The following is a 57,671-nucleotide window of genomic DNA, read 5'->3' on the forward strand; positions in this document are numbered from 1 at the left end:
ACACTCAAACAGATTTTTCAGGACAACTGGGAACCCTTTCTCCTCGCCTTCAAACACTTGGTCACCATCTATGTGGCTTACAACGTTTGGAAAATCATGAACTGCCGGGAACCGGAGGGGCTTGGTTACGCCACCTATGCCTGTCCCGACCACCCCGGAGAAACATGCCACATCCCCAGGTCTTGCAAAAGCCGTTTCTGCTCGGTCTGCGCCAAAATCCAAATTGATGGATGGGTTGCAGACATGAACCGCCTGTTCCCCAATTGATCGCAGGAAATGATCCTGAAATCCGGATCACAATCGACCCTCAGTCCAAAAAAACAAGCCATCAGACAAATGAATTTCCAATTAGGATGGCTAATCTCCAACTTTGTTTTTCCGAAACATCGAGATAGTCATCGCTCCAGTTGATCAGATCCACCATTATGTTTTACTCCTGGAGAATGATTCATTCTGAACGAACAGGTGATCAGGTGATGCCAGCCTTGGCTTTGAGATCTTCCTCAGAGTCGCCAAACTCCTCGGCAACCGCAAAAAATTCTTGGGATACCTCCAGAAAAGCATCCACCATGTCTGGGTCAAAATGGCTCCCCTTGCCCTCTTCGATGATGGCCACAGCTTTTTCGTGTGGAAATGGCGGCTTGTAGACCCGGCGGCTGATCAGGGCGTCATAGACATCAGCAACCGCCATCAGACGTGCTGAAATGGGAATGTCATCTTCCTTCAAGCCTTCCGGATAGCCGCTGCCGTTCCATTTTTCCTGGTGGTAGTAGGCGATCTCTTTGGCGAAAAGTAAAAAATTATCTGCACGGCTCATGGATTTTTCAGCAGCGGCAATGGCGTCGCGGCCATAAATGGTATGTTTTTTCATCTCATCAAACTCTTCCTCGGTGAGACGTCCTGGCTTGAGCAGGATGTGATCCGGAACCCCCACCTTGCCGATGTCGTGGAGGGGAGCGGATTTGAAGAGGGTGGTGATGATGGATGGGGTGAGATAATCCTTGAACTTGGGATGGGTTTTGAGCTTTTCCGCAAGGACTTTGACATAGCGTTGAGTGCGGCGGATATGGTTGCCTGTCTCTGGATCCCGGGCCTCTGCCAAAGAGCCCATGGCCACCATGGTAACATCCTGCAACTCTTCCATCTGCTGGGTGCGTTCTACGACTTTTTCTTCAAGAATGTCGTTCTGACGCAGTAATAAATCCCGAGAGGTCTTCAGCTCCAGGTGGGTTTTGACGCGCTCCTTGAGAATCGGTGGGCTGATAGGTTTGGTGATGTAGTCTACGGCACCGACAGCAAGCCCCTTGGCTTCATCTTCCACCTCGGCCTTGGCGGTGAGAAAAATGACCGGAATGTCCCGGGTGGCCTCATTGGCCTTGATCCGTTGGCACACCTCATAGCCGTCCATCTCCGGCATCATGATATCCAGAAGGATCAGGTCGGGTTTTTTGCGTTCGATGATCTTGAGGGCCATTTTGCCATGGACAGCAGCTTGCACCAGATAGGTCTTGGAGAGCACTCCCTTGACCACATCGATATTGGCTGGGGTGTCATCGACCGCAAGAATGGTTAACTTGGCTTCCTGTTGCATGCTTGTCTCCTGGTGGATCATCCAAGCTGGATGATGTCGCAACCTATCCGGTTAACGATGGCCTTACTCTGCCGCATTTTTTTTCATCCAGCTATAAACCCGGTCACGATGATTTTATTTTCCAAGTTTATACCAGGCACATTTATATTGACAATATCAAGCCTCACGAGCGCTTGCCAAAAGCTGTCCCGCAAAGGCCGCCGCTCCATCGAAATCATACTCTCCCAAGAAGCCTTTCAGCTTTCCGAGCCCAGAGCGCAACTCCTCTTCGGTCACCTTGTTGAGGAGTTCATCCACCATTTCCTCAGCTGTGGCATCATAACCTTCAATTTTACTGGAAATCGATTCAAGGCTTTCGATCATCTCCTCTTTGGATGGTCCGGTATCGTTGCTTCCGGATGATTCAAGATTCGGGAGAGTCAGAGACATCTCCTGGACCAGTTCTTCAGCTTGATCAAAGGCGTAGTCATCAAGGGCCTTGATCAGTCGGGAAGCGGGGTTTTCCAGGGGGGAGCCTGACACCAGCAAGGCCAGCTTTTCAGAGGTATCTGCAGCGGCGGAGTCGTAGTCGTCGATCTGGTTTTGCAATTGTTCCAGCAGGCTCTTGATTTGGGTTGGATCCAGGGTGGCCGCAGCAGAGGTGGTGGCGGTTTGTTGGGCTAAGGCAATGTTGATGGTTTCCAGGGTTTCCGAGAGAATTTCAGCCACCACTGCAAACAACCCTTCCAACGCATCATCTTCCCCATCCTTGAGGCATTTTTCCAGTTTTCCGGCCTCTTCCTGGAGTCTCACCGCACCGATATTGCCAGAGACTCCCTTCAGGGTGTGTGCCCCCCGGATAGCCCCTTCCTGGTCGCCTTCATCCAGGCTTTTTTGGATGCGTTCCAACACATCCCCTTCGCTGGTGAGCACCCGGCCCAGAAGCTTGCGATAGGCCTTTAGACTTCCCCCCACCCGCATGACAGCCCGTTCCACATCAAATCCAGGCAGCTCTGGCAGGGGTTCCTCCTCCTCGGATTTTTGGGAGGCTTTTTTCAAAAGCTCTTCCGGGATTTCCCGCTCTCCCGGCTTGATCCACTTGGCCAAGGCACCATACATCTCCTTGGGATCAATGGGCTTGGCTACATGGTCGTTCATGCCAGCATCGAGACAGCGCTCCCGATCCCCGGCCATGGCGTTGGCGGTCATGGCGATGATGGGAAGTTCCTTGAAGGCCTCCTCCCCACGAATGGTACGGCTGGCTTCATAGCCATCCATCACCGGCATCTGGATATCCATCAATACCGCATCGAAGGATTCCCGCTTGACCCAATCGACCCCTTCCTGGCCGTTGTTGGCGATGGTGATGACAAATTGGGCCTGTTCCAATAGTTCGGAGGCCACCTGTTGATTGACCTCGTTGTCTTCCACCAGCAAAATGCGGGCACCGGCGATGGTTTCCACCATCTCTTTGCCCAAGCGTGATGAGCTCTCCTTATCAGAGGTTTTTTCTGTCTCAAAGCCGTACACCCCACTGACGATGGTGTCGAACAGGGTCGAGGCAGAGACAGGTTTCAAGAGAAAGCCATCCAGATTCACCTGCTCAGCCTGTTTGCGCACTTCCTCCCGACCATGGGCGGTGACCAGGATTATTTTGGGTCGTACTGAAATTTCCGACAGATTTTGGATGGTCCGGGTGGTTTCGATACCGTCCAATCCAGGCATTCTCCAATCCATGAGTACCAGGTCGAAGGGGTTGCCTCCCGCCGAAGCTTCGATCAATCGTTTCACGGCAGCCTCACCTGATGAGACCTCTTCAGCTGTCAGGGAATAGCCTTGGAGCAAATTGACCAAAATTTCCCGGGAGTCGGCGCTATCGTCTACTACCAGTACCCTGAGGTGATGAAGTTCCTCGGGTACGATCCGGGCATTGGTTCCAGCCTCACCGTGACGGCCAAAGACAGCCGTAAAGCGGAAGGAACTGCCATGTCCGGGCTCGCTTTCCACCCAGATCTTGCCGTTCATCATCTCCACAAAGCGCTTGCTGATGGTGAGTCCCAGACCGGTACCGCCAAACTTGCGGGTAGTGGAGGTGTCCGCTTGGGAGAAGGCCTGGAACAGGCGGCCTATCTGCTCCTTGGTCATGCCGATACCGGTATCCTGTACTGAAAAACGCAGGGTAACGGGGTGGTCATCTTTCAGTTCTGTGGCCAGCCTGGCCTCTTCTCCCACAGTGACCGGCAGACCGTCCTCCCCCATCAACTCGATGCGGATGACCACCTCTCCGGATTCGGTAAATTTGACCGCATTGTTGGCGAGGTTGACCAAAATCTGGCTCAGACGTAAGGGATCTCCCATCAGGCCGTTGGGAACAGCGGGGCTGGGGGAGATGAGAAATTCCAGCCCCTTTTCACGGGTTTTGACAGTGATCAGGCTGGCCAGATTGTCCAACACTTCATCCAGTTGGAAGGGGGCGGACTCCATGTCCATTTTGCCCGCTTCAATTTTGGAGAAGTCGAGAATATCGTTGATAATACCGAGCAGGGAGTTGGCTGCATTGAATGTTTTGGTAACATAATCCCGCTGCTTGGTGGTGAGTTCAGTCTGCAACGCCAGGTGGCTCATGCCGATGATGGCGTTCATGGGGGTGCGGATTTCGTGGCTCATGTTGGCCAAAAAGTCACTTTTGGCCCGAGTGGCGTCTTCAGCAGCTTCTTTGGCTTTTTTCAGCCCTTCCTCAGCCTCTTTTCGCTCGGTGATATCTTTGGTGAAAGCCATGATGATCTCATTGCTATCACATTTGGCCAGAGAGGCACTCATTTCCACGGGAAAGGTACGGCCATCCTTGGTTCGGTGTTTGGATTCCAGGGTGATGCTCTCCTGATGGCGAAATTTTTCCAACAGATCCTCCACCGCTTTCTGGGGAAAAGCGGTATCGATATCCCGAATCTGCATCTGGAGTAGCTCTGCCTGGGAATAGCCCAACCTTTGGCAGGCGGTATTGTTGACATAGGTAAAACGGCCACCATCGGTCTGCATCCAGAAGATCGCCTCTGCGGCATGGTCCACGGCGTGTTGGGTGAAGAGAAGGGCTCTCTCGGCTTCCTTGCGGGCCTCCTCGGAGCGCAGGGAGATGACCCCGTGGGAGACGTTGTCCGCCAGGCGCTCCAGTGCTTGGATGTTTTCACTCTCAAAGCCATCTGTCTCCCGGGAATAAACCAACAGGCAGCCGAAGGTTTTTTCCTGATCTTTCAGGGGGAGGGCAAGGACTGAGTGGTAGTTTCGCTCCAGAGCGGCCTCCCGCCAGGGCTCGAAGCTGAGTTCGGTTTTGGTGTCTCGAACCAGATGGGGTTGACCACTTCGGATCGTTATTCCCGCTGGCCCCTGACCTGTGGGGGATTCACTGTCCCAGGAAAATCCCCCCTTCCTGAGATAGCCCTGTTCGATCCCGGCATGGGCGACGGCCTGGATGGTTTTTTGTTCATCGTTGCGAGCCAGACCAGCCCATACCATGGCTTTTTCGTTGTTTTGGACAATGGTTCGGCAGATCTGGGTGAGCAGATCTTCTTCGGTGGTGGCTTGAAGCACGATTTCGTTGGCGTGGCTTAAGGTGCTCAGATCCCGGTTGGATTGAGCAATTTTGATCTCCGCCTGTTTGCGTTTGGTAATCTCGGTGCCGATACAACAGATGATGGGAAGTTCGACTGTGGTCATGCCCAAGGGAAAGAATGTGGTATCGAAAAACCGTTCTCCATCAGGGCCAGGAAAGGCCAGTTCCATCTCCCAGGAGAGCCCTCGCTGCAATACCCACTTTTCGGCCTGCTCCATTTGGTTTACCAAGGAGGTAGGGAAGAGATCACGATGCTTTTTGCCCAGGAGTTGTTCCAAGGGAGTGGCGACCAGCTCTTCAAAACGGCTGTTGGCGAATATGATATTCTCTTTGGGATGTTTGAGATAGACGATATTGTTCATGTTTCTCAATATCGCATCCATCTGGTCCTTGGACTCGTTGAGGCTCTTTTCCGCCTCTTGTCGCAAATGGGCAGAGTAGAGGGTTTTGACTCCATAGGAGATGTTTTGTGAAAGCCGTTCGAGAATGGCGACGTTTTCCTCATCAAAGGTATCCGTCGAATCGGAATAGATGGCCAAGACCCCTGTTTCGTTGTCATTGAAAAAAATTGGGAAAAAAGCGCTCGAACCTATCCCGCGATTTTTGGTCTCCTGGATCCAGCCGGCGTGGCTCCATTCAGTCTCGATATTTTGCAAAACGATGGCTGCCCAGTGGACCATGGTTTTGATTTCAGGATAGTTTTTCAGTTCGTCTTGTGGGCAGTCGTTGGTTAAAAAATTGACATAACCGTTATCAGCGCCATGGGAGGCCAGAATACGGAAGGAATTTTTTGTATCATCGACCGCTACGGGGGCTCCACCAGCCATACCGATCCAGGTAAATTTGGCTTCGAAGATATCGACGATAACTTGGCAAATTTTTTCGAGCAGCTGTTTGGTATCGGTGGCCTGAAAGAGAATTTCGTTGCAGCGGCTTAAGAGTTCATAATTGGTCCGGGATTTTTTTATCGCCTCTTCGGTTTGCTTGCGTTCGGTTTCGTCCCGTACCACACCCACCATCCGTGTGGGAGCCCCCGCTTTGTCTCGGGCTACGATCATGCCGCTGGAAAAAAACCATTTCATCTCACCGCTTGGTGTAAAAGCGCGATATTCCACCAGATAGTCGTGGGTCAAACCTTCCCGATAATTTTTCCCGGAAGTGAGAACCTGGTCCCGATCCTCCGGATGGATAGAGTTAATCCACTCCTCATGGGTGATATCGGCATCTTCCGGCAGACCCATCATCTCCCGGTAGAGATCGTTGACTATGGTTTTGTTAGAGACCAGATCGGCATCCCAGAAGCCCAGATTGCCACCGTCGAGCGCCATGTTGACCCGTTCCTCACGCTCCTGGAGAACCTCGGCATTGCGTCTCTCTTCGGTGACGTCGGAAAGAGTGACCACCACGCCCCCCCCTTCGGTGGGGGCTTGGCGCAGGTCGAGTATGGTGCCACCCGGGACATGGAGTTCTCGGCGGACGGTATCCCGACGTCGATAGGCTTCCAAGCGCTGCTCGATTAAAAATTCCACATCGAGGGAGCCATAGTTTTCACGGGCGGCCAGATGACGCACCATCTTTTCTACGGATGCCCCAACGTCAATCAGACCCTCGGGCAGTTGCAGCAGCTCCAGGTAACGTTGGTTGAAAAAAATAAAGTTGAGATCTTCATCCAGCATGAAGAGTCCATCGGACATGCTGGAGAGGGCCAGGTTCAGGCGTTCGTAGATATTTTCAAGCTCAGTGGTGCGCTCCAGAACCTTCCCTTCCAGTTCATCCCGGGCACGGGCCATGGTGCGGGTGGCCCGTTCTCCCAAGAGGACGGTAAACATGGTCAGCGCGACGGAGAGGAGCAGGGTGAGACCGGTGATGATCAGCAGGTTTTGGCGCAGGTCAAAATAGCCGGCCAATGCCTCCTCCATATCGATCTCAGTGGTTATTCCCAATCCCAGATGCTGTTCCCACTGCCACGCCCCCAAAACTGTAACGCCTCGATAATCCCGATAGCCGTTGGTGTCGACGACAATGTGCCCATGCCCGGCTTCGACACTGTTTTCAGCCATTTCCCAGCCTTGGCGAATGGCGTTCAGGGCCATATGGGTGAAGGGGAGCTCGTCTCTGGTTTTTTCAGGGCGGAACCCTTCGAGCAGATTGCCCCCGGGGTCGCGCACATAAATTTTTCCGTGGGCTTTTTCTCCCGGCTCCAAAAGACCAATCTCGTAGAGATCTGATTTGAATCGGCTGTCAGAGACCATGCGTCCTTCAAAATCAAAGGCATAGCTCTCACCGGACTGGCCGATGCGCCCGGCTTGTATGATTTTGGAGAGCTGCCCTTCCGGTAGCAGCCGTTGGGTCATCACCGCAATGACCGAGCCGTCCGAATCTCGGATGGGAGCGGCAAAAAACATGGTGAGAGGTAGCTTGTTGGCTGTTTTTGATTTGGGTTGACCTAGAGTTACGTCAGAGCGGATGGGGGGAATAAAGACCGCTTCTCCAAGGAATGCCCGCTCCAGGAGTTCCGGTTTTTGTCGGGCAATCAGATTTTCGCTACCGAGGTTCGAATCCCGGCGGGAGCCGATGGAAATGGTGTCCGGGTTGATGATGAAAAAACCGATCCGGCCGAATTCATTCTTCCTCTTGGCGAAAAAGGCTCTGGCTTCAGCCAACGCTTCAGACTGTTTTAACGCTTCATGGGTGGAGGGAACCATGAGCAGCCGCCGGGTGATGGCAGCAAGCTCCGGATCCCGCCCCAGTTGCATCATGAAATTTTTCCGTTCCGCCACCCAGGAATCGAGCCGGTCCATGGTGGTTTCAAGCGCCACTTGAAGATCACCACGCACATTTTCCAGGGTATTTTTGCGGTTTTGGGAAAGGGTGTACCAGACCAGGCCGGACACCACCATGGCCACCAGGCTCATGCCGGAAAAAGCGATGATGCGAAAGCGCAGGGTGCCAAAAATGCGGGCGATGGATTCATCGGAGACCAGCCGAGGTAAGATCAGGGTGCCAAAAATCAGCACCAAAAACACCACCACGCTGCTGCCCATGAGCCACTTGGAATTGAGTGTGTTTTCTGAAGATGGGCCAGCACTCTCCCCTTTCGGGTGATCTGAAGGGGATGATTTTTCCAGGGAGGGGATCCATTTGTTTTGAATGAGGGAAAGCTTTCCCGGAGGAATGGTCGCAAGTCCCTTGTTGATCAGGGCCACCAGTTGGGGCCAGTCGGAACGCACCGCAATGGAGAGTCTTCGGGGGGGAAGATTGGTTATCCCGGCAATTTTAAGCTCCAGCAATCCTTCCTGCTCAATCAGATAGCTGATGGAGCCCTGATAACCGATATAGTAATCCGCTTTATTTTCCAGAATCTGATTGAGCCCATCCAGGGGAGTCGGGACTTCCTCAAAGGCGATCTGGGGATATTTATCCCGCAGGTAGGAGACAACGGCATAACCTTGGGCCACCACCACTCGATATGGGGTGAGTTGTGCAGGGTCTTCGATATTGGGGCTGTCGTAGCGGGCTGCGGCTACGATGGGCATGGTGACAATGGGGTGGGACCATTTTAAAAATTTTCGCCGCTCGGGGGTTTGTGAAGCCAAAGAGATGACGTCTATCTCCCGTCTTTTTGCCCCTTCAGTCACTTCATTCCAGGAGAGGTTTGGCACCAGCTGAAAGTTGATGCCGAGTTTTTGCTCAAGGAGGTCGAGCACTTCGGCGGCAATGCCGTCATGGGCTCCCAAAGCGTTGATATAGTCAAAGGGTGGCCAAGCCGGATCCACACCCAGGCGAATTGTCGGGTGCTGCTCAATCCACTTTTTTTCCTCTGGGGTGAGGGGGGTGCGTTTCAGGGTTTCGATGGGGGTGGTGGTCAGCCAACGGCGTTGGATTTCCCGTTTATCCTTGGCGGTGATCGCCTGGACCCCCTTGATGAGAATCGATGCGAGAATGGGCAGATCCTGATGGGTGGCGATGTTGAGCAGCGCCAGTTCCGGGTCTCCCATTTTGACCTCGCCGGAGACCGTGAGATCACTCATCATATGGTGGGCCAGGAGATGATTGAACACGGCCAGCTCCCCCAACGCTGCATCTGCCTGGCCGAAGCTTACCGCTTTCATGGTTTCGATGGTGCCTTTTAAAGGCAGGACGGTGATGAGGGGATAGTCCCGCTTTAAAAGTTCCTCATAAAAAAAGCCCTTGGGCACGGAGACGGTCTTGCCAAAAAGTTGCTCCAGGTTTTGATAGGGGGTGTCTCGCTGGCTCAGGATAGTGTTGGGGTTTTCAGCATAGGGGGGGGTGTAGAGTAGATATTTTTCCCGCTCAGGGGTTTTGACGATATTGAGCATCACGTCAAGGGTGCGGGCCTTCATCATCTCCAAAAAGTCATTCCAGGAAGGACCGGTGATATATTCCACTTCCAGGCCAGCCTTTTGGGCCAGGAGATTCATATAGTCGATGGAGTATCCCTTGGGCTGGCCCTCCTCAGCAAAGTTGAATGGGGGCCAGTTGGTCTCATTGTGGACACGGATTTTGGGGTTTTGAGCGATCCAGGCTTTTTCTTCAGGGGTGAGATCCAGTGTCCTTAATGGTGTTGCTGATTTGCTGACCTGAGTGGTCGCAGGAGCTGCTTGAAGCCCTGGAGGAGAGAGTGCCAAGCAAAGGAACAGCGATATGCCCACAAGCCATGGGAGCAGGGCAGCAGCTCTGTTCAATTGAAAATAGGGCGTGTTCATCGGTGGGATTCCCAATCAGATCAATATTGCCAAACCCGCCCGATGGTAACATGTTTGGTAAAATGGACGCTACGTTCCTGTATCTAATCTGCATTTTGTCATCTTTTTTGCCAAACTGGAGCAATTTTCTTGGAAAAGGTTCACGCATTTTTCCATCAAGCTTTTCAAAAGAGGGGACAGGCAGCACACGATAGGAATAAATGGAGTGATTCTTGTCTATGGTCTGTTTAGTGGCTTTTCCAACCTGTTTTGTAAGGGGGTCAGACGTTGGACCAGGGGTTGGATGTACTCTTGATAGTGCTCCCAGCGGGCTACGGAGCGGCGGTGGACCGGCTCTCTGACTTGGGCGTTACTGGCGGTGTTGACCATTCTCCGGGAGCGGTGAAAGCTGAGGCAGGCGGGATCCCACTCCAAGCCACAATGGTCGATCAGGCGGCGGATGTGGGGTTCGGGTTCGGTGACCAGATCTTCGTAAATGATTTCCAATAAGTCTGGAAAGCAGTTGCGCCACTGTTCGGTCAGAGTGGCATATCCTTCCACGTAGGCGGCAATGCCATCCAGGGAAAAGGCGTAGCCGTGGCTGGGGAGAAAGTTTTGAAAATAGATCGAAAGCGCCGTATCCAGCAGATTGCGGCGGCAGTGGATCAGGGTGGCTTTGGGAAAGAGGGTGCGGATTAAACCCAGGTGAAAAAAATCTCCGGGCATTTTGTTGATCACCCGGGCAGCCCCCTGGCTGAGAGCGTCTATTTCCTGGAGATAATCCTGGCCCAGGCGGCGTAGATGGGGGAGGGTGAGGGCCTCCAGGGTGTCGGGATAGGGGGCTTTATGGTTGAGCCGGGTGGGGAGGGTTTGACTGAGGGCATGCATGTGTTCCAATTCTCCCGCACCAAAGGCTTGGGGATGGCTTGCCAAAATCTGCTCCACCAGGGAGGTGCCGGAACGGGGCAGCCCCACCACAAAAATCGGTCGCCGGGAGGCCAACCCCCCATCTCGCCATTTTTCAAACCATTCCGGAGAAAAGCGGGCGATGAGGCGTTGGACGAGCTGGATGTGGGCCTCGGAATCAAAAGGGGCCTGGGGGCGCTTCAAAATGTTGCCCTGGTCATAGTGATGGAATGCCCGATCCCACGCCTGGCAGTCGTCGTGCACCTTGCCAAGGGCAAAATGGAGGTCGATGCGGCCTGTGGCTGAGAGGTGCGGGTTATTGAGCGCAGCCTCCATCTTTTGGATCTCTTCTTGATCTTGGGGGCCGTAACGATGGGTTTTGGCCAAATGAGGCCACACCTCACCAAAATCGGGGTGTTGCTCAAGGGCCTTTAAAAAATGTTCTCTGGCCGCTTTCAACTCCCCCCGATCCAGAGCGATTCCCCCCAGACCAAACCAGGCAGGGGCAAAGTGGGGTGCCAGCTGGGTGGCTTGGCGATAACTTGTTTCAGCGGCCTCGTGGCGATTGGTTCCTTTGAGCAGACTCCCCAGCCCACAATGCAAAATCGCCTGATGGGGGTGTTGCGCCAGCCCGTGGCGGTAGAGTCGCTCTCCCGTCTGATAATCCCCCATTCGCACCGCGATAATCGCCAGATTGTTGAGGGCTGTCAGATGGTTGGGATCTTGAGCCACGATTTTTTGAAAAAAAGCCGCCGCTTGTTTGATTTGACCCAGACCCATGAGGATGAGCCCCATCTCTTCCAGGGCTGAAATCAGGGTGGGCTCCAAGATGAGGGCCTGGGAGAGGCTTTCGATGGCGGGTTTGTGGTGACCGGCCAGGCGCAGCAGATGTCCCCGCTCAAACCACAATGAGGCCGTCTGGGGGAGCTGTTTCAGGCCCTTCTCCAGGGTTGTGAGAGCCCCTTGGGCCTGGCCTGCTTGGCGCTCCAGTTGGGCCAATAGCCGCCAAGCAGACCACTCTTTGGGAAAACGTTTTACCAGGGTGCGGGCCTGGGACAGTGCCGACTCCGGATCCATCCCGGTTAGCGCTTTTTCGAACGCTGCCAGCGCCTTGGTGAAAGTGGAGGAGGAGTGGGGTGTCGTCATGATAAAGCGCGACTTTTATCGGCTTGAGGGAAGGGAGGCCGGAATTGGAGAGTGAAAAAGTAAAAGGGATGCGTTCCTGGTCAAAAAAAATCAGCTGCCAATCAGGCTGGATTCCATACTAACAACACGCAGGACTTTATTCAGGGATCATTCATTCGTTGGAATACGGCGTTGATCATGCTTGGATTTTTGCGAAAATATCGCCATTCAAGCTCATTCCCAGGAGCCGATGATGCCGTATTTGTCGAGAGTTTTCCGATAGCCGCCATCCGCTACCAGCTCAGCCAGTTCAGCGTTGAAGCGTTCTTGGAGTTGGATGGCGTTGGGCCATTTTTTGGAGATGACCAGCATAAAATCCCGGATGGGGCCGATGGGGCGGTCGATATGGTCCAGGGTGTCGAGTTGGGGGGCGCGCTTGCGGATAATGTGGTTGCAGACGTTGATCTCACAGATCACCAGATCGACTCGACCGGCAGCCAATTTTTTCAGGTGCTGAATTTCCGGGGTTTTGGAGGTGATCAGATCCACCTTGAAGAGTTCGTCTTTCATCGCCTTTAAAAAGACCGGCGCATAGTTATAGGCGGAAACCCCCACCACATAGGGCTTTAAATCTTCAAGCGCTTGCCAGCTGATTTCTGAATCCTGGCGTTTATAAAAAACATCCGAAATACGAGCGATGGGCTTGGTGTAGAGAAAATGCCGGGCGCGTTCCTCGCTGTGGGTAAAAAGCATGGCCGCTGCCAAGTCGCCGTATTTGGTCAGCTTTTGCAGGCGTTTGGAGGGATAGAAAAAAAACTGGGGCTGATATCCCATCCGGGTAAAGACGGCATCGGAAATTTCCACGGCAGCCCCCACCAGTTGATCCCCTTCCAGATAATAGAAGGGGGGAAATTCCGAGGCACCGATGGGGATCTTGGTGTTGGCAGCCCATGACGATACCGGGAGGATGAAAAAGAGCATGCCACTCAACAGAGTGGCCGCAATCGCCCTTTTTGCACCTTTCAGGAACCTCGGAATTTGGATCATCTTGGTTTCTCCCGTGATGGTCATGGCTCCAGCCATGCCAAGTTTTTGCATCGATTCGCCGAGCCTACAACGATCCCGGAACGATGGCAATCGGCTGTAGCAGCCAAGCCTCTGCCGATAACCGGCTCCTGAGTAGGTGGGCGGGGATCTTTAAGAGAGTGGGGCGGTTGGAATGTTAAATAATCGTTTGGATACCCCCTAAACGGCACCATTTTTGAATACCTCTTTTAAAATGCCCTTCCCACACCCTCTCTATCTCCGGGAATAGTGGCATGATCCAGGCAACCCGTTACGACTGGATCAAATCCCCCGACTGTTTTGTGCAAAGAGGGGGAGGGTGAGATACCAGGATCTATTCATCATAGCCTAAGATGGTTTCTGGGTAAGCGAAATTCCCTGCAAATTCGGAGTATGGTTTCCTTCTTATGAAGGTTCCAGCACGATTTTACCGGGGGGACAAAACAGCGGATGGGGCCATTGACGGGAAAGATGAAAAATTTATTTCAAAAGCCCAAAGGCAAAAAGAGTCCCAGGAAGGGAAAAAAGAGCAAAAAGAAGCCATTGATGGGGGGGCTTAATAAGCTGTTTCAGCCTTTCAAACGTTCATCTGTGGCCAAAAAAAGAAGCAAGGCTGAAAAATCGCCTGTCGTGGAACAGCCCTCCCTGGATGTGGTGCAGCCCTTATCCGAGGTGCCACCCCCTCCAATCCATGAGCCCCTCTCCACAGCTGCGTCATCCCAAGAGCCGGAACCGTTATCAGCAGCTCCTTCAGCGGTGCCGGATGTTTTTTCCATGGCGGAAGAGTCTGCGTCCCCCTTGGAGCAGTTTTCCATGGCGGAAGAGTCTGCGTCCCCCTTGGAGCAGTTTTCCATGGCGGAAGAGTCTGCGTCCCCCTTGGAACAGTTTTCCATGGCGGAAGAGTCCGATTCTCCTCCAGAACCATTTTCCATGGGGGAAGAAACTTCCTCCCCCCTGGAATCGTTTTCCATGGAGGAAGAATCTTCCTCCCCATCAGAGACCCGCTCACCCTTTGAACAGCCGCCAGTGGATGTGTCTTCTCCGACCCTGGAACAGCCCCTCCCGGTGGAGCAGGCCACCACCCTGGCTAATCCACCACTGTCCCGGGAAAAACAGCCCGTTGCCGCCAAGAAAAAAGCTCAGGAAAAGCCCACCTCAAAGTTAAAAAATCCCTGGATGGGAAAGATCAAAATGCTATTCAAGGGGCGTGGCAAAACCACCGGAAGCGGCCTGCAACATCTCCAAGCTCGGGTCACAAATCTGTTCAAGGGCAAAGGGCGATTTTCCGACGATCAGGTTGGCCTCTTTTGGGGGCGGGATTGGATCAGCATGGTGGGGGTGACGGGGCTGGCCAGTGGAGATATCCAGCTGAAACTGGCCCTTCACGAAACCTTTGCCCAACCTGAGGATCGGAGCAAAAGGCTTTTTGAATTGGGAGTGACCCACCAGATTCAAAAAACCCCCCTGCATCTGGCCTTGGGAACCGAGCAGTACGATCTGTTTCCCCAGGAAGCGGTTGATGTTCCCCAGGAAGAGATGGCCATGGCCATGCGTTGGCTGGTGCGTAATCGCCTGGACTATCCGGTGGAAGAAGCGGTGGTGGACTGCTTTGAAATTCCCGAAGCGGGGGGGCAGTCAGCTGCAGCGGCTACCAAAAAGGTCTATGTGGTGGCTGCCCAGCGGGAAGTGGTCAAAAAATGTGTCGATGCCCTGCAACCCCCCCGGCTGAATCTGCAATCCATCGAAATTTTGGAGTTGGCCCTGAACAACGTCGCAGCCAGGCTGCCGGAAAGCGAGGAGGGGGTGGCGCTGCTCTATCTGCCCCCGGGGGAGGAGACGGGTATTTTGCTGGTTTCCCGTCAGGGCATGCTCCATCTGGTGCGACAAGTGGGAGGGGTCTCTGACGATGCCATGGATCTGGGTATCGACCCGGGGGATGCCCTGGGGGGGGAGAGCCAACGCTCCCTGGACTATTATCAAAACCATTTTGCCAAGCCGCCGGTGGCGGCACTCTATCTGATTACTTCACCAGAAAATGAAACCCGCCTGGCTCCAGCCCTCTCCCATCATCTTAAAGTTCGGGTGAAAAATTTTGAGCTGTCGACACTGCTGAAAGTGGATTTGGAACTGGCTCCGGAATTGCATGCTTATCTCTTTCCAGCATTGGGAGCCGCTTTGCGCTCCACGGGTTAAAGGTCGGAATAATGGGTCAGCAGCAGCGCATCAATCTTTATGAAGAGACCCTGCGACCGGTCCAGGACTGGGTGGATGCTGTTGTCTGCATTCGGGTGGTGATAGTGGCGGTGTTGGTGTTGGGGTTGGCGACTATTCAGATAAAGGTGCAAGCCGACACCTTTGCCAAGGAAGTGGCCGCTGTCGCTGAGGAAGAGGCGGAGATGGCGGACCGCCTGAAGCGTCTTGCACGAAAATATCCGCTGCCCAAGAAGGATCCGGAGCTGGCTAAACAGATCGATCAGCTTAAGGAAGATATCGCCACCTGGAGTAAGGTTCAGGAGCTGCTTTTTGGTCGTCGTATGGGTAATCGGAAAGGGTTTTCCAGCCACTTTTCCCAGCTGGCAGCCCAAAGATATCCCCATCTTAGGCTCACCCAGGTTGATTTTCTCGATGGGGGTCGCAACTTGGTGATCGGTGGGCGGGCAGAACACAATCAGGCCATTTTGGATTTTGTCAAACAGCTGAGCAAAAAACCGGACTTTCAAAAGAAGGTTTTTCCCTACTTTCAGCTGGACAGGGTGGCAGGAGCGACCCCCGCCCAGCCGATGCTGACGAATTTTGTACTCTCCACCAATCTTCAGGGATTGCAGGTCGCCGTGGAGCGCAACAAAGAGGTGCCCGAGAGGGTGGTTGGGGCGGGTGATTCATTTGTCCAGGCCATCGAACAGGCCAACCAGGAAAATTCTGTCATCAACGCCAAGCAGACGGCGATTTTAAAGGGTATCAGCAAAAAATAGGGCCTGCAGGGCTATTTAAAGAGGTCTCTTGAACGATCCGACAGGGATGCCATTTTCAGGATAGACAGGTCATTGGGCAGGGTTTGATGGGCGTGGGGACTCAATTGGCAGAATACAGAAAGCGGTTCGACAATCTGCCCCGCTCCAGGCGACTTTTTCTCCTGATGGCGGTACTGCTGTTTTTGCTTTTGGGTTGGAAACGTTCTTTTTTTACCGATCACCAGCTGGCAATCCAAGGGATGAAGGCGCAGCAGATCGCCCTGAAAACCAAGCTTGAGGAGGAAAAACTCCAGGAGGCCCGGATTCTTAACCGGCCCAACGTGGATCTCGATAAGGAAAATCGCAAAGAGCTGAAAAAACTTCAGAAAAAAGTTTTTAGGCTGCGGGCCAAGTTGGGTGAGGATGCCGGCACCCTGATTTCGCCGGAACAGATGCTGGAGGCGTTAAAAACCCTGGTGGCCAGTGATGGGAATGTGACCCCGGTCAGCCTTGTGGCCAAGAAGGTCAAACCCATCAACCGGGAGAGCCTCAATGTGGTCCAGGGCACCGCCACCACCAAGGATTTTAAAGCGGTTCTCTATCGCCACGATATCGAGTTGGTGGTGGAAGCCGGATATCTGAACGTGCTGAAGCTTTTTCAAAAAATCGAAGGGTTGGAATGGGTCTTTTATTGGGAGGAGGTGCGATTCGATGCGGTTGATTATTTGGCCACTCGGGCCTCCATCCGCCTTTTTACCTTCAGTCTTGGCAAGGGTTTGATCGGTGGCAACTCCGGAGGGTGATCCTTTGAGGCGGCTTGTTTTTTCCGGGGTGTTGAGCCTGGGCGTGCTGGGTGCTGTCGGCACGATTCAAGCAGAGAAGCTGTTCGACCCAAGCCTGCCTCTGGCCGGGGAGATCGCGCCCGTTGAATCCCCCGACGAAGATGAAAATGACGGACTCTACCCGGCTTGGCTGCCCGAAGAGCTGGGAACAGAGGAAACCGCCGATCAGCCACCCCAGCCGGGGGATGTGTGGCGTTTGGATTTTGTGCGTGTTTCCGGTACGGATCGACTGGCCATCATCAACGGCCAAAGAGTCCGGCTGGGAGAGAGCGTGGATGGGCTCCTGGTGGAAGAGATCGACACCCAGGGCGTCAAGGGGCGGGTGGGTGAGGAGAGCATTGAACTATTCTGGAAGGTGCTGAAAAACAGTCAGCGGATGCAGATTAAAAAATAACCCTGATGGGGGCTGCCCTGGTAAATAAACCAACAGGGTCTATCCATCAGATGGAAAACCCCGAATCCGATTTCAGGGGAGATACCGCATCCGGTTTCAGGAAAAATCCTGAAGTGGATTGGTTCTGCGGAAACAAGAGGTTTTATCGACCATGGCAAGCAGGCAGGAAACCAAAAGCTCACCGTCAGGCAGACCATCGTGGATGGCCACAGCCTGCGTGGGGCTCATGCTGACCGCCTGTGTCACCGGCCAGGAAAAATTATCCAATGAGGATATCTTTGCCGATGTCGTGCCGGAGTCCATCGCCCCGGCAGCCCCCCTGGGAGCCCAGCTGCCCAAAAGCGTCGCCAAGGCCCTGGAGTATGCTCCCAGCGTCGATGATCAGGCCATCGGCAGCCCCAAGGAGCCCCGTTATGATGTGATGGTGGAGAGTCTCTCCCCCCAGGCTTTTTTCATGGGGGTGGTGGAGGGGACCGGTTATAACGTGGTGGTGCATCCCCGGGTGCGGGGGGCTGTTACTCTGCGTCTCTCCCGGGTCACTGTGCCTGAGATCATCGAAACCGCCTGCCGGGTCTATAACTTTGACTGCCAGCACTCCGGGGTGGGCTATATCGTCTCTCCGGCCATTCTGCAAACCCGTCAATATCATGTGGACTATCTGCGGATTCAGCGGCGGGGCATGACCCGCACCAAAATCAGCTCCGGACAGACCGCCACAGCCAGCTCCAGCGCGGAGGATCAACAGGGCAACACCACCGACTCCAATGTCGAAACCATATCCGGCAGTGAGGTGGTTACCGATCAGCAGTCCGATTTTTGGAACGAATTTTCCTTTAACCTTTGTGGCATCCTGGGGCTCATCGGCCATGGCTCCGAGGGAGAAAATGCTGCGGGTCAAAATCAATCCACCGCCACATCCGGCTGGAACACCCTGCCGGTGGATACCACCCTGCTGGGGTGCAACCAGGCGGCCAGCCAAAGCAACTCCCGTATGAGTCGCTGGGTGGTGATCTCCCCCCAGACCGGCAACATTGTGGTTCGGGCCTACCCCGACGAGTTGCGCCAGATCGAAACCTTTATCGACAATCAAAAAGGGGTTTTGGAGCGCCAGGTGATTCTGGAAGCCAAAATCCTGGAAGTGGAGCTGACCGACGGTTTCCAGAGTGGGGTCAATTGGACCGCCTTTTTCGATAGCCGCCATGGGCAGTCCAGCGTTGGCATGACCGGTGGAGGCTCCTCCCTGGGGGATAATGCGGTGAGTTCCCTCTTTTCGGATAATACCAGTCAGCAGTTCAGTGCGTCGGGCCTGGCAGACGTAACCGCCAACAGCGCTTTTGGTGGGACTTTTTCCATGGCGCTGGCCTTGGACGACTTTACCACCTTCATTGAGCTGTTGGAGACCCAAGGGGATGTCAAAGTGCTCTCCAGCCCCCGGGTATCCACCCTCAACAACCAAAAAGCGGTGATCCGGGTGGGGCAGGATGAGTTGTTCGTCACGGATCTCAATTTTTCCACGGAAAGCGATGAGGTCAACCTGACCACGACCTATACCGTGACCCCGGAGTTTACCACCTTTTTTTCCGGCATCGCCCTGGATGTGACCCCCCAGATCAGTGAGCAGGGGCAGGTGATTTTGCACATTCATCCATCGGTGAGTGAGGTGACCATCGATGAAAAACAGCTGACGGTGGGATCCAATCTGCAAACCTATCCCTTGGCGCTCAACCGGGTGCGGGAGTCGGACACGATTGTGCGCGCAGCCAGTGGGGAAGTGGTGGTGATTGGCGGCTTGATGAAAAATGCCACGGTGGATCGGGATGCCGGGGTGCCGGTGTTGAGTGATATCCCGCTTCTGGGCAAGCTTTTCACCCACGAGCAGCAGAGCATCAAAAAAACCGAACTGGTGATTCTGGTGCGTCCGGTGGTGGTGAAAAATGCCACCGACTGGAAACAGGAGGTGGATCAATCCATCAACCGGATGCGGCGCATGCAGATTCCACCCACCTCTTCCTGGAATCAAATCCGGCCGGTCAGCGATCATTCAGGTGCCGTTGAATCCCCCTTGCCAGCCGACTCGGCCATTGGGAAGAGCACCCCCGGCAATCGATTCAAAGGGCGCGCTGTGGAGGAGGGTGGAAAACCCATTTTCCACATGGCACCGGTTGAATCCAGCACCATTTCCGGGAATGGCCGGACACCCCGGGATGACCCGCTGACTGCCTATCCAGCCGATGATGACAGCGAGCTTGCAGCGGCCATGGATGAGGTGATGGCAGGTGCCAGCTTGGCTGTGGTTGAACAGAAAGTTCCAGGGATGGCTGAAAAGAGATGATCCGTGGCCAAGCTCTTTTGGATCAGGCTTTGAAACGGCCTAAAACCTGTAGGCTGTGACGGGGAGCGCCATGTATCTCGACCATTTTGGACTGAAGGAAAGTCCCTTCGGGCTCACCCCGAATACCCAGTTTCTCTTTCAGAGCAAAGGGTATCGGGAGGCGTTGAATGTGATCCTGTTCGCGCTCTCTTCAGGGGAGGGATTTGTCAAGATTGTCGGGGAGGTGGGGTGTGGCAAGACCTTCCTCTGCCGCAAGGTGCTCCACCAGCTGACCCATCCCGAATATGTCACCGCTTATCTCCCCAATCCGCTGCTCTCCTCCCAGGAACTCTACCGCGCTTTTGCCGGAGAGTTGGGGCTTTCTACCGATACCCGCAAGGGATTTCAATATCTGCTGAGGGAGATTACCCACCATCTGATTCAGCTGGTGGGCCAGGGCCGCAAGGTGGTGCTGCTGGTGGATGAAGCCCAATCCTTGCCGGATAAAACCCTGGAAGCGTTGCGGCTGATGACCAATCTGGAGACCGAACAGCGCAAGATTGTGCAGGTGGTGCTTTTTGGTCAGCCGGAGCTGGATGAGCGTTTGCGGCATAAAAAATTTCGTCAGCTGCGCCAGCGCATCACCTTTTCCTACACCTTACCCTCCCTGGATCGTGAAGAGACCCATCAATATCTTGCCGCCCGGCTGAAGATCGCAGGCGTGCCTGGTCACGCCCTGATCTCCTCCCGGGGGGTGCGTCTGTTGCATCAATATAGCGGTGGGATTCCCCGCCTGATCAATATTTTGGCCCATAAATCCCTGCTGGCTGCTTTCGGCAAGGGGAATCGAAGCGTGTTGGCCAGCCATGTCAAGCGGGCAGCCCAGGATACCGAAGGGGTGGTTTCCCGGTTGAATATGAATACCCTGTGGCTGACGCTCTTGGGCGCGGCGGGATTGGCCGGGGGGGCGGCCTGGTTCTATTTCCAGGGGGTGTTGCCGTGAGCTTGCCCTGTATCACTCTCCCGGGTGTGGTGTCATGAGCCTGGTCAATCAAATGTTGCGGGATCTGGATCAGCGGGGGGGGATTCCATCCCAGGGGGAAGAGGTCTGTTTTCCTTCAGGCATCGCCTTTGAAGAGCAGACCATGGGGAGAGCTTTTGGGGTTGATGGGGCGCTTCGGCCCTGGCTTTTGGGGGCGCTTTTTGCCGGGGGCTTGGGCGTTGCAGCGCTCCTGATGCAAGGGGTGTCTTGGGAGCCATCGCATTCCTTGGGGTCTGATTCGAACGATCAAGTGGCATCAGCATTTTTGGCCACCCAGCCATCTGCCAGTCAATCCCACACTCATGCTTCAAAGGACTCTTCCCAGCCCGTCATCATCGGCTCAGAGCCTGCTGTTATCCCTTCCCAGGCCCACCAGATGATCCAGGAGAGGGTGCATTCAGAGGTTCCAGATTTTCAGTCAGGGAAAGGGGGCATTCCCTCCACCCGGGCTTCTCTTTCCCCACCCACCAGAGAGCTCCAGGAGCAGGAGCTATCCACCCCGGAGCTTTCCCGGGCGATTGGTGAATTGTTGACCCTGGCCACCAGCTTGCCAAGGGTTGGGGGGGAAGGGTTGGCGGTAGAGGAAGCTTCCCGGCTGGGTGAACATTCCATCCCGAGGGAGCATCCTGAATCCCCGGAGTTTTTTAAAGCCACCTCCCTGAAACCAAGAGCCCCCTTTCTGACTCCCCCTGTTCTTGATGCCCCCTATCAGGGTTCTGCCAGGGCTGTTGCTGAGAATAACCAGCGGTTGCAAACCACCAGAGCCCAGGATCGAGGAATCAAAACAGCGGTCGTTCCCCTTGAAATATCCGAGGCGCTGATCTCCTCGGCTCTCTCCCTGTTTTCCGATGAACGGGGCGTCGTAGAGGAGGGGGGAGGGGTGGCCCTGAAATATGCTCCCAAACCCCAGTGGATAGGGGATGGTCGCCAGGTGAAGCAGGTTTCCCAGCCTACCGATTGGGAAAGATCCCGGCTTTTGGAAAAGGAGGCCACCCGCACCCGGGAGTCGGACCGGGCGATTGTTTTGTTGAAGCAGGCCTTTGAGGCGGACCCCGACAACCTTTCCGCAGCTTTGCGTCTGGGGGAAAAATGGCTGCTGGATCAACAGGTCAATCAGGCCAGATCCCTCTCCCAAACCCTGGAACACCACCACCCCCGGGCTGTGGAAACCCTTTTGCTACAGGTGCGTCTGGCTTTTATCGATCAGGATTCTGCAAAAGCCCAAACACTGTTTGTCCAGTTTCGTCAGTGGCAGATCGGCAGCTACAGCCGCTATTTTGCCCACTTGGCCTCCCGCTTCCAAAAAGGGGGGATGTTCGAAACCGCCGGAGAGATCTATCAGGCCCTGGCAGAGCAGGAACCCCGGCAGGGTAACTGGTGGCTGGGGTTGGCGATTAGTCAGGAGCGCTTGGGTTTTCCCAAGGAGGCCCAGGACGCCTATCTCAAGGCGAGGGCGGATCGGCGCATGAAGGGGGCGGTGGCTGAATTTATCGAGGAGCGGTTGGCTTTTCTCGCCAAAAGTCCGGTAAAGCGCCAGCCGGTAGAGAATTCCCCTTTGGCTGGCTGATTGGTTGGCTTTTGACCTTGGTCTCTCTGTCACGGATCTTTTCCCACGGATATCTCCGCCTCTGTTCCGGTCGTTTTTTCTCTCTTCTTCTGTTCCTGGGATCACCGCCCTTGATCTCCATGCTTGCCACTTCCACACCTGACCCTGTTATGATCCATACGGCTGATTTTATTGTTTCCACCTGACCTTTCAGGGATTCATTCCATGGCTGTGACCCAAAAACTCGCCAAAACCCACGCCAAGTCCGATAAAAGCAGCTCTCCCCCTCGATTTAAGCTGGGGGACATGTTGGTGGAAAAGGGCAAAATCACCCAGGAGCAGCTTCTGGAGGCCCTGAAACACCAGAAAGCCCAGGATGTTCGCCTGGGAGAGGCCCTGGTGGCCCTGGCGTTTCTTACCCAAAAACAGCTGGACGACTTTTTGGATACCCAGCGCAAGCAGGCTTTGGTAGGGAACCTGCTGGTTCGGGCGGGAAAAATTACCGAAGAGCAGCTTGGGGAAATTTTGGCTGAGCAGAAGCGGACCAAATGCCGCTTTGGCGAAGCTCTGCTGCGTTTGGAGGTGATGGAGGAGAAGGCCTTTTCCCAGTTTTTGGCGAGCCATCTGGGGGTGCCTTTTCTGGATTTGATGGAGATGGAGCTCCAGGAGGCGGCGGTCAAGCTGTTGCGGGAGGAGGATGCCCGTCGCCTGCGGGCCATTGTGGTGGTGGACAACCTCAAAAGCGTCATCGTCGGGATGGTGGATCCCAGTGATCTGATGGCCTATGACGAGCTGGCCCAGATCATTCGCAAACCGATTCGCCTGGGGATGGTGATTGAGCGACAGTTTCACCAGGCCCTGGATCGGGTATTCAAAAAGACCGACCAGATTCAGGGGCTGGTGGAGGAGTTGGGGGATGAGGTGGATCGCAAACGCCTCGACTTCAACCAGTTCGTCCAGTCTGAAATGCTCACCGAGGCCCCGGTGATGCGGGTGTTGCAGACCATGTTTGAAGATGCCGTGCGCCACAGCTCTTCGGACATTCACATTGAGCCGGGTCTGGAGGTGTTGCGCATTCGCAAGCGGGTGGATGGGGTGCTCCACGAACAGGTGTTGAAACAAAAACATATCGCCCCCTCCCTGATTTCCAAGCTCAAGCTGATGGCTGGTCTGGAAATTTCTGAACGCCGCCTGCCCCAGGATGGGCGCTTCAGCATGCGGGTGGATGCCTTGGATGTGGATGTGCGTATCTCGACCCTGCCCATTCAGACCGGTGAATCGGTGGTGATGCGGATTTTCAATCAGCAGGGGGCCAACATTCGCATCAACCAGGTGGGATTTCCCCCGGCCCTGCAAAACCGCCTGCGCAACTGGATCGCACGCCCCAATGGTCTCGTGCTGGTGAGCGGTCCCACCGGCAGCGGCAAGACCACCACTCTTTATGCCGCCTTGAATGAACTCAACGTCTCCTCAAAAAAAATCATCACCGTGGAAGATCCGGTGGAATATCGCCTGGATCGGATCAATCAGGTGCAGGTCAATTCCAAGATCGGGCTCACTTTTGCTTCGATTTTGCGCAACGTTTTGCGCCAGGATCCCGACGTGGTGCTGGTGGGTGAGATGCGGGATCAGGAGACAGCCGATCTGGCGATTCGGGCGGCTCTGACCGGTCATTTGGTGCTCTCCACCATTCACACCCGGGATGCCGCTTCCACGGCGGTGCGCTTGATGGATATGGAGGTGAAGGGGTATGCCGTGGCTTCGGCGCTGGTGGGGGTGTTGGCCCAACGGCTGGTGCGGCGGATCTGCCCCCACTGTGTAGCCCCCTATCAACCCAATGTTCAGGAGCAAGCGTGGCTTTCGACCATGATCCGGGATGAAAATCTCCCTCTGAAAGTGGGTAAGGGGTGCAAGCGTTGTCAAAAAACCGGCTATCTGGGCCGGGTGGCCGTGGGGGAAATGCTGGAGATGGATGAGCCACTCTCCCAGGCCTTGCAGATGAACGATACCGGGGCCTTTTTGCAGCGGACCGCCCGGCAAAAGGGGTTTGTCTCTTTGCATCAGGCGGGATTGCTCTACGCTCGGGGGGGGATCACCACTTTGAGTGAAGTGATGCGCCATTTTGGCGATCCCACCTTCAGCGACACCCCCCTGGCGAGCCAAACCACCGGAGGAAGTGGTCAAACCGTCCGTCCCACCCAAACCCTGCGCACCACCCAGGCTCCCCGGACTCAGAGCGTGGCTGGGGGGGGTGTTCCGGGCAGAACCCAATCCCCCACGGCCCGCAAAGCGCCATCGGCCCCCCAAACGCCGGTCACACAACAGGCCGCCCCAGTCGATGATGAGGATAAAACCGTAGTAGCCGGTCAGGCCCAGATCCCAACCCAAGCGCCTATCCAGGCCAAATCACGGATGATTCCAGGCCTGGATGATGAGGATAAAACCGTAGTGGCTGGTCAGGCTCAGATCCCAACCCAAGCGCCTATCCAGGCCAAGTCACGGATGATTCCAGACCTGGATGATGAAGATGACGATGAAGAGGATGCCCCCACCATGATTGCGCCAAAATCCTGATGAGGATGGAATGAGGTGCTGCCAATAGGGGGGGCTGCTCGTCATCATCACATCGGGACAAACTGAAAAGGCCTGTTTTTTTTCCGTGAAGCTCGGGCGGTGTCTGGCCGATGAATAAGGAGAAGTAGCGGCATTTCGCCTGTTTTTGGAAAAATGATGGGTGGTATGGGTGATGTGGATGGCCGGAAAGGGCCGGTGAATGGGGCGAGGTGAAGAGCTGGTATGAGAGCATTTCGTTTCAAGGGCCGGGCCAAGGACGGCAAGATCATCACTGGTGAGATGCCGGGGAATGCCTCTGGCGAGGTAGTGGAAAAGCTTTCCAATCAGGGCATCATTCCTCTGGAGGTGGTGGCATCGGAATCGGACAATCCCCTGGGATTTTTGCAGGGGTTGATGGATCGCAAGCCCGGCCTCGACGACATCATTCTTTTTGCCCGGCAGATGGAGACCCTGACCCGCTCGGGCATTCCCCTGGTGCGGGCGGTGGGCGGGGTGCGGGATGGGGTGCACAATCGTCTTTTTCAGAGGGTATTGACCCAGGTGATTGAGCAGATTGAAGGGGGGCGGGCTTTTTCCGCCGCCCTGGGTGAACATCCCAAGGTATTCAATAATTTATTTGTCAACATGGTCAACATGGGTGAGGAGAGCGGCGGCCTGGAAGAGGTGTTTGGCCAGCTCTACCGCTATATGGAAGTGGATCGGGAGACCGCCCGACGCATCAAGGCAGCCATGCGCTATCCGATGATTGTGATGGGGGCGATGGTGATCGCACTTTTTATCGTTTCCTATTTTGTCATTCCGACCTTTTTTGAATTTTATGAAAATTTTGACATGGAGCTGCCCTGGCAGACCCAGGTTTTGATCGATGTGTCCGAATTTACCGTGCAATATTGGTATTTTATCGCCGGGGGGCTGGTGGTGGGGATCGTTGGCTTTTTCCACTATATCGGCACCCCTGAGGGGGAACGCTGGTGGAGTGAAAAAAAATTACGCCTGCCCATTGTTGGCTCCATCATGCTACGGGGAACCCTGGCCCGTTTTGCCCGCTCCTATGCCATGGGCTCCAAAGCCGGGGTGCCGGTGCTCCAGAGTCTGAACTCGGTCTCTCAGGCGGTGGATAACGCTTATGTGGCGGAAAAGACCCTGGAGATCAAGGCCGGAATCAGCGAGGGGGAGACCCTGATGCAGAGCGCCTATGGCACCCGACTTTTCCCCCCTCTGGTGTTGCAGATGATGGCCGTGGGAGAGGAGACCGGGCAGATGGACCAGATGATGATGGATGTGGCGCTTTTTTATGAACAGGAGCTGGAATATGACGTCAAAGCCCTGACCACCCTCATCGAGCCCATTCTCACGGCGATGATGGCGGGGATGGTGTTGATTTTGGCAGTGGGTATCTTTTTGCCCATGTGGAATCTGGTGCAGATGGCCAACTGATTGGATTTTTTTTGGAGCGTTTCAATCCATTTCAGTGGATTGTTTTGTTGCGAAAAGTGTCTATGAAAGCAAAAGAGAAGCGTAGATTTTTTTTAAACGATGGCGTATTATATGAATGGCTCCTTGTGCAGTGGGTTGAGCCAAATATTCAGACTTAGGAGAGGTTCCATGAAAAACAGACCCGCAAATCGCCGCATCAACCGTAAAGAGGGCGGCTTCACCCTGCTCGAACTGATCATCGTGGTGATCGTCATCGGTATTCTGGGCTCCATGGCCCTACCCAAATTCGGCACCATCACCGACACCGCCCAAATCAACGTAGACAACTACGAAGATGCTGCTGAGGCCTCCCAGGATGCGTGCCTGGAAGCCACCAGCAACAACACCACCATCTGCGGTGCCAGCACCGATAAGATCAGCAGCGGGAATTAAGCTGTTCGGCAACCCTTTTCCAATGGGGAAAGGGGCTGGAGCAGAAGTGAATTTTTGGCTGGGGTAGTGCTTGGTTGGCATCTGAGGAGGAGGATAGCCTTTTTTCGGGTAGTCGGTCGGCAATAGATTCCCTCAAAGGGGTTTTCCCCAGCTGGACTGGAGTTGATCTGATAGATGAAAAGGGCCAAATCAGCCGGTTATCGAGATCAACAGGGATTCAGTTTTCTGGAACTGGTCATTGTGGTCGTCATCGTCGGCATTCTGGCGGCCATGAGCCTGCCCAAGTTTGGCTCCCTGGGACCAAGTGCCGCCAACGCCAATGCCGAATCGGTCGCCGGAGCCATCGGCGCTGCTGCGGCCAGCTATAACGCCCGCTGTGAAGTGGGCCTGGAAACCGCCTGCTCCGGCCTCACCTGTTCGGCTGCCATGGGGCTGTTGAGCGGTATTGATGCCGCTGATTATACCCTGGGCGGCAGTCCCGGGAATGGCTGCACGGTGCTTCACACCAAGGGGGATACCACCTATACCTCCGCTCCGATTCAGTAACCAGCTCCGGCTTTCCACAGTTGCCAGGCCCAGCAGGCTTTTCTTTCCAGGTTTGCTTGAGAGAGTCAGGTTAAGATGGCGGGCTTGGGGGTGACTCCTTCACCACCAGGGGGTGTGGCAGATGGCGAAACCAGGATCGCTCCTGAGACGTTCCAACCACCTTGATACCGAAGGCTTTACCCTCCTGGAGCTGGTTTTGGTGATGGTGGTTCTGGGGCTTTTGGCTTTTTCCGCCATTCCTCTTTTTCCGGATGGGGTGGACCGGGTGGCTGAAGCCCGGCGGCTGGCGGGGGAGATCCGCCTGGCCCAATCCCACGCCATGAACCGGGGGGAGCGCTACACCATTCTCTCCACCGGCGACAGCTCCTACGAAATCCGCGACAGCAGCAACAACCCCGTAGCGGGTAGCACCACCACCCTGAAGCGGGGCAGCCTCTCCACCTTCACCATCGAGTTCGACTCTTTCGGCTCTCCCACAGCCGGAGCCACCACCATCACCGTGACCGACAATGGCACCACCCAGGTGGGCGTAGCTGCCGACACCGGCTATGTGAGCGTGCCATGAATCATCCCCTCTCTCATCGCGGCTATACCTTTCTGGAAGTGATCGTGGTGATTGTGGTGATCGGTATGGTGGCAGCGGGTCTCTCATCGGCCATGGTCACCTCTTTGCAAAACCCCACCCTGAACCGGGAGGTGGCCCAAGCGACCTTTGTGGCCCAGCAGACCCTGGATACCATCCTCACCGACCGCCGCAGCGGTGATCCAGCCAAAGGGTATGACAACACCACCACTGCCTTTGCCACCACCATCCTGGCAGGAAAAGTCTTTACCCCTACGGTGACGGTGTCGGCTCAGGGTGCTGGTAGTAATGGTTGTCCAGCGGGGGCGGATTGCAAATTGGTGGAAGTTTCGGTGGTCGCCCCCGGGGGAGCCACGATTGAGGCCGCTACGTTGTTGATCGATTATGAGTGACAGGGGAATGACCATGATCCCATCACCAGAAAGGAGCTGGCCTGTTGCCGGTCGATTGAGGGGGAGAGAGTGGCTTGCCCCCCGGCACCAAGCCCGGCGCTTGGGATTTACCCTCCTGGAGATGGTGATGACCATCACGCTGCTGGCGGTGGTGACCGGCATGGTGTTGCCCATTCTATCGGTAGGATTTGAAACCTTTTTTCTCCACTCCAACATTCGAGAGAGCGACAGTCGTGCGCTTTTGGCTCTGGAGCGAATGACCCGGGAGTTGCGGGGGGCGGATCCTGACACCCTCGTCACCGGGGCCAGCTCCATCTCCTTTACCGATCAAAATGGTGCGGCGGTTTCCTTTGTACTGAATAACGATACCCTGATGCGGGGGGGGAGTATTCTGGCGGAAGGGGTGACGGCGCTGGCGTTTACGGTAAATAGTGGAACCTATGACACCACGGTACAGATCGATCTGACTGTGGAGGTGGGGGGGCAGGGGGAACCTTTCCGCACGACAGTAGGGATTCGGAACTGATGAAACCCACTACTGACAGTAAATTTATCGATAAAGGCTCGAAGTCGCCTCCAGAAACCCAACGGGGGTCGGCTTTGCTGATGGCTTTGGCTCTGGTGCTGGTGGGGGGGGTGCTCTCTGCCAACATGACCCGGATGTCGGTGGTGAGCCACGAAAGCAGCCGCAGCAACTATTCCGCCTCCAAAGCCCTCTATCTGGCGGAGGCAGGCTTGGAAGCGGCCCGTTTTGAATTGTTTGATTCCAGCTGCGCCGAAGCCAGCTGGACCATCAACTCCGGGGCTATTTCCGCCAGTGGTACCGCCATCGGTGAGTATATCGCCACTGTTACTTTCAATGGCGGCACCAACTGGACCCTCTCCAGCACCGGTTATGTCCCTTCCCAGGCCGAAGCCCGGGGTGTGCGAAGTGTGGCGTGGGATGTGGAGTGTGACAGTGGGGGGGCGGATGGGATGACGATTACAGCAGGTCCTGGGGGCTTGGAGGTCTCCAACAACGTCGATCTGTATGATGAGGGCGTTTATGTGGGGGAAATTCCCAATATTGATGGGGAATATCGAATTATTGATGATACGGCCACTCCCAGCAACGACCCCCCTGATTTGCCGGATTTACCCCCATTTATCGATATCCCAGCAGGCGGTAATGACGAAAGCCACAGCAACGATTGCTCCGTTTCCTTGGATGATTCCACTCATTACAATTCAATCAATGTAAGCAACAACTGTACCCTCGATTTTTCCACCAAGGATGGGGAATATCTGATTCGGGATTTTGATGTGGGCAACAATGTCACCGTTATATTTGCACCAGGCGACTACTATTTTGAAGATTTTGATACCGGGAACAATGTCACTTTTCAGATCAGCACCAATGATGACGGCTCACCAGGGCATGTCAACTTTTATATCGGAAATGAGGCGGAGATCGAAAATAATGCGACCCCCCAAGGGGGATCTGCCGAGGATATGACCATCTATGTTCACGATGGTGCCTCCCTTGAAATTGAGAATAATGCCCAGGTTTCTGCCGTCATTCGAGCCGGTGTCAATACGGAAGTTGAAATCAGTAACAATGGCGGGATAGAGGGGGCGATATTCAGTGAGGGCAGTGTGGAGCTCAGTAATAACGCATCTCTCGATTATAACCCGGATGCGGCTGACGCTCTTTTTTCTTCTGAACTGGCCACCTCTGTAAATTCCTGGAAAGAGCCCGGCAGCTGAATCCAACCTATCTCCAGTGAGAGTGGTTTTTTGTGATAATCGCAACAATTCTCACTCACATGTCAATACTGTTCCTGAACCAGTTTGTTTATTTCAAAGAGAGGGGGGTTCACTTTGTTCCCTCTTGAAAAAGATTGCTCGGGATGAAATCAGCTGGCGACATGTGGCGTGAATGGGTATATTTTGTTGTTGAATGATTCTTCAATAATCATCTGCCGCCAAAGACCAATGGGGGGTTTGATTTTCCGTGGCCAAGAAAAAAACATTTCCAGACGCTATTCCCGAAGAGTCCATGCTGCTCCAGTACAAGATTGAAAAAGTACTGGGTCAGGGGGGATTCGGTATCACCTATCTCGCTACCGATACCCGGCTGAAAATGCCGGTGGCGCTGAAGGAATATTTTCCCGCCGGGGTCGCGGTGCGGGATCTGGCCAGCGGTCAGCTCAGGCCCAAATCCCCCAACGAGGAGGCTCAGTTCAAAACCGGGCTCGAAGCCTTCCTGGAGGAGGGGCGTACCCTGGCCCGTTTTCGCCATCCCAACATCGTCCAGGTGCTCAATTTTTTTGAGGAGATGGGTACCGCCTTCATGGTGATGAGCTATGAGGATGGCAAATGCCTGGGGGATCTGTTCAAGGCCCGCCAGCAGCTCACCGAAGAAAAGCTTCTGGAGATTGTCCTGCCGCTCCTGGACGGTCTTCATGTTCTCCACGAGGAGGGCTTTATCCATCGGGATATCAAGCCCGACAACATCTACCTGCGCAAAAAGGACGACTCTCCCGTGCTGCTGGATTTTGGCGCTACCCGCCAAACCATGGGTGAGCAGACCAAAACCGTCACCGCCATGTTGACGCCGGGCTACGCCCCCTTTGAGCAATACCACTCTTCCAGCAAGCGGCAGGGGCCCTGGACCGATATTTATGCCTTGGGTGCGGTGCTCTACCGGGCGGTCTCCGGTCGCCTGCCCGATCACTCCACGGATCGGGGCAGCGCCATCCTCCAGAGCGAACCCGACCCCACCCCTTCGGCCTTGTCGGTGGCTGGCGGCTACTATTCAGACCATTTTTTAAACGCCGTCGATAAGGCGATGCAGGTTCTGGAAAAAGACCGCCCCCAAAACACCATGGAGTTGAAGGAGCGCCTTACCGGTCGATTTGACGGGGTGGACGAACCCCTGACCCGACCGATGATGGGGCAACCACCGGGATTTGCAGCAGGCGGGCCTGACTTCCAGGAGCCTGCCAGCACCCTGATGGATATTGCCGATCATGACGACTATATGCCGGTTTTGGATGAGGCGACCACCTTTCCCACCGGACCTGCCCTGGAGCTGGAACCAGAGGATGAGGAGGAAGAGGAGACCCCGCCAGCCGGAAGTGATCCTGCTTCGGATGGCCCAGGCAGTGAAGCGCAACCCGAAGCCCCACTCTCCCCCGAACCTGCCCCGGCCCCTGATCGGGTCGCTCCGGAAAATCTGGAGGAGGAGGAAGAGGAGTATGAGAAGGAATCTTCCGGTGGATTGATGATCCCGGTTCTGGCCATTTTACTCGGAGCGGGGGGATGGTTTGGCTATCAACATTTTATGGGCGAGGAGAGCGCACCCGCAGGTCAGACAGCCCCGGGACAGTTTGCCACGCCAGAACAGGCCCGACACATGCCCCCGGGTGCTTCCGGGATGATGCCTGCCAGCCAACGGGGACCAGCCCGCGATCTTCCCATCGAAGAGTGGATCGAGCCGGTAACGGGAATGGTTTTTATCAAGGTGGGGGGCGGCTGCTTTCAGATGGGCAGCGATGACGGTAAAAAAGATGAGCAGCCGATTCACGAGGCGTGTGTTGGTGATCTCTGGGTGGGCAAGCATGAGGTGACCAACGCCCAGTACAACCAGTGCGTCACCGCTGGCGGTTGCGCTCCCACGGAATGGCAGGCCGGTGGCAACCTGGAGCACTACAACCAACTGGGCAAAGCCCTCTCCGTGGCCGATCATCCAGTGGTGGGGGTCTCCTGGAACAATGCCAACGAAATGGCTGCCTGGCTATCGAGTCAGGGAAATGGCCACTATCGGCTCGCCACGGAAGCAGAGTGGGAATACAGCTGCCGCTCTGGTGGTGGGGACGAAAAATTTTGCGGGGGGTTTTTAGTCGGCAAAGTAGCTTGGCATTCCAATAATTCCGAAGAGGAAACCCACCCGGTAGGTCTCCTGGAGGCCAACGCCCTGGGCCTTCACGATATGAGCGGCAACGTTTGGGAATGGGTGTCGGATTGGCACAACAACGACTATTACCAGGTGAGCCCCATCAACAATCCCCAAGGCCCTCCAGAGGGTACCCATCGGGTGCGCCGGGGTGGGGGCTGGTATGATCCCCCCAGAGATGTCCGCTCAGCCGGGCGTTATCGAAGTGATGCCAGCATTCGCTTCAACGATTTGGGTATGCGCCTGGTGAAAAATCCATAGAAAAATCGTGTAACGCTTCATCCTGGATGATAAAAAAAGCCGGGCCTTGGGAGGATATTTCCCCAAGGCCCGGCTTTTGATTTGGAAACAGGTCAAGCTATGAATTTTCAGCGCATCTCAATGGCAATAGGCCCTGAAAATCCCTCTTTCGGCACACCGGTTACCTGCTCGTCGTTGGGATAGACCGGCACCAACTGTTTGGTTTCCTTGGGCATGCTTTTGCACTCCCCCCGCCCCTTCAGCATGTAGTGCATCACCTCTACCTTTTCGCTGGCTTGATCCTGTTTGAGATAATAGAGATTGTCGTCAAAATGAATCAGAGATCCCATGGCGATAGGCCAGCGAGGGTTGGCGATGAAGGCTTGGCCTGTGCAATCTTTCTTTTCAAAATAAAAACGTTCCTTGGAGATCACGCTTTTCACCTCCATCCCCCGAGAATAGACGGATCCTTCCAGACGAACGTAAAAGCCGGTATGGGTTATTAAGTCAAGCCTGATTTCATCGGCACCTGGCAAGGTAGTGTAGATCATGATACCGACGGGAGTGTCACCATTTTTTACGATGGCTTGGGGAGAGGTGGCCGTCGCCAGGGAAGGGGTGGTGCTGATTCCTGTCAATAGGAGGGTCAGGCACGTGAATGGTTTGAGCCATTTTTTCGCGGCTTTGGATTTGGAAAACATGTGCACTAGTGATCCCATGAAGATCCAAAAACAGTGAATATGACACCCTTTTTCCCTCAATGATGGTGAAGAGAGGGGGGCGGATTTAATTCAGGTTTTGAATACTACCACAAAATAGGGTGAAATGCCATTGCCAGCCAGAAAGCTTCCCCGGTTGGTCGAGGAGAAGCTTATGGCTACCCCATGATATGGGGGTAGGAACGCACTTTTTGTGCCATGTTTGACAGATGGAAAACGGGTGGCGTGGATCAGCTGATGGGATCAGGCCGGGGAGGGTGCTCTTTTGGGTCGGGTCAATGCAGTACCCGTTTTTCCGGTTTTATAAAAAAGAAGGCGGGTACCTCGGCCCAAAAACCTTCACCCTGTTCGGTGGTGAAATAATATTTGCCGCTCATCTCCCCGGTTTGGGTCTCAATCATCGCCCAACTCGTGTAGGAAAAGGATTGTCCTGGGTTGAGCCAGGGTTGCTCCCCCACCACCCCTTCTCCCATCACCTCCTGAATCCGACCGTTGTGGCTGCTGATGAGCCAGTGTCGACGCAAAAGTTGTACGGCGAGGGGGCCTTCGTTGCGGATGGTGATGGTATAAGCAAAGGCGTAACGATCATCGTCGGGTTTGGAGCGTTCGGCGATGTAGCGGGTCATGACTTCGACGGTGATTTCACTGGGTAGATCGCTCATGGTCTATAGGCCTGCTTTTGATGGTTTTTTAGGTATAATCGGTTATTTTTCTGACAAAACCTGGAAACAAGGCTGGCCAAAGGGCAGAGCTGAAAAAGAGAACCCACTGGCGGTTTATCAAAACTGTTTTTGGCCATGCTGCCGGTACCCCTTGGATCTTTGGGGAATCAATCAGTTCCCATTGGGTGTTGCCGGGATTGAATTAAGCGGGCGATCCCATTTTCAGATGGGCTGAAATGGGTGGGGGAAAATGCCGTAAGTTTGTCCTGGGGCTGGATGGCACGCTGTGGGCCAATATCAAAGATAAACAGAAAATTTTTTGTGTTCCTGGCTGTTTCCGGTTTTGCCGGTAAAAGCATGATTGATCTGTAAAATAAGTAACATACAGCTGTTTTTCAGGAGACACTTTGATCCTTTGTATCAAGTTTGGTTTGTTTCGTTATAAGCATTCATTATTTGTGAAATAGTTGTAATTCCGGTTAATTTTGTGTAAAATTTTTAAGTTTTGCTCCTCTGGATGGTGGGCCTTTGGTCCGTTTTTTTGACTGAACAGCATCGTTTGTGGATGGGTAGGGCAGCCGACCTGGGGTGGGTTGGCTGATTGTGAATCCAAAACAAGGATCATCTGAATCGGTACAATTAGCCTGATTCAGACTGTTTGAGACGAAAGGGCTGGATCTGCTGATGCTGACGCCAGTTCATTGAGGTTTCAACATGTTGCGATTGCCTTCTTTCTTACCCTCTGGGGGGGTGTGAGATGATTTTTTCCGACGCTGGTTTGCGCCACTCTCTGCGGCTGCTTGCCGTACCTCTGTTTTTGGTCACAGCTCCTGCTTATGCCCAGGAGATGGCGGACGAGCAAGCCTTCGATGAGCTGGAAGCCTTGATGGAATACAGTATCGAGGATCTGGTCAATATCCAGGTGACCACCGCCTCTCGCAAGGAGCAGCGTCTAGGGGATACGGCTGCGGCTGTTTATGTGATCACCCAGGAGGAGATCCGCCGTTCGGGCGCCACCTCCATTCCCGAAGCGCTGCGCATGGCTCCCGGCCTTCATGTGGCCCGTTTCAACAGCAATAACTGGGCGATCACGGCTCGGGGCTTCAACGACCAATATTCTGCCAAGTTATTGGTGCTGATGGATGGCCGTTCCATCTATACACCACTGTTTTCCGGCGTTTTTTGGGATATGCAGGATACCATGCTGGAGGATGTGGAGCGGATTGAGGTGGTGCGGGGCCCCGGGGGGGCGATGTGGGGAGCCAATGCCGTCAACGGGGTGATCAACATCATCACCAAAAAGACCAAAGATTCCCAGGGCTGGCTGGTGAGCCTGGGGGGAGGTGACTTCGAACCCTATCACACCGCTTTCCGCTATGGTGGCCAGCTGGGAGAGGATGCCACCTTCCGGATTTGGGGAAAGGGGTTTGAGCGCAATGCCTTCAATGCCGTTGCCGGTGGAGATGCCGGGGATTCCTGGGATGGCAAGCGGGGTGGTTTCCGAACAGAATGGCAGGTCAATGAGCGCAATCATCTGACGCTTCAGGGGGATCTTTTCCAGGGAGATGTCGATTTGGAAAGTGGGGAGTATGAAGGGGGCCATGTATTACTGCGCTGGACCCATGCCCGGAACGATCAAGAGGCCTCTTTGCAGCTTTACTATGATCGAGCGGAGCGGATTGAGTATGAAAAACGGGATATTTTTGATCTCGATTTTCAGCACCAGTTTTCCCCGTTTGACCGCCATCAGATCATCTGGGGGTTGGGGTATCGCCTCTCTGACGATGAGACCGGGGAGGCGGTTTTATCCGGTGGCACATCGGGTTTTGGTGTTTCCACGACCCTTGTCACCTGGGATCCTGCTGAAAAAAGCGATGAGATTTTCAGTGTTTTTCTCCAGGATGAGGTCACCCTGATTGATGAAACCCTGAAACTGATCGTGGGCTCAAAGTTTGAGGATAACGACTATTCCGGTTTTGAAATTCAGCCCAACGCTCGCCTGCTGTGGAATGTCAACGAATCCAACACCCTGTGGGCTGCCGTCTCCCGGGCTATCCGCTCGCCTTCCCGGACCACCTCTGATTTCAGTCTGATCGTTTCAGAAACCGGATTTACCAATACCCTGGTCGGCACCGACAATCTGGATGCAGAGTCCATGATGGCCTATGAATTGGGCTATCGGGGCCGGTTCGGCGACCGGTTCATGCTGGATATTGCGGCCTTCTACAATGCCTATGACGATCTGATCTCCTACGAAAACGAGACCACCTTTATTCCACCCTTCAGCATTTTGGTCTCCAGTTGGACCGGCAGCATGTTGGAAGCAGAGACCTATGGCGTGGAAACAGCCATCCATTGGCAGGTGCTCGACAACTGGAAGCTCAAGGGTAGCCACACTTTTCTGAACATGGATCTGGAACTGAAGAGCGGTTCCACCGACACAGCGGGTCTGGACCGGGGAAAACGGATTCCAAGCCACCAGTTTCAGATCCGTTCTTATCTGGATCTTCCCTACAATCTGGAATTTGATACCGCTCTCTACTATGTCAGCCATCTGAAGGGAGATGCGGATATTCCCGCCTATGCCCGCCTGGATGCCCGGCTGGGCTGGCATCCCACGAAAAATTGGGAAGTCAGCCTGAGTGCTGAAAACATCATGGATAACGAGCACCCGGAATTTATCGGTGTCAGTTTTCCGGAGAGTGAAATTCCCCGCTCCTTTTTTGCCAAGCTGACCTTCAAATATTGAGCGCTTAAGTGAAAAAACCTCTCCACAGACCACTGAATTTCCTGCTGGGGCTGCTGCTTGCGGTCAGCCTGGTGCTGGGGTTTTCAGTGCGTGGGGTTTGGGCCGCTCCTTCCGAGGCCCAGGTAAAGGTGGTGTTTCTCTATAATTTCACTAAATTTGTCGAATGGCCGAGTGCTGCTTTTCCAAACAGCGAATCTCCGTTTCAGGTGTGTGTGATGGGGCAGGACTCCTTTGGTTCCTTGTTAATGGCCATCAAAAAAAAATCGGTCCGAGGACGACCGCTCAACATTCGTCGCCCTGACTCTCTGGCAGAGACCGACAGCTGTCACCTGCTTTTTGTGTCGGAATCAGAAAAAAGCCACTCAGAAAAAATTATCCAGGCCATGCTCGGTAAGCCAATACTCACCGTTGGTGAAAGTGATGGATTTGCCGATAAGGGGGGGATGATCCATTTTTTTATCGAGAAAGGCGCTGTCCGTTTTGTCATCAACCGGGAAGCGATCAAAAAGGCCGGCTTGACGGTCTCATCCCGATTGTTGCGTGTTGGGCGCCTCCTCAAATAGCCGAGCGAAGATTTTATGGTCTTTAGCGATCTTTCCATCCGCCGCAAACTGACCGCCATTATGACCCTGGTGAGCGGCATCACCCTCATTTTGTCCCTGGCTTCCTTTTCCTTGTCTGATTGGCTCAATGAACGCAAGGCGTTGGTGGAGCATATTACCCTCCAGGCCCGGATTGTGGGTTCCAACTGCCGGGCAGCCCTGGCCTTCAACGATGCTACCACCGCCGAGGAGACCCTTTCGGCTTTGGCCGCCTCCGATACCATCCTCAATGCCACCCTGTTTGATGCGGATGGCAAGCCGGTTACCCAATACATGCGTACCTCTCATTCAGAGAAACATCAAGCTCTGCAGGGGCTGCCGTTGTATGAGGGGAGCGTGTTTGATCACGACTTGCTTTTGTTGCGGGATCCGATCTTTCTGGATGGGGAAAAAATTGGTTCCATCGTCATTCATGCGAGCTTGGAATCTCTCTATGAGGAGTTGTGGCGTTCTCTCATCGTGGGACTGGCGGTATTGACCCTGGCCTTGATGATCGCCTATGCCCTGGCTGATCGCTTACAGAAGGTTATTGCCGGACCCATTGCCCAGCTCAAGGAGGCCACACTCGCCATTGCCCATGGCCAGTTTAATACCACCATTACTTTGAATACCAAGGATGAGCTGGGGCAGTTGGCGGACTCTTTCAACTCCATGGCCGGGAGCTTGGGCTATATTGACAACATTCTTCTCTCCATGGCCGACATTCTTATCGTCGCCACGCCCCAAGGGGTGATCGAAAAGGTCAACCGCCCGGGGCTTCTGGGGTTTTCAGAGGCAGAAATTACAGGGCTTTCTCTGGAAGAAATTTTTGTCGGGGAGGTGGTGATTGGTGAGGAGGGCACTCACCCTTTTGGTTCGGATCAATTCGATATGTTGGTTTTGGAAGGGGCCATCAGCAATATCGAAGCCGCTATGATTCGCAAGGATGGTAAGCGTATCACGGTTCTTATCTCCGGGTCGGTGATGCAGGGGGCGGATGGCAGTATGGCCGGTCTGATTTTGGTGGCCAAGGAGATCACCGAATTCAAAAAGGCCCAGCAACAACTGCGGGCCAAGGATGCTGAACTCCTGGCCGCCGAGATGACCTCCCGCTCCAAAAGCGAATTTTTGGCCAACATGAGCCACGAAATTCGCACGCCCATGAATGCCGTCATGGGGATGACCGATCTGGCTTTGGCCACCGAACTTTCCCCCCAGGCCCGGGACTATCTCGATAAGATTGCCGGGGCCTCCCGCTCCCTGTTGCGCATCATCAACGATATTCTCGACTTTTCCAAGATTGAGGCGGGCAAGCTGGAGCTGGAATCAGCTGACTTTTTGTTGCGGGATGTGTTCGATCATCTGGTGGATCTGTTTCGGGCCATGGCGGCTGAAAAGGGCATAGACCTGATTTTCGACATCTCAGCAGAGTGCCGCTACGCCTTGAACGGCGACTCCCTGCGCCTGGAGCAGGTGTTGATGAACCTCATCAACAATGCCATCAAGTTTACCCCGGAGGGAGAGGTAGAGATTCGAACCCGAACCATCGAAGCCTCTCCGGAGCGGGTATTGCTGGAATTTGCCGTTCGGGATACCGGCATCGGCATGACCGAAGCCCAGATTGATCGTCTTTTTCAACCCTTTGTCCAGGCGGATGGCACCACCACCCGTAAATTTGGCGGAACTGGGCTAGGTCTGAGTATCTGCAAGCGTCTTGTGGAGATGATGGGGGGGGGGATTTGGGTGGAAAGCACCCAGGATGAGGGGAGTATCTTCCGTTTTTCCATGGCTTTTGCCCGTAAGGTGGAACTGGAAGGCCAAGATCTCACAGTCCCCCTCCTCTTGCAGAATCTTCAGGTGTTGGTCGTGGATGACAATCCATCCATTCGCAAGGCCCTGGCAGAAATGGTGCTCTGCTTTGGCTTTGGAGTGGAAGAGGCGGATTCGGGGCTGGCGGCAGTGGAAGCAGTTCGCACGGGATTGGAACAAAACAGCCCACCCAGTCTCCTTTTGGTGGACTCTTTGATGGTGGGTATCAGTGGGGTGGAGACGGCTCAGCAGGTGATGGCCACCCTGGCAGAAGCGAAGGGGAAGCACGATAAAACCCGGATTATCCTGTTGCGGGATTTTGGCCCCACTCAAGAGTCGGAAGCCCAGTTGCACCAGATGGGAGTAGACTCGGTACTGACCAAGCCCATCAACTGCTCCATTTTGTTTGATACCGTCATGGAACTCTTCGGCCAGGAGGTGACCAAAACTTATCGCCTGGGCTCGGATCACATCGATATCGACCTGGTCATGCAGACGATCGGTGGGGCTCGGGTACTGCTGGTGGAAGATAACCACATCAACCAACAGGTGGCCCAGGAAATTTTGGAGGGGGTGGGGTTGGTGGTGGAAACCGCTGAAAATGGCCGGGAAGCCGTGCGCATGGTGGAAAAACAGGCCTATGAAGTGGTGTTGATGGATATTCAGATGCCTGAGATGGATGGCTATGAAGCCACCCGTCAGATCCGCAACAACCCCCTCTTTACCGAGTTACCCATCATCGCCATGACCGCCCACGCCATGGCTGGGGATCGGGAAAAGAGTCTCAATGCCGGCATGAACGGCCACATCACCAAACCGATTTCCAAGAAAGATCTTTACACCACCTTGACCCAATGGATCTCTCCACGACAGGGGGGTGGGCAGGTGATCCAACGCCCCCTGGCAATGGATCATCCCCAGGAGTCGGTTTCCATGCCGGAGAGCCTGCCTGGCATCGATATCTCCGCAGTTTTGGAGCGTTTGGGGGGCAACCACAAGCTGTTTCGTTCGCTTCTGGCTGAATTTGAACGGGATTATGGTCATGCAGCCTTGGACATCCGTACCATCCTCAGAGGACAACGGATGGATGATATACAAGCGGCTGCCAATATGGCCCATACGGTCAAGGGGTTGGCGGGCAATCTTTCCGCCCACGATCTTTTCGAGTCGGCCCGGGCTTTGGAATCAGCCATTAAAAATCGTGAAACCGCCGCCTGGCCGGAGCTGCTGGATGTTTTTGAACAGACCATTGCCCAAGTGCTCGAAGGGGTGGCGTTGATCAAACAGCTGGAAAGTGCGGGGGAGGATGGCGCCACTGAAACCATTTCCTCAGAGCCACTGGATTTGGCCGTGGTTGCCACAATGGCAAAAAAACTGGCTAAGTGCCTGCAAAATTTTGACCCCAGCGCCCAGGCTCATCTGGATACCATGAAGCCGATGATTGCAAGCCGGAAAAACCAGGAGGAAGGGGTGCTGTTGCAAGAGTTGGAAGAAAAAATGGATCGTTTTGATTTTAATGAAGCCCTTGAAAGCCTTCAAAAGCTCGTTGAAGCCTTGGGGGTGACCATCGAATAGGCCAAGCCCATTTATTTCCCACCAAGTTTGTCTCCGTTTTTGTCTGCTTGCCTCTGAAACTCAGTTCGTTTTTTTCTATCTGCCTCTGAAATTCAATTCGTTTTATTCTACTGCCTTCTGAAGCTCAGTTCGTTATTTTCTGGCTGATTGACCTCCAATCGTTCGACGTATCATTTGGGTCATTTCGATGGGCGACCCTTTTGCGTTATGCTGACTGTTGATACGTGCTTCACTGGACGTATGGCCTCTACCCCTTCCCGAAAAGCATCTTAATGGATAGATCAAAAATTTTGATCATCGATGATATTCCCCTGAATATCAAAGCGCTTATGTCGGCTCTGGGGGGGGATTATCACTTTATCGTTGCCACCGATGGCGCCACCGCCCTCAAACTGGCCACCATGATGGTGCCGGATCTGATTCTTCTGGATATCATCATGCCTGGAATGGATGGCTATGAGGTGTGTCAGAAGCTGAAAAAAACCGACAAAACGCAGCATATTCCCATCATTTTTATCACTTCCAAAAATACCCCGGTGGATGAAACCCGGGGGTTGGCCCTGGGGGCGGCAGATTTTATCGGCAAGCCCTTTCATGCCGGGATTGTCCAGCAGCGAGTGGCCCATCAACTGGAATTGAAGCAGCATCGGGATAATCTGGAAGAGATGGTCGTGAAGAGGACGGCCCAGCTGGCCACTGCCAAAAGTGCTGCAGAAGAGGCCCGGGAGGTGGCTGTTGAAAATGAGCGGAAAACCCGCCGGCTTTTGGAGGCCCAGGAGGTCGTGCGGGCACTCCTGGATGCCTCCATTCGGACCAAGGATCTGGATAAATTTATGGAGCGGGCGCTAAGCCTGCTTTTTACCGTCTCCTGGCTCTCCATTCAAAAGAGAGGGGCTATTTTTTTGGCGGATGAGCCCGATCATCCGTATCGAATGGTTTCCGCAACCGGCGAGCAGGGAAAGATTTTGAAACGTTGTAAAAAATTGCCGGAAGAGGGTTCCAATAACGCTGAAGAAAAGGTGGATTCCAAAACCGAAGAGGGTGCTGATGGTGAAGAGGAGTCGAACACCCGTTATCCCCAAATGATGGACGAGGGGGATTATGTGGTGCCTATTTTGGCGGATGACGAAGCTTTGGGGGCGATCTGCCTCTATTTGGTTGAGGGGTATGAGCGGTCAGAGGAGGAGGATCAATTTCTCCAAACCTACTCCCGAACCATCTCCGGTATCATTCGACGGGTGCAGGCAGAGCAGTCCCTCAGGGAAAAGGAGTTGCAGCTGATTCATGCGGATCGTCTGACTGCCTTGGGGGAAATGTCCACAGGGATTGCCCACGAAATCAACCAGCCTTTGACGATTATCCGTATGCGGGCGGAAAGTTTGAACAATGCCGCTTCCCGAGGTCGAATGGAGCCGGAAAAGGTGGCCCATACCGCTCAAAAAATGATGGAGCAGGTGGATCGTACTACCACCATCATCAACCATATGCGCTCTTTTTCCCGTAGTGAACGGCGGCTTTCTCCCCGTGCGACCGATCTGGCGGTGCCGACGGGGGAGGCCTTTTTTTTCTTCCGGGAGCAGTTTCGCAAACACGATATTGAGCTGGTAGAGGATATTCCCGCCGATTTACCCCTGGTCAATATTCATGATAACCATTTTGAACAGATTGTCATCAATCTACTCTCCAATGCCCGCTATGCTGTTTTGAAGCGCCGGGAGATGGAACCAAACCATACCATGCGGGTTCGGGTGGCGCTCTATCCCGAATTCTCAAGCCAAACAGTGATCCTGGATGTGGAAGATAACGGTTTGGGTATGACCCAGGAGGAACAAAATCGCTGTCTGGAGCCCTTTTTCAGCACCAAGGAAGTCGGCCAGGGAACCGGACTTGGCTTATATATCGTCATTGGTATCATCAATGAGTATAATGGCAAAATTCAGGTGGAGAGTGAATTCGGGGCTTGGACGCGATTTCAGGTCGCCTTGCCGATTCTGTCGGAAAATAATCAGGTCGATAGCCAAAAGAAACAGTAAGCCATGGTCGGTGCAAGGTGTCGAACCTGTAATCCCGTCCAATCGTTGGCCCGTCATGATCGTTTAGGTGGCCATAGGAGCTTTTAAACCATGACCGTAACCTGGACCAGGAAAGAGCAGCGTCTGCTGATTACCATCAACGGCAGCCTCGATTTTAAGCAGAAAGCTGATTTGCTTGATGTTTACTATCAACAAAATGGGGATTTGGCCGGACTGGAAGTATATGTGGATATCAGTCTTGCCCAGGTAACGAGTAGTGGCCTGGGGGTTCTGGGTTTACTACAAAAAAAATTTAGTGCAGCTGGATTGCTGGTTACCCTGTTGATCGGTCGTCTGCCTACCCTGCAAAACGACGATATCGCTTCCCGGCCCATCGGTACGGTCCTTTTGGATCAAAAATCCTTTCTCAACTTTTTCCATGGTATGGGGTTTGTTGTCAAACTATCGATGCCCAACACCCTCCTGGCCGAGTTGGAGGGGAGTGATTTTGACCAAAACGAGGCAGGAAGGGGGGGGCTGTCAGAAGGTAAACCAGAAGGAGGTCGAGCCATCGCTGTTCTGGTGGTAGATGATGAGCCAGGCATTCTGGAAATTATTGAAGAAGATCTCAAAGAGCGCTCCCTGGTGGTATTTACCGCCGAATCGGGCATGGCCGCTCTCAAAATATTGCACGAGGAAACGGTGGATGTGCTGGTGACCGATATGCGAATGCCGGGTATGGATGGCCTGGAACTGATCCAGCGTACCAATGCCATGGGAAAAGGGGTCAAGTCCATCATCGTCACGGGTCATGGAGATATGCACAATGCCATTGAGGCACTCCATCTGGGTGTTTCAGGCTATCTGCTCAAGCCACCGGTGTTGGCTGAACTGAATGATCGAATCTTGTCAGCGGCAAAGAGTCCTCCCGCTGCCAATGGTATTTAAAAATCTGGTTTTATGGGGGGGCATTGAAATGCAGGTCGTTTGGCTTCATGGTTGAAACGGGGATGGGTTGGCCCCATGGAAGGTTTTTTTATGAATCATTCTGCTGAAAAATCAAAAATATTGATCGTCGATGATGTGCCGGGCAACATTCGAACCCTCGTGGCTATATTGGGTGCCGAATATAAGCTTTTGGTAGCCACCGACGGCCCCACCGCTCTCAGTATTGCCCGGGAAAAAGAGCTTGATTTGATTCTCCTTGATGTGGTGATGCCGGAAATGGACGGTTATGAGGTGTGTCAAACGCTTAAAAGTGATGCGGCCACCCGGGGCATTCCGGTCATATTCGTCACCGCCCGCAGCGATGTGACCGACGAACTGAAGGCGCTGGAGCTTGGCGCGGTTGATTTTCTCACCAAGCCGGTAAGCCCACCGGTGGTGATGGCTCGGGTAAAAACCCATCTGGGCCTGAAACGCGCCAACGAAGCTCTGGAGCGGCAAAACAAGGAGTTGCGTGAGGCAGCCAAGCTTCGGGAAGAGGTGGAGCGCATCATGCGCCACGACCTGAAAACCCCCCTCAACTCTATTATTGGCTTTTCAAGTTTTTTGAGCACCGACACCGATATGAATTCGGAACAGGAGCACATGCTCAAAATTATCGTCGATAACGGCTACAGCCTGTTGAATATGATCAATCTTTCCATGGATATCTACAAAATGGAAAGAGGCAGCTATTCCCTGGATCCCAAGCCTGTGGACATCATGGACTTGATCCGGCGCATTCGTGAAACCAGCCTGAAACAGTTCACCCGGCGAAATCTCCAGTTGGAAGTGTTGTTGGATGGGCACCCCTCTGATCCTTCAGCCCGATTTCTCATCGTTGGCGAAGAGTTGCTCTGTTATTCCATGTTGGGCAATCTATTCAATAATGCCCTGGAAGCAGCTCCCAAGGGGAGTATCGTGACCATCGCTATGGATCGTGGGCAGGCAGGGGAGATATCGATTCACAATATGGGGAGTGTGCCTGAGGAAATTCGAGCCGATTTTTTTGAAAAATATACCACGGCTGGCAAAGCGGGGGGCACAGGGCTTGGCACCTATTCAGCCAAGCTGATGGCTGAAACCCAAAGAGGCAGCATTCATCTGGATACCTCCGAAGAGCGGGGGACGACAGTGACCGTACGCCTGCCGTTGGCCTGATATTGAGTCAGGCGATCCAGAGTAAAATGGGTGGGATTTTGACCATGGCAACCTGTGGGAGATGGAAGGAAATAATTTGCCCGGGATGAAGCCCCCCTTGAATCAGCAATGGCATATTGAATAAAGTCCCGTTTTGAACAGGACTCCCCTTTTTGTGGGCTGCCGCCCCAGACTCCCCCTGACGGATTGAAAGAGAGTTTTAAATGGCATCATATGTGTGCACGGTTGTTGATGGCGTTCGGTATTTTCCCGAGCTTTTTTGGGATGCTCCCTGGTTGTCCATGCTGGGTATCGTGATCGGGTTTGCTGTCAATCGGGCTTTAGGCAACAAAAAAGCCAATTTGGATGCCTTGCTCAAAGTGGGTTTTTTGGTCTCCCTTGGTCTTGTAATCGTCGTTTCACCCTTTAGAAATATTGCGGATATAGGTCGATGCGGGGCTTTTGGGGAAAAATCGATCTTTGAATCAGCAGCCCCCCTGGAACCGGTGGTTGTGGCAGAAGCAGCTGAAGTCAAAGGAGAGCCGGGAACCCCTCCGGAGAAAAAAAGCGGCACCCAAGAGCTGTTGGAGGATAATGCGCTTTATCACTATTTTTTTGGTGAGGAGGCTTCTCTCGTCTCGGTGTTGCTGGGGCTGCTTTTATCATCCGTTCTCTTGATGTTGATCACCCAGTGGTTTTCGGTCTTTCCCATCCTTGCGGCAGAAGCTTTTCATGAACGGGTTTTTCCCTTGGGTCTGACTTTGTCTGTTTTCCTGTTTTATATGATCTTTTGGTCCATTGGCCTGACGATTGTCTGATTCTTGTCCATCTGGCTCTGGGGCCTGGGGATAAGGGAAACGGATCATGGCGGAGATACCGACCGATGGGGATTGGTGTGATCCACAAGCAGATGAAGTGATGCGGCTGGATCAGGATTATGCCCGAAAAAAAATGGCTGGGAAGAGTCGTGGGGAGGTGCAGTGCTTGTTTTATGAAAATGTGTTGATGTGCGCCGAAGATCTCCGCTGGATGCCCCGGGTACCGTTTCAATATTATGTTTTGGGGTTTCGGGATTATCTCCTGTCAGAGGGGATCAACCGGGATGAGATGGCCGAAGGGGCTGATTCCTTTTTAAATCTGGTTCTCGATAAGTTGACCCACAATCCCGATTTTATCCTGCCGGTTATGGCCGAATTGATGACAGCGGTGGCTTATCTCTGTCACAATCAAGCCCACTTTGAGGCCGATAGTGGGATCTATGGTGATTTTTTGGTGCGACTCAACGAGATATCCACCCGCTATGAGACCTTATCACAGCCCTGATGCGGCCCCCCGGCTTTGTGGATAAAAGTCCAGGGCGTGGGCAGCCAAGGGGAGGCTGAAAGGAGCCGGATTATTTTATGAACCAACCATCCATTCCAGCCATCGATACGGATATTTTTCTTCTCTACAAGGGCATACCCCACCAAGGCTTTGTCGTCATCGACCGCTTTCATCCCAAGGGGGAGATGCTCTCCATGGAGCTGAAAGGGGTGCCGGTCTTCGTGATGAAGGATTTTTCCGGGTTTACCGATGATCAGGGGGTGGATCTGCTGCTTTTTTTGCCTGAGGAAAGCTACACCACCCTACCGGCCTCTTTTTTCTCCGACCATGGATTTGCAACAATCCGAACCGCTCAAAGGCAGCTGGAAAATCGTGTATTGGTGATGGCGGTGTTAAAGGAGATCCAGGGTAGCTGACCGGGTTATCTGCCACGGCCATGGGATTGGCTCGATCTGGTAGGAAATTCAGGTGATGGGGGGATTTCCAACTCACTTGCTCCCATGGTAGGTGTCGGGGATGACATGAAATAAAGGGGGTTTGGCATGCAGGCATACCTGAAACCGCTTCTCTATCTGTTTGTAGCAAGCTTTTTAATGGCCACCGGCTCTTCAGTTGAAGCCGGATTGCTTGATAAAATTGCCTTTTTTAAAAGCTTTTCGGAAACAAGCCTTTTCCAGGAAAATAACGACGGGATCCATCTGGTCACTAAAGTGTGTCCCCAGGCCTACTATTTCGAATCCAACAAGGAAAATACGACCTTAAGAGATCTTCTTGAAACATCCATTCGGGATGTTTTGGCAGAAAAACAGATCGACCTGACAAAAACGCGCTATCAGCTGGCTGCCATTCGTCTTCTTTCAGAATCACCGACACCGGATTATCAGCAGGATGGGCGTTGTGAAGATTTGGCCATCCAACTGAAAAAACAGACCGACTCCCTTGGGCCTGCCATCTCCTCGGAAGATGTTTTGCAGAGAGAGAGTCTCCTGAAAATCGGTGTACGCCCCATTCGCAACGTCAGTGAACTCGATTCAAATTCGCAAACCTGGTCCGGGGCGGCCATCACTTTCGGAACCCTGATTGCTGAGAGTCTTGGTAAAAAGCCCCTGTTCGTTCCCCTCTCCACCACCTCCGGGCGGTTTGATTCGATCCGCTTTGGCGCAACCGATCTTGTGATCAGTCAGATCACCCAAACCGAGCAGCGTAAAGAGCTGGCCTATCTGTCGGATACCTATTTCAATACCGGCCTGGTGGTGGGAACCTTCGACAGGAATTTTCCCGGTGCCATCAAGGATTCTTCAGTGTTGAACATCCCTGGAATACGTATGGTGGTGTCCAAAAAAAGTACCGGGGAGGCCAAGGCTCGCAATCTTTTTCCCAAAGCGGAACTGGTGATTGTGGATGAGACTGGGGAAATTCCGACAGTATTGGCTAAAAAGGCGGGGAAGGGTTTTTTTATCACCGATGAGGTGATTGCTGGCCAGTGGCGTGAAGCACGGATCGTCTCCGTGGCAGGTTCCTCTCTCCTCACCCGCGATGATGAATATGTGGTGGCCTCCTGGAGTGGTGCCCTCAACAAGCAGGTAAATGAGGTGATCCGTACCCAAAAGATCAAAGCCCTTTTTGCCAGGCTATTGCGGCGTTCCCCCTGGCAATGAGAGGATGTTTGGATGGGGGGAGGGGGCTTGTGGCAGTGATGGCCGCAATGAGTCGGGCAGTCGGGTTATTAAGGCCATCCCTTACAGCAGCATTTTGGCTGGATTTTATAATTGGTAACTATTCAGCTGTAAGACCGGATATTCAGTTATCTATCCGATCCGTTCGATATGCACCTTGGTAACCGCCCGGGCATCGGCTTCCAAAACCGTAAAACGGTGATCTTCTTCATCGTAGGTACTCTCCACCGAGGGGATGAGATGGAGACGATCCACCATGAAGCCCGCCACAGTGTGCACACCACCAACGGGTATGTGGATGTGCAGGGCGTCATTGATCTCTGAAATAGGCGTGCGACCATCCACCACGTAGGAACCGTCCTCCTCCTGGACAATCTCAAACCGGCGCCGTGGTTTGTACTCTTCAAAATCATATCCCACATCGATTTCGCCCACCACCTCTTCGAAGATATCCTCCATGGTGAGAATGCCCACCGCTGAGCCGAATTCATCGACAACGACGGCCATGTGGTCATCCCGGGCCTGAATCTGGGGAAGTACCCGATCAATGGTCTGCTTGGGGGAGATGTAGAGGGGGGGGTTGGTGTATTCGGTGAGTTCAGGTTTGGAAGAGAGATCTTCTTCCAGAAGATCCCAGGTATCCAAGGTGAGAACAGCCACTACGTTGGTGAGGTTGCCTTGGAAGACGGGGAGTCGGTTGAAACCGTTTTTAAAAACGAGCTCAATCGCTTCCTCCATGATGGTGTCTTCTTCGATTCCCACCACTTCTGCCAGGGGAATCATCGCCTCACCCACGGTGGTGTCGGCAAAACGGGTGATGCGTCTGATGCGGTTTTTGTTGAATTTTCGGGCCGAGGCGGAATCTTCGGACATGTCGAGCAACATGCGAATTTCTTCCCGGGTGATGAAGGAGCTCTGTTGGCTGGCAGAGCCCCCGGCCAGATAGGTGAAAAAGCGGGCGATACGGCTGAATATGAAGATGACCGGATAGAATATCAGCGAGAAAAAACGTAGCCCGTAGATGATATAGGGGGCGATGGTGTTGGCTTTTTGCTGATAGATGCTCTTGGGGACGATTTCACCCAGGATCAGCAAAAACGGGGTGAAGACAAGCACTGAAACCATATCGCCGGTGGAGCCCATGAGATTGATAAACATCACCGCCGCGAGGGTGGAGATGACCACGGTGGCGATATTGGTCCCTACCAGAGTCGTCCCCAGGATGACGTCCGGGGTCTTGAAGAGTTTGAGAACCAGCTTGGCCCCGGCATCCCCCATTTTGGCCTGGTGGCGCATTTTAAGCTTGTCGCAGTTCACCATGGCGATTTCAGAGCCGGAAAAGAAGCCTTTCAGCACCAAAAATATAACGATGATCAGCAACTCCAGTAGTAGCCCCAGAGTATCCATGGCCTTACTCCTCTACCTTGGCGGCGGAATCAGCGGGTTGATCTGGTTTGGCATTGGACTTGGCGGATGAATCCGGTTTGGTAGTGGATTCGCCAGCCTCATCGGCCCGGGTGCCAGGATCAATCGGCTGATCTGTCTCGACTGCGGAATCAAGCGCGTGATTTATTCCGTCCGATTTGTGTTGGTTTGTCACTTCCTGGTGGACTATCGGGGAGGGTTCGGACCAATCCATGTCGATGCCGATTTTGGCCACTTCCAGGGTTTTGATCCGTAGAAGATCCATCCCCAGAACAGTAAACCGGATGCCTTCGAAGGCCACGGTGTCGCCTACCCTGGGCAGGCGTTTCAGGTGGCGGAGCACCACCCCACCGATGGTGGTCATGATGGGATCTTCGATGGAAAAATTGGTGAGATTGTTAAAATCGGTCAGGCGCATATCACCAGGGATTTTGTAGCTGTTATCGTCCTCCTCCTGATAATATTCATCGCCGGAGACGCGACCGGATATTTCCCCAAAGATGAAGGTCAGCACGTCACGCATGGAGACGATACCGGAGACCCCGCCATATTCACCCAGGACGATGGCGGTGTTGGTATGGTTCACCTGGAAATAGTCAAACAGCTCGTCCACCTTCAGGGTGGGGGGAACAAAATGGGCGGGTTTGATGATCTCTTCGATTCTCTTGTCGTTGAGATTACTGCCTTTTTGTTTGATGTGGAGCAGATCTTCGGCCCGCAAAAAACCCAATATGTTATCCCGATAATTTCGAATCACGGGAACCCGGGAATGTTTGTTTTTGCGGAACTTGGCAACCAGTTGGTCCAGGGGCATGTCCGCATCCAAAAATCGAATGCGGGTTCGCGGAGTCATGATGTTGACAATCTCCGTCTCCCCGGCTTCCAGCATGTTGTCGATCAGTACCCGTTCTACCGCTTCGATCACCCCCGAGGCTTCGCTCTCCTCCACCAGAGTTCGAAATTCGTCAGGTTGCAAAATGTTATCACTCTTGGCCGCTTCCCCGACAATCCAAGTGGTGATTCGGTCAGCCACCATGCGGACAACGGCACGCAGGGGGGTGATCAGCACAATCCATCGGGGGAGAAAGCGGGCCGACAGATTGGCGGAAAATTTGATTGGAAATCTGACGGCAAAGGTCTTGGGGGTGACTTCTCCGACCAGGAGGAGAAGCGGCACCATGATGAGGATATTGATCCAGGTGGTGTCTGCCGCATCGAAAAAAGTCAGCAGAATGGCCGCCATGTTGGCAGAAGAGGCGATGTTGACCAGTTCGTTGCCGCACAAAATCGAGATGATCAGTCGTCTGGGTTCATCCAGCAGTTCGTGGATTTTTTCTGAGTGCGGGTGGCGGGTGGTTCGCAGTTTTTGCAGATCCAGGCGACTGATGGAAAAAAGAGCCGTTTCGGAGCCGGAAAAAAAGGCGGAGAGAACCAGGAGAAGTACCTGGAGGAGAATTCGGATGGTAATTTCGGGGTCGAGATTCAGTTCTTGGATAAAAGCCAGGTCAGGCATTTTTTAGGCGCCTTTTATGTAGATCCATCGTGGTTTCGCAAGACGCTGGGCCATCAGCTGGCTGAACTGTTTTCCCTGTGTGGCCGACTGTCCGAATTGATATCGTCTTGGGTCGTTTTTTTTACCTGCTTACATCTGTTGCGGCAGAAGCCTCAATCCTTTTTGAATCTTGAGATATTGCTCATCAACCTTATATCACGGCCATGGACGCCACGGATTGCGTGTTAAGTGATGGGGGCTGACTTTACCAACTCATGAGATCCTATGGATGATTTGCTGTGAAGTGGTTGTAAAAAGTGTCCCCACCCCACATGAAAAGCCCACAATGTCTAGTCCTGTGGGGCTGGTAAGTAAAGGGAGAATGCAGCCATTTTTCAGATCAAATAAGAGCATGACTCTCTATCTGTCCGATATTATAGGTAAAAGTTGACCGATCGCATAAATTTTTTTTCTTCTGTCCCGGTTTAAATCTGGATACTCATTTTTGAAGAGTGCCCAGCCAGAAGCCCGGAATGTGGGCCATTTCCAATGGGGGCGGGCTCTCCAAACAGTCGTCAATTCCGGTCGCTTCTGAGTGTCGTTCTCTATTCATTCAACAGATAAAACCATCAAGAGCCATTTCCGGGATCCTGCCCCGTTCTCACCATCTTGGAGAGGCCACTTTTGGATCGAATGGATCACCCGAAAACTGGTTTCAAAATAGAGGGATTTCTGGATGGTTTGGGAAAATGGCTCTGGGTCAGGGGGGGCTTGGGAACTTTTTTTCGGCTTGACCACTCCTATATTAGCAAACAATCAATTAATTAATTTGATTCTCGATATAATTTTGTGATGGCATGGCCAAGCCAGCCCGCTTTCGAAATCCAGGCCTGGAGCCATCTTGAAACAGCAACGCCAGACCATGGAGAAAATTTGAGATTGAAAAGGCAAAAACAAAGAGGCAAACAGAGGAAAGAACAAAATATTTGTGGAGAAGAAAATAATTATTTACCCAAGAAAAAACTTATGACAAAGTCTCCCCCATATTCCGTACTGGAGTTGGGTCAAGTGGCAAGGGAGTTCCCGTATGCCACCAGGGAAGTGGAACTGCCGGAAAAATCCGGTAGCTATGAAAAAACGAGTGAGGAGTTCAAGGCATGACCAAACTACACGAAAAATATCCGGAAGCTTTCCAACGTCTCCATGATGTGGGCAACGAAAAGCTCAATCGGGATCACGAAAATTTGCTGGAGATCATCCTCGGCATCAAAGATCACTTGTCTGATCATCCCCACAAGACTCTCAGTGAGCGGGATCAGGCTTTCATCGGCAAGTCCATCGACCGCCTGGCTACCCGAACCGAGGTGCACTTTGAATCAGAAGAGGCCTACATGGCCTCCCAAAATTTTTCCGGACTGGCGGCGCACAAGGAAGAGCATGCGCTTTTTATGACCCGACTGCTGGTTATTCGGGAACAGATTCGCAAAAATCGCGAGATTGATGCTGACGGTGTGGAACAGCTTCTGGAAACCTGGCTTTTTTCCCATATCGATCAGTCAGATCGGATTTACGCAAGCCACTTTTCCGATAAGGCTGCAGCTTGATGGGTGTTGTTGGATCCTCGACCTGACAGCGAGATGTGCCGGTTGGGTGTAACCGGTATATCGTTGGGTGTAGCTGTTAGGTATGACGGGTGGGTTTGAGGGGAGGGTCGAAACCGGCTTTCGTTGTCTTTGGGGATGATGGGCACCGATTTCGGTCCACCTCTCAAACCAAAATTTGAGTGCCCCCGGTATTGGATCGCCGGTAAGAGCCCAGGTCGATTTGCGTGATGATCCATCCAAGCAAGGGATCTGCCCTCTTTAAGCTGAGGTCAGGCCCTTCACCATTTTCCCCTGCTTCCTTCCTTTATGGGAAAGTGTGACTCATTCCATGGGATGACTCGCTTATCCCACAGCTTAATTCCCTATTCCAAAAGCAGGCAATAGGGCGGTGTCGGGCATTCCAGAGCCAGGAGCATTGAGGCATTGTATTCCTGGTTCCTGGAAATCAGCCTCCTTTCCCCCAAAAAATCCCTTTCAAAGGCATAAAAATCTCTGGCACCCTACACAGTGTGGGCAGAGGTTTTGTGGCTTTGGTCTCTGTGCAGGGTGCCAGGGCAAAAGCGGGCTTGGGTTATCGTCAGAAAAGAGTTAGCGGGCTGCCGCTGCTTTTTCCTGATCCCGAATCAGTTCCTCGGGGACGTTGAAGGCGGTTGGAACCGCTACCAAGGTGTCGGCTTCACACCAGGAGCACACTCCCGGCCAGGTGACCACTGTGACCGAGTTGCGTTTTCCATGTTTGAGAGCGCATTCACCGCAAATGTGTACGGTCATTTGACTTCCCTTTCATGCTGATCCTGCCGATTCAGGTTGATCCTGCTGATTGAGTTTGATCCTGCCAATATGGAATGGTTCCGATGCCTGTGTGGATAAAAGCCAGGGCATCAGCCCCTCATTATCGTTGGGTCAAATTCTTTTGGAGCAGGATTTTCTTTGGTTTGGAAGAGATTCCTGCAGCCGTTGCTCTGTTATGGCAGGCTTGCAAAGCAGCGGATGCTGCATTCTCCCCTTTATCGGAACAGATTGGTTATGGGATTGGCATTTTGCCATTGGTTTTCGGATGACAGCCTGTTCCATAATAATACTGGATACCATCATAAACGACTCTGGGTTTGAGTTCAATCAATGAATGAACGCCCGCGTTTCCGTTACCTTGGTATAGGGACTGATTTAAAAAGAAATTATAGCCAACAGGTGAAGCCAAAAGGGGATGGTGGGAGCGGCGATGGCCAGCCCAAATCAAAGGATGGGGAGGCTGGCCAGTCAAGGGTTTGGCCAAGTGGGTTTGATCCGGTAGAATGGTGTAGGTTTGATCCGCTGGAATGGTCAATCAGAAGCTTATAAGTTGGAAATCAATTGACACAGTAGGTTGGAACATTAGGATGGCGGTTGGAGGAGGGGGCCTGTGTGGAAGGAACCCCGGGATAGTTGCCATTAGGATGGGATGGGAGGGAGATGCGGTTATGATGGAGATGACGACGATCAATCTGCTCCGTGAGCAGCACAAGGATATTTTGGGTGCCATCACCTGTTTGGCCGATCTGCTGGAAAAGGTGGGGCCGGAAGGGGAAGGGGAGGAGATCCGGGATCAACTTTTAAAGATCCATGAGCGGGCTCTGGCCCATTTTGCTGTTGAGGATAAACTTCTCTATCCCCAGATGGCAGAGCACAAGGAGACCTATCTCAGCGAAACGGCCAAGGGGTTTTATGATGTGGCCTTGAGTCTGGGCAAGGAGTTGGAGCGGGTTTGCCAGGCGTGGAAAAAGGGCGATTCCTCCCGAGGTGATCTGAAAGAGGTGCTGGAAGCCTTTCAACTACGCATTCATGTGGAGGATGAATTTATCCTCAAAAAGGCTGAAGAGAGTCTCAAGGGGGGATGAAGTCGGTTGGTGGGCGCGAAAAGGCTGACCTGGGATGATGCCAGTTTCCCTGGCTTGGGTGATTTCGACCGGGGGCTTGTATTATTTTTTCCTGGGACGCCTTTTAGCACCTGAGACCTTACCCTGATTATCGGCCAACACCATCTCTTCCAGACGGGAAAAGTGCCCCAAGCTTTCCAGGTGGGCTAAAATCGGCAGCTCAAGTCCCTCTTCTTTCAGCGTGGTTCTATCCGCCTCCGCCAAATCCTGCCAACGTGTTGGATCCACGACAAAATATTTTTGGCTGATTTTTTTCTTGCCAGGGCGCTTAACCACCCGTTTGGCCTTCACCAACAGCCCCAACCCCTCCAAACGCCTGCCAAAGCGAACCGTTTGCCCCTCCAGATCCGTCCGTTCGGGTCTGAGAAACCCCTGGATCATTTGTTCAGTGAGATGATTCGGTTTTTGGCTCTCCAAAATCGCCATGCCTTCTGAATGATCTCCATCTTGTTGTAATGCCGGACACTGTTCATCCATCTCTATCACAAAGGGAAAATTGTCGAAGGGGGGCTTTTCGTCCGGGGTGGGGGTGGAAGGATGAAAGGGAAACGAAGCGCAGGAGATGGGGCGCTCTTCATAGATTTGGCAGCGGCCTGATTGGGGATCCAGATGGAGGCAGAGGGTCTTTTTTTTCAGGGTATAAAAAAGCCCCGGCCAATAATTATCGCCGATTTTGTGAAAGACCACCGGAAAGTGTCGGCAGGCCAGGGGAATTTCGGGTAAGGGCACGAAAGCCACGGTAAAGGCGGTGCCGTCGCAGCAGAGGGTGCAGCCATTGCAGTCGGTGAATGTAAGCTCCCGGTGTTGAGCGGGATCGAGTCGTGTGAGGCCGCTGCTCATGATCGAATCTATTCAATCCCTTGGGGGTGGCTTGTGCGTGGCTTGGCGATACGCTGGAAGTGTGAATCTGATAATAGAGTTTAACGCGTTACATATCACCTATCTCGACATACAATGAAGACGCATTACGTGTTCCGTAATATATGTGTAAGCGAACTACCTGTTTTGTAATGAACGACCATCGCCCCAATCCCATGGGAGGGATGGTAAGCTCCCTAATGATCGAGGGCTACAATGGCTTGGGCTATCTCCTGACTCAGGGCTGTGAGATTATCATTCATGGCGGCAACCACGGCTACATAATCCCCATATCCCACCGCAGCACTTTCCTTGGAGAAGTGGCCCGAAGCTTTGATGCGACCGTCATCATCCCCCAAAATCCGCCAACTCGCCGTCAGATTGACCTGCCTCTCTACGCCCCGTTCGAAACGCAAAATACGTACCACCAACGTGAGGCCCGACAGGTCGACTACAGGGGTCAAGCCGTTGCCCAGACGATGCCCGGGCAGCAGTTGGCTGAGGTTTTCCTCCAGCACCCGGGAAAGGTTGTCGCTCAGGCTTCCCCCCCACTGGTGATATTCCGACAGGGTGATTTCGTTGTAGCCATCCCGGGTGACGATTTCAGGTCGGTTGAGATAGGGGGGGATCACCACCGGGTTGACGGTGAGGGGGGTGAGGCTCGTGGTGGCGCTTTCCAGACTGGCCAGGGTTTGCGTCTCTTTGCCGAGCAAAAAATAACGGGTCGGCATGACCGGGCCACCGCCACCCACAGTTGGGATGCAGGCTCCCAGGAGCAGTCCCAGGGGTAGGAGAGTTCCCAACAGCTTGCGAGAGGTTTTCATCAGCGTTTTCCCTTGCCGGATTTGCCAAAGATCAGCGCTTCCGGATTGCGTTTCAGATAATCGGTTAATCCCCGCACCGAGCGGGAGGTGGCAGAGAGTTCCTTCAGGGTTTCCACCAGCTGGAAGTGAAGTTTGGAGCCCGGCGTGACGGTGCCGGCCAGGCCATCCACCGATTCCTGAACTTCCTGAAGTGTTTTGCGGGTTTCAAGCAGGGTAGAGGCCAGATCCGCAGCCAGGGGTTGGACCTCTCCTTCCAGGTTTTTCAGCAGCCTGTTCAGGCTGGCGGTGGAGTCGCTCAGGTTGGAGACAGTTTTACCCATTTCCGGAGCGTTGACCAGCAGGTTGGCTCCGTGGACGGTTTCTGCCAGTTCCTGGACCAAATTTTCCAGGGGGAGCTGGTGGAGTTTTTCCAGGAGGCCGGTCACCGAGCGGGTGATCTCCTCGAAGGGGCTGGGGATGGTGGGCAGCTCTGGAAATCCCGAATCCCCCCCCCTCAGCCGCAAGGGGGTCTCTGGCAGGAGATCCAGCTCCACAAAGAGGGAGCCGGTGAGATAGTTGTTGGTGTGGAGTTGGGCTCGCAGTCCTTTTTGTATCAGCTGTTGAAAAAGCTCCCGCTCCTCGGAGGGGGAGGCGGGTTTGTTGCGGGCGATGCGTTCCGGCTCCAGTTGCAGGAGCACCGGAATGTGGAAGGTGCCGTCGCTGTCGTCAAAGGCCATTTTAAAGTCGGTCACCGAGCCGACTTTGATTCCCCGAAACTCTACCGGTGCGTCGATCTTCAAGCCCCTTACCGAATGGTCGAAATAGGCTACAAAATGCACCTTGCGGGTGTAGGCCAGTTCGGTGGTGGCGGCGTGGTTTTCATAGAGGATAAAAAGATTACCCTGTTGGGCGGTTTGGGAGGATTCCAGGTTGGTGGGGGTTTCGAAGGAGATGCCCCCGACCAGCATGACGGGGAGGGATTCGGTTTTGACGTTGATACCGTTGGCATCCATGGAAACATCAATGCCGTTGGCGTTCCAGAAGCGGGTGTTTTCCTTGACCAGATCGTGGTAGGGAGCCTGGATGAAAATGCGCACCCGGACGTTTTGTTTGTCGTCGGTCAGCTCATAGTTCAGCACTTCCCCCACGGTGATGCCCCGATAGTAGATGGCGGAGCCCGGTTGCAGGGCGGCCAGGCGATCCGCCAGCAGGAGATATTCCCGCCCTTGTTCGTGGGCGCGCACCACGGGGGGCTCTTCCAGGCCGATGAAGGTTTCGGCAGGCTCTCCCGAGCCAGGATCCATTTCGATGTAGGCGCCGGAAACCAGAGTGCCAAGTCCCGTCAGGCCACTGGCTGAAAGCCGGGGTCGCACCACCCAGAAGCGGGTGTTTGTCTTCAGATGGTCCGCCATGTGGCGGGTGATGCGGGCGGTGACCAAAATGTGGCTGAGATCATCCGAAAACCGCACCCCTTTCACCTGCCCCACCTCCACATCCCGATATTTGATCCGGGTCTGCCCTATTTTGATGCCGTCGGAGGTTTCGAAGGAAATTTCGATGGTGGGGCCTTTTTCCATCCAGGTGGTAAAGCCGATCCAGATGGCCATGATGGCGGCGATCAGGGGAATCAGCCAGATGGGGGAAAATCCGGAGGGGGTTTCCACCACCACCTCTGGGGGCGGGTCGATAGGGGGTTCGGTCAGGGGCTTGGTTTCAGCCATGGGGTTTCTCCAGCACATCCCAAATCAGACGGGAATCAAATGTTTCGGCGGCAAACAGGGTCATCACCACCACGGCGGCAAAAAAAGAGGCCCCCACACCGGGGGTGATGGTGGCGATGGGGCCAAAGTTGACCAGGGCCACCATCACCGCAATCACATAGATATCCACCATGGACCAGCGTCCCACCCCTTCCAAAATCCGATAGAGAATTGTCCGGTCTTTGGGTTTGGTGTGAGATTTTATCTGGACGGAGATCAGGAGATAGACCAGAGAGGCGATTTTGAGCAGGGGGACGACGATGCTGGCGAAAAAAACCAGTAGCGCCAGGGGCCACATCCCCTCTTCCAGGAGTTTTTGCACCCCGGAGAGAATCGTATCGGGCTCCCCGTAGTGGCCAAAGCCCACCACCGTC

Annotated in this window: 45 protein-coding genes (1 of these 45 only partly in view); 32 read left to right on the top strand and 13 right to left on the bottom strand. The window is 53.7% G+C overall.

Going from position 1 to position 57,671, the window contains the following annotated elements:
• On the top strand, positions 1 to 267 hold a 267-nt coding region (locus tag HQL52_04805), incomplete at its 5' end, for a transposase zinc-binding domain-containing protein (protein ID MBF0368760.1).
• A 202-nt stretch (positions 268 to 469) separates the two neighbouring features.
• Here the strand turns inward: HQL52_04805 and HQL52_04810 are convergent.
• The 4 genes from HQL52_04810 to HQL52_04825 all read right to left on the bottom strand — a co-directional run bounded on the left by HQL52_04810 (position 470) and on the right by HQL52_04825 (position 12,964).
• Positions 470 to 1,591: a two-component system response regulator gene (locus HQL52_04810; GenBank protein ID MBF0368761.1), complete on the bottom strand. Its 1,122-nt coding sequence runs from the start codon at positions 1,589 to 1,591 to the stop codon at positions 470 to 472.
• A gap of 156 nt (positions 1,592 to 1,747) precedes the next feature.
• Positions 1,748 to 9,907, bottom strand: a complete 8,160-nt coding sequence (locus HQL52_04815) for a transporter substrate-binding domain-containing protein (GenBank protein ID MBF0368762.1) — start codon at positions 9,905 to 9,907, stop codon at positions 1,748 to 1,750.
• A 216-nt stretch (positions 9,908 to 10,123) separates the two neighbouring features.
• A complete protein-coding gene (locus HQL52_04820; GenBank protein ID MBF0368763.1) occupies positions 10,124 to 11,938 on the bottom strand; it encodes a sulfotransferase in 1,815 nt (604 codons plus the stop codon).
• Between the two features lie 213 nt (positions 11,939 to 12,151).
• Entirely contained in the window at positions 12,152 to 12,964 is an 813-nt protein-coding gene (locus HQL52_04825; protein ID MBF0368764.1) for a transporter substrate-binding domain-containing protein, read from the bottom strand.
• 648 nt (positions 12,965 to 13,612) lie between these two features.
• Here HQL52_04825 and HQL52_04830 point away from each other — a divergent pair.
• The 16 genes from HQL52_04830 to HQL52_04905 all read left to right on the top strand — a co-directional run bounded on the left by HQL52_04830 (position 13,613) and on the right by HQL52_04905 (position 32,230).
• Positions 13,613 to 15,175 carry a hypothetical protein gene (locus HQL52_04830; protein MBF0368765.1) on the top strand — a complete coding sequence of 521 codons (1,563 nt, stop codon included), beginning with the start codon at positions 13,613 to 13,615 and terminating at the stop codon, positions 15,173 to 15,175.
• Between the two features lie 11 nt (positions 15,176 to 15,186).
• Positions 15,187 to 15,954, top strand: a complete 768-nt coding sequence (locus HQL52_04835; protein MBF0368766.1) for a hypothetical protein — start codon at positions 15,187 to 15,189, stop codon at positions 15,952 to 15,954.
• Between the two features lie 104 nt (positions 15,955 to 16,058).
• Positions 16,059 to 16,736: a hypothetical protein gene (locus HQL52_04840; GenBank protein ID MBF0368767.1), complete on the top strand. Its 678-nt coding sequence runs from the start codon at positions 16,059 to 16,061 to the stop codon at positions 16,734 to 16,736.
• A 4-nt stretch (positions 16,737 to 16,740) separates the two neighbouring features.
• Positions 16,741 to 17,169: a hypothetical protein gene (locus tag HQL52_04845; protein MBF0368768.1), complete on the top strand. Its 429-nt coding sequence runs from the start codon at positions 16,741 to 16,743 to the stop codon at positions 17,167 to 17,169.
• Positions 17,170 to 17,371: 202 nt separating this feature from the next.
• Positions 17,372 to 19,501 (top strand): pilus (MSHA type) biogenesis protein MshL, encoded by a 2,130-nt coding sequence (gene mshL / locus HQL52_04850; protein MBF0368769.1) that lies wholly within the window; start codon positions 17,372 to 17,374, stop codon positions 19,499 to 19,501.
• 70 nt (positions 19,502 to 19,571) lie between these two features.
• Positions 19,572 to 20,483: an AAA family ATPase gene (locus HQL52_04855; GenBank protein ID MBF0368770.1), complete on the top strand. Its 912-nt coding sequence runs from the start codon at positions 19,572 to 19,574 to the stop codon at positions 20,481 to 20,483.
• 34 nt (positions 20,484 to 20,517) lie between these two features.
• Positions 20,518 to 22,089 (top strand): hypothetical protein, encoded by a 1,572-nt coding sequence (locus HQL52_04860; GenBank protein MBF0368771.1) that lies wholly within the window; start codon positions 20,518 to 20,520, stop codon positions 22,087 to 22,089.
• Positions 22,090 to 22,374: 285 nt separating this feature from the next.
• Complete coding sequence (tadA, locus tag HQL52_04865; GenBank protein ID MBF0368772.1) at positions 22,375 to 24,642, top strand: Flp pilus assembly complex ATPase component TadA; 2,268 nt, start codon at positions 22,375 to 22,377, stop codon at positions 24,640 to 24,642.
• Between the two features lie 222 nt (positions 24,643 to 24,864).
• Positions 24,865 to 26,079, top strand: coding sequence for a type II secretion system F family protein (locus HQL52_04870; GenBank protein ID MBF0368773.1), 1,215 nt, complete (start codon positions 24,865 to 24,867; stop codon positions 26,077 to 26,079).
• Positions 26,080 to 26,247: 168 nt separating this feature from the next.
• On the top strand, positions 26,248 to 26,511 hold the full coding sequence (locus HQL52_04875) for a prepilin-type N-terminal cleavage/methylation domain-containing protein (protein ID MBF0368774.1): 264 nt from the start codon (positions 26,248 to 26,250) through the stop codon (positions 26,509 to 26,511).
• A gap of 174 nt (positions 26,512 to 26,685) precedes the next feature.
• The gene (locus HQL52_04880; protein MBF0368775.1) at positions 26,686 to 27,057 is read left to right on the top strand and encodes a prepilin-type N-terminal cleavage/methylation domain-containing protein; all 372 of its coding nucleotides are present in this window, start codon (positions 26,686 to 26,688) and stop codon (positions 27,055 to 27,057) included.
• 121 nt (positions 27,058 to 27,178) lie between these two features.
• Entirely contained in the window at positions 27,179 to 27,622 is a 444-nt protein-coding gene (locus HQL52_04885; GenBank protein MBF0368776.1) for a GspH/FimT family pseudopilin, read from the top strand.
• The gene (locus tag HQL52_04890) at positions 27,619 to 28,032 is read left to right on the top strand and encodes a prepilin-type N-terminal cleavage/methylation domain-containing protein (protein MBF0368777.1); all 414 of its coding nucleotides are present in this window, start codon (positions 27,619 to 27,621) and stop codon (positions 28,030 to 28,032) included. Before HQL52_04885 ends, HQL52_04890 begins: the two co-directional genes overlap by 4 nt.
• A 13-nt stretch (positions 28,033 to 28,045) precedes the next feature.
• A complete protein-coding gene (locus tag HQL52_04895; protein ID MBF0368778.1) occupies positions 28,046 to 28,558 on the top strand; it encodes a type II secretion system protein in 513 nt (170 codons plus the stop codon).
• Positions 28,558 to 29,778, top strand: coding sequence for a hypothetical protein (locus tag HQL52_04900; GenBank protein ID MBF0368779.1), 1,221 nt, complete (start codon positions 28,558 to 28,560; stop codon positions 29,776 to 29,778). Before HQL52_04895 ends, HQL52_04900 begins: the two co-directional genes overlap by 1 nt.
• A gap of 247 nt (positions 29,779 to 30,025) precedes the next feature.
• A complete protein-coding gene (locus HQL52_04905; protein MBF0368780.1) occupies positions 30,026 to 32,230 on the top strand; it encodes an SUMF1/EgtB/PvdO family nonheme iron enzyme in 2,205 nt (734 codons plus the stop codon).
• A gap of 107 nt (positions 32,231 to 32,337) precedes the next feature.
• On the opposite strand, the gene HQL52_04910 is transcribed toward HQL52_04905, so the two are convergent.
• Both HQL52_04910 and apaG read right to left on the bottom strand, forming a co-directional pair.
• The gene (locus tag HQL52_04910; GenBank protein MBF0368781.1) at positions 32,338 to 32,910 is read right to left on the bottom strand and encodes a hypothetical protein; all 573 of its coding nucleotides are present in this window, start codon (positions 32,908 to 32,910) and stop codon (positions 32,338 to 32,340) included.
• 293 nt (positions 32,911 to 33,203) lie between these two features.
• The gene (apaG, locus tag HQL52_04915; protein ID MBF0368782.1) at positions 33,204 to 33,590 is read right to left on the bottom strand and encodes a Co2+/Mg2+ efflux protein ApaG; all 387 of its coding nucleotides are present in this window, start codon (positions 33,588 to 33,590) and stop codon (positions 33,204 to 33,206) included.
• Here apaG and HQL52_04920 point away from each other — a divergent pair.
• The 11 genes from HQL52_04920 (at position 33,589) to HQL52_04970 (ending at position 47,421) form a co-directional block, all read left to right on the top strand.
• A complete protein-coding gene (locus HQL52_04920) occupies positions 33,589 to 33,825 on the top strand; it encodes a hypothetical protein (protein ID MBF0368783.1) in 237 nt (78 codons plus the stop codon). The two genes, apaG and HQL52_04920, sit on opposite strands and share 2 nt — an antisense overlap.
• Before the next feature lie 522 nt (positions 33,826 to 34,347).
• Positions 34,348 to 36,339 carry a TonB-dependent receptor gene (locus tag HQL52_04925; GenBank protein MBF0368784.1) on the top strand — a complete coding sequence of 664 codons (1,992 nt, stop codon included), beginning with the start codon at positions 34,348 to 34,350 and terminating at the stop codon, positions 36,337 to 36,339.
• An 8-nt stretch (positions 36,340 to 36,347) separates the two neighbouring features.
• Positions 36,348 to 36,902 carry a YfiR family protein gene (locus HQL52_04930; GenBank protein MBF0368785.1) on the top strand — a complete coding sequence of 185 codons (555 nt, stop codon included), beginning with the start codon at positions 36,348 to 36,350 and terminating at the stop codon, positions 36,900 to 36,902.
• A gap of 15 nt (positions 36,903 to 36,917) precedes the next feature.
• Positions 36,918 to 40,304 carry a response regulator gene (locus tag HQL52_04935; protein ID MBF0368786.1) on the top strand — a complete coding sequence of 1,129 codons (3,387 nt, stop codon included), beginning with the start codon at positions 36,918 to 36,920 and terminating at the stop codon, positions 40,302 to 40,304.
• 272 nt (positions 40,305 to 40,576) lie between these two features.
• Positions 40,577 to 42,337 (top strand): response regulator, encoded by a 1,761-nt coding sequence (locus HQL52_04940; GenBank protein MBF0368787.1) that lies wholly within the window; start codon positions 40,577 to 40,579, stop codon positions 42,335 to 42,337.
• Positions 42,338 to 42,427: 90 nt separating this feature from the next.
• Positions 42,428 to 43,264 carry a response regulator gene (locus tag HQL52_04945; GenBank protein MBF0368788.1) on the top strand — a complete coding sequence of 279 codons (837 nt, stop codon included), beginning with the start codon at positions 42,428 to 42,430 and terminating at the stop codon, positions 43,262 to 43,264.
• Positions 43,265 to 43,354: 90 nt separating this feature from the next.
• Positions 43,355 to 44,461, top strand: a complete 1,107-nt coding sequence (locus HQL52_04950) for a hybrid sensor histidine kinase/response regulator (protein ID MBF0368789.1) — start codon at positions 43,355 to 43,357, stop codon at positions 44,459 to 44,461.
• Between the two features lie 203 nt (positions 44,462 to 44,664).
• Positions 44,665 to 45,258, top strand: coding sequence for a hypothetical protein (locus HQL52_04955; GenBank protein ID MBF0368790.1), 594 nt, complete (start codon positions 44,665 to 44,667; stop codon positions 45,256 to 45,258).
• 46 nt (positions 45,259 to 45,304) lie between these two features.
• Entirely contained in the window at positions 45,305 to 45,763 is a 459-nt protein-coding gene (locus HQL52_04960) for a hypothetical protein (protein MBF0368791.1), read from the top strand.
• A gap of 77 nt (positions 45,764 to 45,840) precedes the next feature.
• A complete protein-coding gene (locus tag HQL52_04965; protein ID MBF0368792.1) occupies positions 45,841 to 46,179 on the top strand; it encodes a hypothetical protein in 339 nt (112 codons plus the stop codon).
• 126 nt (positions 46,180 to 46,305) lie between these two features.
• On the top strand, positions 46,306 to 47,421 hold the full coding sequence (locus HQL52_04970) for a transporter substrate-binding domain-containing protein (protein ID MBF0368793.1): 1,116 nt from the start codon (positions 46,306 to 46,308) through the stop codon (positions 47,419 to 47,421).
• 150 nt (positions 47,422 to 47,571) lie between these two features.
• Here the strand turns inward: HQL52_04970 and HQL52_04975 are convergent, their stop codons facing one another.
• Together HQL52_04975 and HQL52_04980 are read right to left on the bottom strand one after the other, a co-directional pair.
• A complete protein-coding gene (locus HQL52_04975) occupies positions 47,572 to 48,846 on the bottom strand; it encodes an HlyC/CorC family transporter (protein ID MBF0368794.1) in 1,275 nt (424 codons plus the stop codon).
• 4 nt (positions 48,847 to 48,850) lie between these two features.
• Positions 48,851 to 50,377, bottom strand: a complete 1,527-nt coding sequence (locus tag HQL52_04980; protein ID MBF0368795.1) for an HlyC/CorC family transporter — start codon at positions 50,375 to 50,377, stop codon at positions 48,851 to 48,853.
• 828 nt (positions 50,378 to 51,205) lie between these two features.
• On the opposite strand from HQL52_04980, the gene HQL52_04985 reads away from it, so the two are divergent.
• The gene (locus tag HQL52_04985) at positions 51,206 to 51,517 is read left to right on the top strand and encodes a hypothetical protein (GenBank protein MBF0368796.1); all 312 of its coding nucleotides are present in this window, start codon (positions 51,206 to 51,208) and stop codon (positions 51,515 to 51,517) included.
• Positions 51,514 to 51,960, top strand: coding sequence for a hypothetical protein (locus HQL52_04990; GenBank protein ID MBF0368797.1), 447 nt, complete (start codon positions 51,514 to 51,516; stop codon positions 51,958 to 51,960). The genes HQL52_04985 and HQL52_04990 overlap by 4 nt, the downstream gene beginning before the upstream one ends.
• Before the next feature lie 588 nt (positions 51,961 to 52,548).
• Here the strand turns inward: HQL52_04990 and HQL52_04995 are convergent.
• Positions 52,549 to 52,731, bottom strand: coding sequence for a hypothetical protein (locus HQL52_04995; protein ID MBF0368798.1), 183 nt, complete (start codon positions 52,729 to 52,731; stop codon positions 52,549 to 52,551).
• A gap of 83 nt (positions 52,732 to 52,814) precedes the next feature.
• Between HQL52_04995 and HQL52_05000 the strand changes: the two genes are divergently transcribed.
• Both HQL52_05000 and HQL52_05005 read left to right on the top strand, forming a co-directional pair.
• Entirely contained in the window at positions 52,815 to 53,021 is a 207-nt protein-coding gene (locus HQL52_05000; protein ID MBF0368799.1) for a hypothetical protein, read from the top strand.
• 399 nt (positions 53,022 to 53,420) lie between these two features.
• Entirely contained in the window at positions 53,421 to 53,837 is a 417-nt protein-coding gene (locus HQL52_05005; GenBank protein MBF0368800.1) for a hemerythrin domain-containing protein, read from the top strand.
• 81 nt (positions 53,838 to 53,918) lie between these two features.
• Here the strand turns inward: HQL52_05005 and HQL52_05010 are convergent, their stop codons facing one another.
• The 4 genes from HQL52_05010 to HQL52_05025 form a co-directional block, all read right to left on the bottom strand.
• Positions 53,919 to 54,716: a SapC family protein gene (locus HQL52_05010; protein MBF0368801.1), complete on the bottom strand. Its 798-nt coding sequence runs from the start codon at positions 54,714 to 54,716 to the stop codon at positions 53,919 to 53,921.
• 215 nt (positions 54,717 to 54,931) lie between these two features.
• Entirely contained in the window at positions 54,932 to 55,558 is a 627-nt protein-coding gene (locus HQL52_05015) for a membrane integrity-associated transporter subunit PqiC (GenBank protein MBF0368802.1), read from the bottom strand.
• A complete protein-coding gene (locus HQL52_05020; protein MBF0368803.1) occupies positions 55,558 to 57,258 on the bottom strand; it encodes an MCE family protein in 1,701 nt (566 codons plus the stop codon). Before HQL52_05020 ends, HQL52_05015 begins: the two co-directional genes overlap by 1 nt.
• A protein-coding gene (locus HQL52_05025) for a paraquat-inducible protein A (protein MBF0368804.1) crosses the window boundary here: on the bottom strand, positions 57,251 to 57,671 show its end. Its footprint extends 836 nt past the window's final position; only the last 421 of its 1,257 coding nucleotides appear in the window; its start codon lies off the right edge, out of view; it ends in the stop codon at positions 57,251 to 57,253. Before HQL52_05025 ends, HQL52_05020 begins: the two co-directional genes overlap by 8 nt.

The organism is Magnetococcales bacterium (genome assembly GCA_015232395.1).
Lineage (GTDB): Bacteria > Pseudomonadota > Magnetococcia > Magnetococcales > JADFZT01 > JADFZT01.

Coding starts and splice junctions, on each gene's coding strand:
- HQL52_04990 (MBF0368797.1), top strand. CDS start 51,514: ATGACCAAACTACACGAAAAATATCCGGAAGCTTTCCAACGTCTCCAT.
- HQL52_04950 (MBF0368789.1), top strand. CDS start 43,355: ATGAATCATTCTGCTGAAAAATCAAAAATATTGATCGTCGATGATGTG.
- mshL (MBF0368769.1), top strand. CDS start 17,372: ATGGCCACAGCCTGCGTGGGGCTCATGCTGACCGCCTGTGTCACCGGC.
- HQL52_04895 (MBF0368778.1), top strand. CDS start 28,046: ATGATCCCATCACCAGAAAGGAGCTGGCCTGTTGCCGGTCGATTGAGG.
- HQL52_04870 (MBF0368773.1), top strand. CDS start 24,865: ATGAGAGCATTTCGTTTCAAGGGCCGGGCCAAGGACGGCAAGATCATC.
- HQL52_04885 (MBF0368776.1), top strand. CDS start 27,179: ATGGCGAAACCAGGATCGCTCCTGAGACGTTCCAACCACCTTGATACC.
- HQL52_04875 (MBF0368774.1), top strand. CDS start 26,248: ATGAAAAACAGACCCGCAAATCGCCGCATCAACCGTAAAGAGGGCGGC.
- HQL52_04960 (MBF0368791.1), top strand. CDS start 45,305: ATGGCGGAGATACCGACCGATGGGGATTGGTGTGATCCACAAGCAGAT.
- HQL52_04900 (MBF0368779.1), top strand. CDS start 28,558: ATGAAACCCACTACTGACAGTAAATTTATCGATAAAGGCTCGAAGTCG.
- HQL52_04835 (MBF0368766.1), top strand. CDS start 15,187: ATGGGTCAGCAGCAGCGCATCAATCTTTATGAAGAGACCCTGCGACCG.
- HQL52_04940 (MBF0368787.1), top strand. CDS start 40,577: ATGGATAGATCAAAAATTTTGATCATCGATGATATTCCCCTGAATATC.
- HQL52_05010 (MBF0368801.1), bottom strand. CDS start 54,716: ATGAGCAGCGGCCTCACACGACTCGATCCCGCTCAACACCGGGAGCTT.
- HQL52_04855 (MBF0368770.1), top strand. CDS start 19,572: ATGTATCTCGACCATTTTGGACTGAAGGAAAGTCCCTTCGGGCTCACC.
- HQL52_04910 (MBF0368781.1), bottom strand. CDS start 32,910: ATGTTTTCCAAATCCAAAGCCGCGAAAAAATGGCTCAAACCATTCACG.
- HQL52_04815 (MBF0368762.1), bottom strand. CDS start 9,907: ATGAACACGCCCTATTTTCAATTGAACAGAGCTGCTGCCCTGCTCCCA.
- HQL52_04825 (MBF0368764.1), bottom strand. CDS start 12,964: ATGATCCAAATTCCGAGGTTCCTGAAAGGTGCAAAAAGGGCGATTGCG.
- HQL52_04810 (MBF0368761.1), bottom strand. CDS start 1,591: ATGCAACAGGAAGCCAAGTTAACCATTCTTGCGGTCGATGACACCCCA.
- HQL52_04945 (MBF0368788.1), top strand. CDS start 42,428: ATGACCGTAACCTGGACCAGGAAAGAGCAGCGTCTGCTGATTACCATC.
- tadA (MBF0368772.1), top strand. CDS start 22,375: ATGTTGGTGGAAAAGGGCAAAATCACCCAGGAGCAGCTTCTGGAGGCC.
- HQL52_04820 (MBF0368763.1), bottom strand. CDS start 11,938: ATGACGACACCCCACTCCTCCTCCACTTTCACCAAGGCGCTGGCAGCG.
- apaG (MBF0368782.1), bottom strand. CDS start 33,590: ATGAGCGATCTACCCAGTGAAATCACCGTCGAAGTCATGACCCGCTAC.
- HQL52_04965 (MBF0368792.1), top strand. CDS start 45,841: ATGAACCAACCATCCATTCCAGCCATCGATACGGATATTTTTCTTCTC.
- HQL52_04955 (MBF0368790.1), top strand. CDS start 44,665: ATGGCATCATATGTGTGCACGGTTGTTGATGGCGTTCGGTATTTTCCC.
- HQL52_04995 (MBF0368798.1), bottom strand. CDS start 52,731: ATGACCGTACACATTTGCGGTGAATGCGCTCTCAAACATGGAAAACGC.
- HQL52_04935 (MBF0368786.1), top strand. CDS start 36,918: ATGGTCTTTAGCGATCTTTCCATCCGCCGCAAACTGACCGCCATTATG.
- HQL52_05020 (MBF0368803.1), bottom strand. CDS start 57,258: ATGGCTGAAACCAAGCCCCTGACCGAACCCCCTATCGACCCGCCCCCA.
- HQL52_04925 (MBF0368784.1), top strand. CDS start 34,348: ATGATTTTTTCCGACGCTGGTTTGCGCCACTCTCTGCGGCTGCTTGCC.
- HQL52_04970 (MBF0368793.1), top strand. CDS start 46,306: ATGCAGGCATACCTGAAACCGCTTCTCTATCTGTTTGTAGCAAGCTTT.
- HQL52_04980 (MBF0368795.1), bottom strand. CDS start 50,377: ATGCCTGACCTGGCTTTTATCCAAGAACTGAATCTCGACCCCGAAATT.
- HQL52_04880 (MBF0368775.1), top strand. CDS start 26,686: ATGAAAAGGGCCAAATCAGCCGGTTATCGAGATCAACAGGGATTCAGT.
- HQL52_04920 (MBF0368783.1), top strand. CDS start 33,589: ATGGTCTATAGGCCTGCTTTTGATGGTTTTTTAGGTATAATCGGTTAT.
- HQL52_05005 (MBF0368800.1), top strand. CDS start 53,421: ATGATGGAGATGACGACGATCAATCTGCTCCGTGAGCAGCACAAGGAT.
- HQL52_05000 (MBF0368799.1), top strand. CDS start 52,815: ATGCCTGTGTGGATAAAAGCCAGGGCATCAGCCCCTCATTATCGTTGG.
- HQL52_04860 (MBF0368771.1), top strand. CDS start 20,518: ATGAGCCTGGTCAATCAAATGTTGCGGGATCTGGATCAGCGGGGGGGG.
- HQL52_04890 (MBF0368777.1), top strand. CDS start 27,619: ATGAATCATCCCCTCTCTCATCGCGGCTATACCTTTCTGGAAGTGATC.
- HQL52_05015 (MBF0368802.1), bottom strand. CDS start 55,558: ATGAAAACCTCTCGCAAGCTGTTGGGAACTCTCCTACCCCTGGGACTG.
- HQL52_04975 (MBF0368794.1), bottom strand. CDS start 48,846: ATGGATACTCTGGGGCTACTACTGGAGTTGCTGATCATCGTTATATTT.